Source organism: Flavobacterium sp. (assembly GCF_040402955.1).
In the GTDB taxonomy this organism is placed as follows: domain Bacteria; phylum Bacteroidota; class Bacteroidia; order Flavobacteriales; family Flavobacteriaceae; genus Flavobacterium.
This window is the reverse complement of record NZ_JBBALQ010000004.1, coordinates 57,672-115,342: the sequence shown is the minus strand read 5'-3', so window position 1 is coordinate 115,342 and position 57,671 is coordinate 57,672. Positions and strand designations below refer to the sequence as shown.

Annotated in this window: 57 protein-coding genes (2 of these 57 cut by a window edge); 24 read left to right on the top strand and 33 right to left on the bottom strand. The window is 31.5% G+C overall.

Annotated elements, in window-relative coordinates; genetic code table 11:
• From ftsH to ABWP78_RS03780, 6 genes are all read left to right on the top strand, one after another.
• On the top strand, positions 1 to 879 hold the end of the coding sequence (ftsH, locus tag ABWP78_RS03805; protein ID WP_353169241.1) for an ATP-dependent zinc metalloprotease FtsH. It extends 1,101 nt beyond the left edge of the window; only the last 879 of its 1,980 coding nucleotides appear in the window; its start codon lies beyond the left edge, outside the window; the stop codon is at positions 877 to 879.
• A 97-nt stretch (positions 880 to 976) separates the two neighbouring features.
• A complete protein-coding gene (locus ABWP78_RS03800) occupies positions 977 to 1,579 on the top strand; it encodes an LUD domain-containing protein (RefSeq protein WP_353169238.1) in 603 nt (200 codons plus the stop codon).
• Position 1,580: 1 nt separating this feature from the next.
• Entirely contained in the window at positions 1,581 to 2,384 is an 804-nt protein-coding gene (locus ABWP78_RS03795) for a phosphatidate cytidylyltransferase (protein WP_353169237.1), read from the top strand.
• Positions 2,377 to 3,039 carry a phosphatidylserine decarboxylase family protein gene (locus tag ABWP78_RS03790; protein WP_353169235.1) on the top strand — a complete coding sequence of 221 codons (663 nt, stop codon included), beginning with the start codon at positions 2,377 to 2,379 and terminating at the stop codon, positions 3,037 to 3,039. Before ABWP78_RS03795 ends, ABWP78_RS03790 begins: the two co-directional genes overlap by 8 nt.
• Entirely contained in the window at positions 3,040 to 3,324 is a 285-nt protein-coding gene (locus ABWP78_RS03785; RefSeq protein ID WP_353169233.1) for an acyl-CoA-binding protein, read from the top strand.
• Between the two features lie 45 nt (positions 3,325 to 3,369).
• Complete coding sequence (locus ABWP78_RS03780) at positions 3,370 to 4,143, top strand: superoxide dismutase (protein ID WP_353169230.1); 774 nt, start codon at positions 3,370 to 3,372, stop codon at positions 4,141 to 4,143.
• Positions 4,144 to 4,204: 61 nt separating this feature from the next.
• Here ABWP78_RS03780 and ABWP78_RS03775 read toward each other — a convergent pair whose 3' ends face one another.
• Entirely contained in the window at positions 4,205 to 5,101 is an 897-nt protein-coding gene (locus ABWP78_RS03775) for a DUF8428 domain-containing protein (protein WP_353169228.1), read from the bottom strand.
• 116 nt (positions 5,102 to 5,217) lie between these two features.
• On the opposite strand from ABWP78_RS03775, the gene ABWP78_RS03770 reads away from it, so the two are divergent.
• The 4 genes from ABWP78_RS03770 (at position 5,218) to rny (ending at position 8,721) form a co-directional block, all read left to right on the top strand.
• On the top strand, positions 5,218 to 6,258 hold the full coding sequence (locus tag ABWP78_RS03770) for a formimidoylglutamase (RefSeq protein ID WP_353169226.1): 1,041 nt from the start codon (positions 5,218 to 5,220) through the stop codon (positions 6,256 to 6,258).
• Positions 6,259 to 6,363: 105 nt separating this feature from the next.
• Positions 6,364 to 6,654 carry a hypothetical protein gene (locus ABWP78_RS03765; protein ID WP_353169225.1) on the top strand — a complete coding sequence of 97 codons (291 nt, stop codon included), beginning with the start codon at positions 6,364 to 6,366 and terminating at the stop codon, positions 6,652 to 6,654.
• A 2-nt stretch (positions 6,655 to 6,656) separates the two neighbouring features.
• Positions 6,657 to 6,950 (top strand): cell division protein ZapA, encoded by a 294-nt coding sequence (locus tag ABWP78_RS03760; RefSeq protein WP_353169223.1) that lies wholly within the window; start codon positions 6,657 to 6,659, stop codon positions 6,948 to 6,950.
• 211 nt (positions 6,951 to 7,161) lie between these two features.
• Positions 7,162 to 8,721 carry a ribonuclease Y gene (gene rny, locus ABWP78_RS03755; protein WP_353169221.1) on the top strand — a complete coding sequence of 520 codons (1,560 nt, stop codon included), beginning with the start codon at positions 7,162 to 7,164 and terminating at the stop codon, positions 8,719 to 8,721.
• A 119-nt stretch (positions 8,722 to 8,840) separates the two neighbouring features.
• Here the strand turns inward: rny and ABWP78_RS03750 are convergent, their stop codons facing one another.
• From ABWP78_RS03750 to ABWP78_RS03700, 11 genes are all read right to left on the bottom strand, one after another.
• Positions 8,841 to 9,056, bottom strand: coding sequence for a hypothetical protein (locus ABWP78_RS03750; protein WP_353169218.1), 216 nt, complete (start codon positions 9,054 to 9,056; stop codon positions 8,841 to 8,843).
• 11 nt (positions 9,057 to 9,067) lie between these two features.
• Complete coding sequence (ftsY, locus tag ABWP78_RS03745) at positions 9,068 to 10,048, bottom strand: signal recognition particle-docking protein FtsY (RefSeq protein ID WP_353169216.1); 981 nt, start codon at positions 10,046 to 10,048, stop codon at positions 9,068 to 9,070.
• A gap of 107 nt (positions 10,049 to 10,155) precedes the next feature.
• A complete protein-coding gene (locus ABWP78_RS03740) occupies positions 10,156 to 10,308 on the bottom strand; it encodes a DUF4295 domain-containing protein (protein ID WP_291241091.1) in 153 nt (50 codons plus the stop codon).
• A gap of 41 nt (positions 10,309 to 10,349) precedes the next feature.
• The gene (gene rpmG / locus ABWP78_RS03735; protein WP_091308983.1) at positions 10,350 to 10,532 is read right to left on the bottom strand and encodes a 50S ribosomal protein L33; all 183 of its coding nucleotides are present in this window, start codon (positions 10,530 to 10,532) and stop codon (positions 10,350 to 10,352) included.
• Between the two features lie 20 nt (positions 10,533 to 10,552).
• The gene (gene rpmB, locus ABWP78_RS03730; protein WP_166076029.1) at positions 10,553 to 10,795 is read right to left on the bottom strand and encodes a 50S ribosomal protein L28; all 243 of its coding nucleotides are present in this window, start codon (positions 10,793 to 10,795) and stop codon (positions 10,553 to 10,555) included.
• 79 nt (positions 10,796 to 10,874) lie between these two features.
• Positions 10,875 to 12,122 carry a CinA family nicotinamide mononucleotide deamidase-related protein gene (locus ABWP78_RS03725; protein ID WP_353169215.1) on the bottom strand — a complete coding sequence of 416 codons (1,248 nt, stop codon included), beginning with the start codon at positions 12,120 to 12,122 and terminating at the stop codon, positions 10,875 to 10,877.
• A gap of 125 nt (positions 12,123 to 12,247) precedes the next feature.
• Positions 12,248 to 12,592: a histidine kinase gene (locus tag ABWP78_RS03720; RefSeq protein ID WP_353169212.1), complete on the bottom strand. Its 345-nt coding sequence runs from the start codon at positions 12,590 to 12,592 to the stop codon at positions 12,248 to 12,250.
• On the bottom strand, positions 12,592 to 13,203 hold the full coding sequence (locus ABWP78_RS03715; RefSeq protein WP_353169211.1) for a fumarylacetoacetate hydrolase family protein: 612 nt from the start codon (positions 13,201 to 13,203) through the stop codon (positions 12,592 to 12,594). The genes ABWP78_RS03720 and ABWP78_RS03715 overlap by 1 nt, the downstream gene beginning before the upstream one ends.
• Before the next feature lie 99 nt (positions 13,204 to 13,302).
• Positions 13,303 to 14,073 (bottom strand): exonuclease domain-containing protein, encoded by a 771-nt coding sequence (locus tag ABWP78_RS03710; RefSeq protein WP_353169208.1) that lies wholly within the window; start codon positions 14,071 to 14,073, stop codon positions 13,303 to 13,305.
• Between the two features lie 80 nt (positions 14,074 to 14,153).
• A complete protein-coding gene (locus ABWP78_RS03705) occupies positions 14,154 to 15,452 on the bottom strand; it encodes a dihydrolipoamide acetyltransferase family protein (protein ID WP_353169206.1) in 1,299 nt (432 codons plus the stop codon).
• Positions 15,453 to 15,536: 84 nt separating this feature from the next.
• The gene (locus ABWP78_RS03700; RefSeq protein WP_353169204.1) at positions 15,537 to 16,652 is read right to left on the bottom strand and encodes a glycosyltransferase family 2 protein; all 1,116 of its coding nucleotides are present in this window, start codon (positions 16,650 to 16,652) and stop codon (positions 15,537 to 15,539) included.
• 172 nt (positions 16,653 to 16,824) lie between these two features.
• Between ABWP78_RS03700 and ABWP78_RS03695 the strand changes: the two genes are divergently transcribed.
• From ABWP78_RS03695 to ABWP78_RS03685, 3 genes are all read left to right on the top strand, one after another.
• Entirely contained in the window at positions 16,825 to 18,687 is a 1,863-nt protein-coding gene (locus ABWP78_RS03695; protein ID WP_353169202.1) for an ABC-F family ATP-binding cassette domain-containing protein, read from the top strand.
• Between the two features lie 91 nt (positions 18,688 to 18,778).
• Entirely contained in the window at positions 18,779 to 19,339 is a 561-nt protein-coding gene (locus tag ABWP78_RS03690; RefSeq protein ID WP_353169199.1) for a class I SAM-dependent methyltransferase, read from the top strand.
• Between the two features lie 232 nt (positions 19,340 to 19,571).
• Positions 19,572 to 20,276 carry an ABC transporter ATP-binding protein gene (locus ABWP78_RS03685; protein ID WP_353169196.1) on the top strand — a complete coding sequence of 235 codons (705 nt, stop codon included), beginning with the start codon at positions 19,572 to 19,574 and terminating at the stop codon, positions 20,274 to 20,276.
• 7 nt (positions 20,277 to 20,283) lie between these two features.
• Here the strand turns inward: ABWP78_RS03685 and dapF are convergent, their stop codons facing one another.
• Positions 20,284 to 21,063 carry a diaminopimelate epimerase gene (dapF, locus tag ABWP78_RS03680; protein WP_353169194.1) on the bottom strand — a complete coding sequence of 260 codons (780 nt, stop codon included), beginning with the start codon at positions 21,061 to 21,063 and terminating at the stop codon, positions 20,284 to 20,286.
• 221 nt (positions 21,064 to 21,284) lie between these two features.
• Between dapF and ABWP78_RS03675 the strand changes: the two genes are divergently transcribed.
• From ABWP78_RS03675 to ABWP78_RS03665, 3 genes are all read left to right on the top strand, one after another.
• Complete coding sequence (locus ABWP78_RS03675) at positions 21,285 to 22,670, top strand: trypsin-like peptidase domain-containing protein (protein WP_353169191.1); 1,386 nt, start codon at positions 21,285 to 21,287, stop codon at positions 22,668 to 22,670.
• A 159-nt stretch (positions 22,671 to 22,829) separates the two neighbouring features.
• Positions 22,830 to 24,278: a glyceraldehyde-3-phosphate dehydrogenase gene (locus ABWP78_RS03670; RefSeq protein WP_353169188.1), complete on the top strand. Its 1,449-nt coding sequence runs from the start codon at positions 22,830 to 22,832 to the stop codon at positions 24,276 to 24,278.
• Positions 24,279 to 24,512: 234 nt separating this feature from the next.
• Positions 24,513 to 24,917: a hypothetical protein gene (locus ABWP78_RS03665; protein ID WP_353169185.1), complete on the top strand. Its 405-nt coding sequence runs from the start codon at positions 24,513 to 24,515 to the stop codon at positions 24,915 to 24,917.
• A 49-nt stretch (positions 24,918 to 24,966) separates the two neighbouring features.
• Here the strand turns inward: ABWP78_RS03665 and ABWP78_RS03660 are convergent, their stop codons facing one another.
• From ABWP78_RS03660 to ABWP78_RS03640, 5 genes are all read right to left on the bottom strand, one after another.
• Entirely contained in the window at positions 24,967 to 26,406 is a 1,440-nt protein-coding gene (locus tag ABWP78_RS03660) for an APC family permease (RefSeq protein WP_353169182.1), read from the bottom strand.
• Positions 26,407 to 26,506: 100 nt separating this feature from the next.
• Positions 26,507 to 27,547, bottom strand: coding sequence for an endolytic transglycosylase MltG (gene mltG, locus ABWP78_RS03655; protein ID WP_353169180.1), 1,041 nt, complete (start codon positions 27,545 to 27,547; stop codon positions 26,507 to 26,509).
• A 7-nt stretch (positions 27,548 to 27,554) separates the two neighbouring features.
• A complete protein-coding gene (locus ABWP78_RS03650; protein WP_353169177.1) occupies positions 27,555 to 28,079 on the bottom strand; it encodes a GNAT family N-acetyltransferase in 525 nt (174 codons plus the stop codon).
• A gap of 162 nt (positions 28,080 to 28,241) precedes the next feature.
• Positions 28,242 to 29,804, bottom strand: coding sequence for an NAD(P)/FAD-dependent oxidoreductase (locus ABWP78_RS03645; protein WP_353169175.1), 1,563 nt, complete (start codon positions 29,802 to 29,804; stop codon positions 28,242 to 28,244).
• Positions 29,805 to 29,890: 86 nt separating this feature from the next.
• Positions 29,891 to 31,549, bottom strand: a complete 1,659-nt coding sequence (locus ABWP78_RS03640) for a GLPGLI family protein (RefSeq protein ID WP_353169173.1) — start codon at positions 31,547 to 31,549, stop codon at positions 29,891 to 29,893.
• A 71-nt stretch (positions 31,550 to 31,620) separates the two neighbouring features.
• On the opposite strand from ABWP78_RS03640, the gene ABWP78_RS03635 reads away from it, so the two are divergent.
• Positions 31,621 to 31,860, top strand: coding sequence for a hypothetical protein (locus ABWP78_RS03635; RefSeq protein ID WP_353169170.1), 240 nt, complete (start codon positions 31,621 to 31,623; stop codon positions 31,858 to 31,860).
• Between the two features lie 101 nt (positions 31,861 to 31,961).
• Here the strand turns inward: ABWP78_RS03635 and ABWP78_RS03630 are convergent, their stop codons facing one another.
• From ABWP78_RS03630 to recQ, 7 genes are all read right to left on the bottom strand, one after another.
• On the bottom strand, positions 31,962 to 33,398 hold the full coding sequence (locus ABWP78_RS03630) for a hypothetical protein (protein WP_353169169.1): 1,437 nt from the start codon (positions 33,396 to 33,398) through the stop codon (positions 31,962 to 31,964).
• Between the two features lie 61 nt (positions 33,399 to 33,459).
• Positions 33,460 to 34,437 carry a hypothetical protein gene (locus ABWP78_RS03625; protein ID WP_353169166.1) on the bottom strand — a complete coding sequence of 326 codons (978 nt, stop codon included), beginning with the start codon at positions 34,435 to 34,437 and terminating at the stop codon, positions 33,460 to 33,462.
• Positions 34,438 to 34,539: 102 nt separating this feature from the next.
• Positions 34,540 to 35,472 (bottom strand): DUF8740 domain-containing protein, encoded by a 933-nt coding sequence (locus ABWP78_RS03620; RefSeq protein WP_353169163.1) that lies wholly within the window; start codon positions 35,470 to 35,472, stop codon positions 34,540 to 34,542.
• Positions 35,473 to 35,477: 5 nt separating this feature from the next.
• Complete coding sequence (locus ABWP78_RS03615; RefSeq protein WP_353169161.1) at positions 35,478 to 35,957, bottom strand: T9SS type A sorting domain-containing protein; 480 nt, start codon at positions 35,955 to 35,957, stop codon at positions 35,478 to 35,480.
• A gap of 321 nt (positions 35,958 to 36,278) precedes the next feature.
• A complete protein-coding gene (locus ABWP78_RS03610; protein ID WP_353169159.1) occupies positions 36,279 to 36,902 on the bottom strand; it encodes a response regulator in 624 nt (207 codons plus the stop codon).
• Positions 36,903 to 36,944: 42 nt separating this feature from the next.
• Positions 36,945 to 38,285 carry a sensor histidine kinase gene (locus ABWP78_RS03605; RefSeq protein WP_353169157.1) on the bottom strand — a complete coding sequence of 447 codons (1,341 nt, stop codon included), beginning with the start codon at positions 38,283 to 38,285 and terminating at the stop codon, positions 36,945 to 36,947.
• 76 nt (positions 38,286 to 38,361) lie between these two features.
• Positions 38,362 to 40,557 carry a DNA helicase RecQ gene (gene recQ / locus ABWP78_RS03600; RefSeq protein ID WP_353169155.1) on the bottom strand — a complete coding sequence of 732 codons (2,196 nt, stop codon included), beginning with the start codon at positions 40,555 to 40,557 and terminating at the stop codon, positions 38,362 to 38,364.
• 121 nt (positions 40,558 to 40,678) lie between these two features.
• Here recQ and ABWP78_RS03595 point away from each other — a divergent pair, with 121 nt between their 5' ends.
• The 5 genes from ABWP78_RS03595 (at position 40,679) to ABWP78_RS03575 (ending at position 44,230) form a co-directional block, all read left to right on the top strand.
• Positions 40,679 to 41,644, top strand: coding sequence for a KpsF/GutQ family sugar-phosphate isomerase (locus ABWP78_RS03595; protein ID WP_353169153.1), 966 nt, complete (start codon positions 40,679 to 40,681; stop codon positions 41,642 to 41,644).
• The gene (gene tatC, locus ABWP78_RS03590) at positions 41,644 to 42,474 is read left to right on the top strand and encodes a twin-arginine translocase subunit TatC (RefSeq protein ID WP_353169151.1); all 831 of its coding nucleotides are present in this window, start codon (positions 41,644 to 41,646) and stop codon (positions 42,472 to 42,474) included. Before ABWP78_RS03595 ends, tatC begins: the two co-directional genes overlap by 1 nt.
• The gene (locus tag ABWP78_RS03585) at positions 42,474 to 42,824 is read left to right on the top strand and encodes a carboxymuconolactone decarboxylase family protein (protein ID WP_353169148.1); all 351 of its coding nucleotides are present in this window, start codon (positions 42,474 to 42,476) and stop codon (positions 42,822 to 42,824) included. Before tatC ends, ABWP78_RS03585 begins: the two co-directional genes overlap by 1 nt.
• A 198-nt stretch (positions 42,825 to 43,022) precedes the next feature.
• On the top strand, positions 43,023 to 43,793 hold the full coding sequence (gene lptB, locus ABWP78_RS03580; RefSeq protein ID WP_353169146.1) for an LPS export ABC transporter ATP-binding protein: 771 nt from the start codon (positions 43,023 to 43,025) through the stop codon (positions 43,791 to 43,793).
• A gap of 203 nt (positions 43,794 to 43,996) precedes the next feature.
• On the top strand, positions 43,997 to 44,230 hold the full coding sequence (locus ABWP78_RS03575; RefSeq protein ID WP_353169144.1) for a DUF5808 domain-containing protein: 234 nt from the start codon (positions 43,997 to 43,999) through the stop codon (positions 44,228 to 44,230).
• On the opposite strand, the gene ABWP78_RS03570 is transcribed toward ABWP78_RS03575, so the two are convergent.
• Both ABWP78_RS03570 and ABWP78_RS03565 read right to left on the bottom strand, forming a co-directional pair.
• Positions 44,223 to 45,065, bottom strand: a complete 843-nt coding sequence (locus ABWP78_RS03570; protein ID WP_353169142.1) for a GH25 family lysozyme — start codon at positions 45,063 to 45,065, stop codon at positions 44,223 to 44,225. The two genes, ABWP78_RS03575 and ABWP78_RS03570, sit on opposite strands and share 8 nt — an antisense overlap.
• 5 nt (positions 45,066 to 45,070) lie before the next feature.
• Complete coding sequence (locus ABWP78_RS03565; protein WP_353169280.1) at positions 45,071 to 45,799, bottom strand: CDP-alcohol phosphatidyltransferase family protein; 729 nt, start codon at positions 45,797 to 45,799, stop codon at positions 45,071 to 45,073.
• A 120-nt stretch (positions 45,800 to 45,919) separates the two neighbouring features.
• Between ABWP78_RS03565 and ABWP78_RS03560 the strand changes: the two genes are divergently transcribed.
• Together ABWP78_RS03560 and ABWP78_RS03555 are read left to right on the top strand one after the other, a co-directional pair.
• A complete protein-coding gene (locus ABWP78_RS03560; protein ID WP_502905453.1) occupies positions 45,920 to 46,993 on the top strand; it encodes a putative type IX sorting system protein PorV2 in 1,074 nt (357 codons plus the stop codon).
• A gap of 77 nt (positions 46,994 to 47,070) precedes the next feature.
• Complete coding sequence (locus ABWP78_RS03555; protein WP_353169140.1) at positions 47,071 to 48,177, top strand: lipoprotein N-acyltransferase Lnb domain-containing protein; 1,107 nt, start codon at positions 47,071 to 47,073, stop codon at positions 48,175 to 48,177.
• 355 nt (positions 48,178 to 48,532) lie between these two features.
• Here the strand turns inward: ABWP78_RS03555 and ABWP78_RS03550 are convergent, their stop codons facing one another.
• The 6 genes from ABWP78_RS03550 to ffh form a co-directional block, all read right to left on the bottom strand.
• Positions 48,533 to 50,797 carry an aconitate hydratase gene (locus ABWP78_RS03550; protein ID WP_353169137.1) on the bottom strand — a complete coding sequence of 755 codons (2,265 nt, stop codon included), beginning with the start codon at positions 50,795 to 50,797 and terminating at the stop codon, positions 48,533 to 48,535.
• Positions 50,798 to 51,053: 256 nt separating this feature from the next.
• Positions 51,054 to 52,007, bottom strand: coding sequence for an AAA family ATPase (locus ABWP78_RS03545; protein ID WP_353169134.1), 954 nt, complete (start codon positions 52,005 to 52,007; stop codon positions 51,054 to 51,056).
• 44 nt (positions 52,008 to 52,051) lie between these two features.
• Entirely contained in the window at positions 52,052 to 53,434 is a 1,383-nt protein-coding gene (locus ABWP78_RS03540) for a peptidylprolyl isomerase (RefSeq protein ID WP_353169133.1), read from the bottom strand.
• 18 nt (positions 53,435 to 53,452) lie between these two features.
• Positions 53,453 to 55,423, bottom strand: a complete 1,971-nt coding sequence (locus ABWP78_RS03535) for a peptidylprolyl isomerase (RefSeq protein WP_353169131.1) — start codon at positions 55,421 to 55,423, stop codon at positions 53,453 to 53,455.
• Positions 55,424 to 55,538: 115 nt separating this feature from the next.
• A complete protein-coding gene (locus tag ABWP78_RS03530) occupies positions 55,539 to 56,414 on the bottom strand; it encodes a bifunctional 5,10-methylenetetrahydrofolate dehydrogenase/5,10-methenyltetrahydrofolate cyclohydrolase (protein ID WP_353169129.1) in 876 nt (291 codons plus the stop codon).
• A 61-nt stretch (positions 56,415 to 56,475) separates the two neighbouring features.
• Positions 56,476 to 57,671, bottom strand: the 3' portion of a protein-coding gene (gene ffh, locus ABWP78_RS03525; RefSeq protein ID WP_353169126.1) for a signal recognition particle protein. The gene runs 160 nt beyond the window's last position; 1,196 of the gene's 1,356 nt are visible here — the last part of the coding sequence; its start codon lies beyond the right edge, outside the window; the stop codon is at positions 56,476 to 56,478.

The window sequence follows — 57,671 nt, the reverse complement described above, 5'->3', positions numbered from 1 at the left end:
ATTAGAGAACGTAAGGAAATATTTGAGGTGCATTTAAAACCAATTACAAAAGCAGAAACTTTAGATACTGAATTTTTAGCGAAACAAACTCCTGGATTTTCTGGTGCTGATATTGCTAATGTTTGTAATGAAGCCGCTTTAGTTGCAGCAAGAAAAAACAAAAAAGCAGTTGACAAACAAGACTTTTTAGACGCAGTTGACAGAATTGTAGGCGGTTTAGAAAAGAAAAATAAAATTATTACCAAAGAAGAAAAACACGCAATTGCCATTCATGAAGCGGGTCATGCTACCGTAAGTTGGATGTTACAACACGCGGCGCCTTTAGTAAAAGTAACTATCGTACCTCGTGGGCAAAGTTTGGGTGCCGCATGGTATTTACCCGAAGAAAGACAAATCGTTAGAACAGAACAAATGTTAGACGAAATGTGTGCTACAATGGGTGGAAGAGCTGCTGAGAAAGTTGTTTTCGATAAAATTTCAACCGGTGCACTTTCAGATTTAGAAAAAGTAACAAAACAAGCTCGTGCTATGGTTACCATTTATGGTCTGAATGATAAAATTGGAAATATTACGTATTACGATTCATCAGGACAATCAGATTATAATTTTTCGAAACCTTATTCAGATGATACAGCAAAAGTAATTGATGCTGAGATTTCAGGTTTAATAGAAGAACAATATCAAAGAGCCATTTCTATTTTAACTGAAAACAGAATAAAACTTGAGGCTTTGGCAGCTGTTTTAATTGACAAAGAAGTTATTTTTAAAGACGATTTAGAAACTATTTTTGGCAAGAGACCTTATGATATTGAAGAAGAAAAACCTGAAACAATGTCAGAAATAATTGCAGAAACAGATTCAGAAATTGCAACTGAATAAGTTATTAACAAAATATTGTAAAAAAATCTTAATTTGAAAGTGATTTTAAGTTAAGATTTTTTTATATTTGACGTTTAAGGATTGTTACAGATACAAAATGAATATTTTCAAAAAGATATTTGGCAAACAAGACGAAGCTGTTAATCAGGAAAAAAACTTCGAAACTAGCCAATATGCACCGGACATAAATACGCCTGTTGATGAATTGTTCACCATTAATTTTAAAAATAATGGCGGAAAATTTATTTACTGTTCGAATATGGAAGAAGCCCATGAAAACTTTGAAAATATTTTAGAAGAAAATGATTGGTTTGAAAATGAGGTACAATGTTTTGATTCGAGACTTTATAATTTTCTTGATGAAAACCGACTTGAGTATAAAAATGCTGCAAATCCGTCTTTCTTTTTTACTGCTTGCGAAAACTTAATTGCTGATGAAGGGTCTATTTTATTTTCATCCAAACAATTAAAACAATTTAAAATAGACGAATTACCTACCAATATTATCGTATATGCTTCAACCAGCCAACTGCTAATGACAAAAGGCGATGGATTAAGAAATATCAAAACAAAATACGACAAAGAATACCCTACAAATATTACTGCTATTAAGTATTTTGAAAAAACAAAAGAAGAAGATTTTCTTCATTATGGAAGTTGCCATAAAAACTTATACTTAATTCTACTAGAAGATTTATAAAATGACTGAAAATGTAACAAGAGCTATTAGTGGTGCTATTTATATTGCATTACTTGTTTTCTGTACGTTATTTTCTCCAATAACATTTCATATATTATTCACAGTTTTTATGTGTTTAAGCATTTATGAATTTTCAAAAATGACCAATTATAAATATTATTTTTTATTTGCCATTGGTGGTATTTTAATTTCTATACTTTTCTCATTAAGTCAGTTACCACCATTAAATTTATTTTATATTTCAATTGGTTGTGTAGGATTTAATATTTTATTATTGATAAATTTATTTAAAAATATATCATTTCATAAATACCACAAAACTTATAGTCATTTTTTCCTATACATTACATTGCCTTTTATTCTGTTACTTTCCTTGCCAAATTTTATAAATCCTGCAAAATATGAAATTGTTTTAGCTATGTTTATTATGATTTGGTGTAATGACACTTTTGCTTATTTAGTAGGAAAATCAATTGGAAAACATAAATTACTTGAACGAGTTTCTCCAAAAAAAACAATTGAAGGTTTTATTGGCGGAGTTGTTTTTACTATATTAGCTTCTATACTAATTAGTCAATTTTATACTTTTTTTAGTGTAGCTTTGTGGATTATCACCGCATTAATTATTTCAATATTTGGCACACTTGGCGATTTAGTTGAATCTAAATTTAAAAGAGAAGCAGGTGTAAAAGATAGTGGTAATATTATGCCTGGTCATGGAGGTATTTTAGACCGATTAGATAGTGCTATTTTTGTTATTCCTTTTTTATATATTTTATATTTAATTCATTTTTATTATGCTTAAGTTTCATCCAGAAGGCGCCAAGATTATATTAATTTCAACTTTAATTACCGCTTTAGGTATTTTTGGTATAGACCATTTATTTCACGAAAATAACATTATAATTTGCAAAATTTTACAAGTAGTCCTTTTGGGATTTTTAGTACTAATTCTTCAGTTTTTTAGGAACCCAACTCGAATTGCTGCTATTAGTGATAATCATGTATTGGCACCCGTTGATGGAAAAGTTGTAGTAATTGAAGAAGTATACGAATCTGAATATTTTAAAGACAAAAGATTAATGGTTTCTATTTTCATGTCACCAATTAATGTACATGTAACTCGATATGCTTTAAATGGGATTGTAAAATACAGCAAATACCATCCAGGAAAATTTTTAGTAGCATGGCATCCAAAAGCTAGCGAAGAAAACGAACGTACCACAATTGTTATTGAAAATAATGTATATGGCGATATTATGTACCGTCAAATTGCAGGTGCATTAGCGAAAAGAATTGTAAATTATGCCGAAGTTGGTATGACCGTAATTCAAGGTGAAGATGCTGGTTTTATTAAATTCGGATCTAGAGTAGATTTATATTTTCCGATTGGAACGCCTATCAATGTTAAATTAGGTGACAAAGCTATTGGAAACAAAACTATAATTTCGAAAAAATAAATGAGTGAATTATCTTTAGATGAAAGATTCAAGGAAGCAATTCAAAACGCCAATGAAAAAATTCCTAAAACTTCTGTACCTCAAGACGTGCAATTAGTGCTTTATGCCTATTACAAACAAGCGCTTTCCGAGAACATAAGCTATAGTCATCACGGCTATGAATCGGACGAAGTTATTACCGCTTTTAAACAAAACGCCTGGATGCAAGTGAGGCATTTAACTGCCAACGAAGCCAAAGAAAAATATATTGAAATAATAAATCAAATGCTAAAAGATAGACAGTAATGTGTATCTTTTTTTTATTTTTGTAAAACCTAAAAATCCTTAAAAATGAAAAATAAAATCCTTGTATTATTACTAATTTCCATTTTAAGTACTAGTTGTAAAAAAGAAAAAGAACTTATAGAAGTTACCATTCCTGAACCAGAAAAAGTTGAAAAAACCACTTTAGGAAATCCAAATGATGTGCAAGCTGAAGATGAAGAAGGTGCTTTTCAAATGAATGGCCTACCCTATTCGTATAATAGTTTAGAACCCTTTATTGATGCTGCTACAATGGAGTTACATTATTCGAAACATCATTTGGCATATTGTAACAAACTGAATGCCGCTATAAAAGAAACTGATTTGTCATCTAAATCTATAGAAGAAATTCTAAAAAAATTAGATACAAGTAAATCAGACGTTAGAAATAATGCAGGAGGCTATTACAATCACAATTTATTTTTTGAAATATTAAGTATTAACAATGGCGATGCAACTGACGAAGTTTTAGAAGCCATAAACAAAGATTTTGGATCCTTTGAATCGTTTAAAAATGAATTTTCAGAAAGTGCCACAAAATTATTTGGCTCGGGATGGGTTTGGCTTATAAAAGATAATTCAGGGAAATTAGTCATCACAACAACAGCTAATCAAGACAATCCTTTAATGCCAAATGCAGAAAAAAAAGGCACACCTGTTTTAGCTCTTGATGTATGGGAACACGCCTATTATATTAAATATCAAAACAAAAGAAAAGACTATGTTAATGCGTTCTTTAATGTTATTAACTGGAAAAAAGTAAATGAAAAATTCAAAGAATCCGCAAGTATAACAGAATAAAAAAAGAGAAACGTTTCAATAATTGAGGCGTTTCTCTTTTAAAAAATAGAAGTTAAATTAATTATCTCAGTTGAAAACTACTTTTTGAAACCAATTCTCCTTTTTTATCAAATACATTAACAAAATAAGTACCTGATGTAATATTTTTTACTGATAAATCTTCTTGAACTTGTACAGTTTTGTTTTCATATTTAATAGTTTTCTGAAAACTATATGGTAAATAAGTAGCACCAAAAGTTTCGGTTTTCTTTTCGCCTAAAACATTGTTTTTACTATCTATAACTTGAATGTAATACGTTCTATCACCTGTTTTTGCTACCTGATTTTCGGCAATCGTGAAACCGATTTTTATAACATCAGCTCTACTAGCCTTATCCGTATTAATCTGTTTTCCAGAACCTTTTTGCTTTACTGCTAAAGTAGTTAAATTTAAAACCGATAATCGTTGTGCTTTTTCAACTGTTTTTGATAAATTTTCGTTTTTAGTAACTAATGTATCATTTGCCGATTTTGCATTTGTTAAAACTACATTTGTACTATCTAAGTTTTTAGTTAATTTAGAATTATTTTCTTTCAATACATTGTTTTCGGCAATTAAATTATCCATTTCGCGTTTTAGTTTTACGTATTGCGTTTTATATTTAGACAATTCAGCTACACTTCCGTCAGATTTTTTAATTTTCTCTAACAATTCCATGATCTTAGCTTGTTCTTCTTCCAATTCTCCTTTCAAAGCAGTATTATCAGCAATTGCTATATCATACTCCGCTATTTTTGATTCCAATTCTGCTTGAAATTTTTCTTTCTCCGTTAGCGTTTTAGATAAACTTGAATCTACCGCATCTTTATCTTGTTGTAACTTATATACATAAGCCAAAATTCCCATTAACAATAAGACTAAGATTAATACAACAACTTTTAACCCTGAATTTCTAGAATTTGATTGATTTAACTCCATTTTTAATTTGATTTTATTTAAATTTCACACAAAAATAAAATTTTATTTATTTATATTACTATATAACGTAATGTATCTTTAAAATATTATATTTGAAAACACTTTTAAAACAAAAAATGGATAAATTAAACGTATTCAGTTCTAGAGATATAGCTAAAATCACACAACATCGAAGTGGCGAAATTAAGTTTGGCGAAAAAATTCTTACGGTTCCGATTGAAGAAAATTGGATTGAATTTATAACGCTTTCCGAAGCAAAATTTGTTTTGATCGGACTACCCGAAGACATTGGAATTAAAGCTAATTTGGGCAGAACGGGTGCTGCTTCTGCTTTTGATAGCACCCTAAAAAGCTTAGTAAATTTTCAACACAATAAATTTTGTAAAGGCAGTGAATTAATTGTGTTAGGTGAAATAAATTTTTCCGAAGAAATGAAGATTTCTAAAACTTTGGATACTCAAAACAAAGTAGACCGAAAAAAATTATTTCAATTGGTAGAAAATATAGATAAAGATGTTTCATTTGTAATAAGCACCATAATAAAAGCTAATAAAATACCAATAATTATAGGAGGCGGTCATAACAATGCCTATGGGAATATAAAAGGTTTAGCATTAGCAAAAGGAATGCCGGTAAATGCTGTAAATTATGATGCTCACACCGATTTTAGAATTATGGAAGGTAGACATAGCGGAAATGGTTTTACGTATGCGTTCGAGGAAGGATTCTTAAAAAAATATTTTATATTCGGTTTACACGAAAATTTCGTATCAAAAAGTGTATTCGACACCTTAAAAACCATTGAAGAACGTGTAAAATATGTAACATATGAAGAAATAGCGGTGCGAAAAACAAAAAGTTTTACTACAGAAATCACCCAAGCGATAAAATTCATTTGTAATACGCCATTCGGAATTGAACTTGATTTAGACGCGCTTCCCAACATTCATAGCAGTGCCATGACGCTTAGCGGTTTTAGCGTTGAAAAAGCAAGACATTTTATTCATTTAGCTGGAAAAGAAGAACATGCCAGTTATTTACACATTTGTGAAGGGGCGCCTGACTTAGATTTATCGAACAATAATCATTTAACAGGAAAATTAATTGCAACATTAATTTTAGATTTTATAAAAAGTAAAAAAACAGAGGAAAACTAAAAAAAGTTTACAAAATAAAAAAACTTTATTTTTTTTTGAAAAAAAGTATTGGATTTCGAGATTGAAGTTTTAAATTTGTGAAATCATGAAAAGAATTATGTTATAATGAGTGAATTGTCTAAAATTATTGATTCCTTAGAAGTAAAATTCTTTAAATTATCTAAAAAAATAGAAAATTTAGAGCATTTAAACGAAAGTTTATCTAATGAATTGAAAAATTTAAAACAAACCACTCAACAAGAAAATGAGCATATCACTTCGTTAAATAACGAATTGGAAAGCTTAAAAATAACAAATTCTCTTCTGGGCAGTGAAGAATACAAGAAAGAAACAAAACTGAAAATAAATTCGTTGATTAGAGAAATCGACTATTGTATAGCACAACTTTCTGAATAATTATGACAGAAAAGTTAAAAATAAAAATTTCAATTGCAGACCGAGTATACCCATTAACAGTGGAAACTACTCAGGAGGAAGGTCTACGAACCGCATCAAAAAAAATTGATGCCACAATTAAAAAATTTGAAGCTAACTATGCAGTAAGAGATAAACAAGATGTGTTGGCCATGTGTGCCTTACAATTTGCTTCTCAAATAGAACAAACCCAAATAGATACTTCCACAGACACTGTTGAAGCATTTGAGAGACTTAAAAAACTCGACGAAAAAATAGAAAGTTTACTTTCAAAATAAGAAAAAACGTTCATACAATAACACTAAAGTACTGCCCACATTAGTAAATATTTGATAAACTCTAGACTAACTATTAAATGAGTGAATTTGCGATACTAAAGCACGTTCCGATTCATCGGAAATCCTTGAACATCGTTTTAGCTCAAATCCTGTCTGAATCGAGTTTATTCAAACACCTAATGTGGGCTTTTTTATTAAACAAAACCTAATTATGGAATTATCAAGTGTACTAATTGGAATCGTCGGATTGGCTGTAGGATTTGCAATTGCTAAATTTTTTGAAAAAAGCAATGTCTCAAATCTTATTAAAAACGCTCAAAAAGAAGCCGGTTCAATTTTAAGAGATGCGAAAGCAGAAGCCGAAACTGAAAAAAGAAATAAGCTACTGCAAGCGAAAGAAAGATTTTTAGAATTAAAAACGGAACACGAAAACGAAATTTTGTCAAAAGACAAAAAAATGGCAGAAGCCGAAAAAAGAACCAGAGATAAAGAATCGCAAGTTTCTAGTGAATTAGCAAAAGCTAAGAAAATCAATGACGACGCTGAAGCTAAAATTACAGAATACACCAACAAAATTGAAAACTTAGAGAAAAAATCACTAGAAGTTGACAAATTACACAAGAGTCAGATTGAACAATTAGAAGTTATTTCTGGTTTATCTGCAGATGATGCAAGGAATCAATTGGTTGAAAGTTTAAAAGCAGAAGCCAAAACCAATGCCATGGCACACATTCAAGAAACCATTGAAGAAGCCAAAATGCAAGCACAACAAGAAGCTAAGAAAATCATTATCAGCACCATTCAGCGTGTAGGTACAGAAGAAGCTGTTGAAAATTGTGTGTCTGTTTTCAATATTGAATCGGATGATGTAAAAGGTAGAATTATTGGTAGAGAAGGAAGAAATATTAGAGCCATTGAAGCTGCAACAGGCGTTGAAATCATTGTTGATGACACACCAGAAGCTATTATTTTATCTTGTTTTGACCCTGTAAGAAGAGAAATTGCTCGTTTGGCACTTCATAAATTAGTAACTGATGGCCGAATTCACCCGGCTCGTATTGAAGAAGTAGTTGAAAAAACGAAAAAACAAATTGAAGAAGAAATTATTGAAGTCGGAAAACGTACCGTTATCGATTTAGGAATTCACGGATTACACCCAGAATTGATAAAAATTGTAGGTAGAATGAAATACCGTTCTTCATACGGACAAAACTTATTGCAACACTCCAGAGAAGTTTCTAAATTATGTGGTTTAATGGCTGCAGAATTAGGACTAAACGTAAAATTAGCCAAAAGAGCTGGTTTGTTACACGATATTGGGAAAGTTCCAGACACAGAAACCGAATTGCCACACGCCATCTTAGGAATGCAATGGGCAGAGAAATATGGTGAAAAAGAAGAAGTATGTAACGCAATTGGCGCCCACCACGATGAAATTGAAATGAAATATTTAATTTCTCCAATTATTCAAGTGTGTGATGCGATTTCTGGAGCCAGACCAGGCGCACGTCGTCAAGTATTGGATTCTTATATTCAGCGTTTAAAAGACCTTGAAGAAGTAGCTTACAGTTTCCCTGGTGTTAAAAATGCTTATGCTATTCAGGCAGGTAGAGAATTACGTGTTTTAGTTGAAAGTGAGAAAGTTTCTGACGATTTAGCTGCTACATTATCATTTGAAATTTCACATAAAATTCAAACAGAAATGACATATCCAGGTCAAGTTAAAGTAACTGTAATTAGAGAAACTAGAGCCGTAAATATTGCGAAGTAATTTCTAAATTAGTATAAATTTAAAAGCCCAATTTCATATAGAAATTGGGCTTTTTATTTATAGATATTTTTATATAATAATTATTAAATAAAGTATCAAAATGTTATCCAATTTAAAACTTATTTCTTTCCAGCTGGTTTTTTCGACTTCCCATTAATTACTTTAATAGCAACATACATAAACAAAATAAAAGAAAGCAATCGTAACGACATAAAAACACTTTCACTTTGCATAAATCCTAAAAATTTTAAATCAAAAGGAAACGCTAAAACAGCAGAAATTAAAGCAATAAATAACAACTTTGAATTGGTCATATTTTTAAAAAAATTCATCATAATGTAAAAAATTAATTAAAGAAAGAATCCACAAACTCTGTTTTATTAAACACTTGTAAATCTTCAATTCCTTCACCTACTCCAATATATTTAACTGGAATTTGAAATTGATCTGAAATACCTATTACTACGCCACCTTTTGCAGTACCGTCTAATTTGGTTACCGCTAAACAAGACACTTCAGTGGCAGCTGTAAATTGTTTGGCTTGTTCAAAAGCGTTTTGTCCAGTGGAACCATCAAGTACCAACATAACATCATTTGGTGTATTTGGAACTACTTTTTGCATTACATTTTTTACTTTGGTCAATTCGTTCATTAAACCTACTTTATTATGTAAACGTCCAGCAGTATCAATAATAACCACATCAGCGTTTTGTGCTACTGCAGATTGTAACGTATCAAAAGCAACAGAAGCTGGATCAGAACCCATTTGCTGTCTTACCATTGGCACATCGACTCTATCTGCCCAAATTTGCAATTGATCGATAGCAGCCGCTCTAAATGTGTCGGCAGCTCCTAAAACAACTTTAAATCCTGCTTTTTTAAATTGGTATGCTAATTTTCCTATGGTAGTTGTTTTTCCAACACCATTTACACCAACAACCATAATTACATAAGGTTTAACATCTTTTGGAATGGTGAATTCGGATTCGTTTCCAGAATTGGTTTCAGATAATAACGAACCAATTTCTTCTCTCAATATAATATTTAATTCCTCTGTGCCTAAATATTTATCTTGTGAGACTCTTTTTTCAATGCGTTGTATAATTTTTAAAGTAGTATTTACTCCCACGTCCGAGGAAATAAGTACTTCTTCTAAATTGTCTAAAACCTCATCATCTACTTTAGATTTTCCGGCAACGGCTTTTGTTAATTTAGAAAAGAAAGTAGTTTTTGTTTTCTCTAATCCTTTGTCTAATTGATGCTTTTCCTGTTCCGTAATTACAGGCTCGCTTTTGTTAGATGAAAATATTTTTTTAAAAAAACTCATTGAATTTGGGATATAATGATATGATTTTCATTATTGTTGGAACAAAAATAAAATAAAAAAAGCTACTTTCAAATGAAAATAGCTTTTTTAATATCTAAAATTTTAGATTATTTCTTTTTTAAGAACTCATCTACTTCTTCAGGAGTCATTACTGATTCTACAAAAGTATAAGCACCAGTTTTAGGAGACTTCACCATTTTAATGGCTTTAGTCAATCTTTTAGAAGATGTTTGTAAAGTTGCTACGGTTTTCTTTGCCATGACTTAGTATGTTTTATTTGAAACTTAAATTAAGCTTCTAATTATTTAATTTCTTTGTGAACAGTTACTCTTTTCAAGATAGGATTGAATTTTTTGATTTCCATTCTATCTGGTGTGTTTTTTTTGTTTTTAGTAGTGATGTAACGAGAAGTTCCTGGTTGACCAGATTCTTTATGTTCAGTGCACTCTAAAATTACTTGGATTCTATTACCTTTCTTTGCCATTTTGATATATTTTTAAATGATTAAACAGATTTTACAAATCCATCAGCTTTAGCTTTTTTCAAAACTGCGGCAATACCATTTTTGTTAATTGTTTTTAATGCTGCTGTAGATATTTTTAGGCTTACCCATCTATCTTCTTCTGCAATGTAAAAACGTTTTTTTACTAAGTTAACTGAGAATTTTCTCTTAGTTTTATTCATCGCGTGAGAAACGTTGTTTCCAACCATTGCTCTTTTTCCTGTTAGTTCACAAACTCTTGACATTATTCTAAACTTTTATATCGTTATTCTAAATAAGGGTGCAAAGAAAAGAATTTTTACTTTACTATGCAACTATTTTTAATTAGTTTTTTGAAATTTCTTTGTATAGCCATTCTAATGCTTTGTAAACTGCCCTATCTGTAACCTTTTCGCGCGGTTGTCCAAAATTAAATTCTTCTACAAAAACTTCATTTGGCGTAGCTATTGCTATACAAACAATACCAATTTCGGCTTCGCTATTTCCTTTTGTAGGGCCTGCATTTCCAGTTGTAGCAATGGCGTAATCTGTATTAAAAATTGTTTGACAATTAATGGCCATTTCTTTTGCCACTTCTTTACTTACAACAGAAAATTGACTAATGGTGTCAGAATTTACTTTTAACACATCTATTTTAATTTGATTAGAATAGGCCACTATACCGCCTTTAAAACAAGCGGAAGCGCCAGGGACAGATGAAATTAGTTGTGCGATTTTTCCTCCTGTGCAACTTTCGGCAGTTGCCAAAGTAAGGTGTTTTTCGGATAAGGCTCTTGTTAAAACCACTTCTATGGTTTCCTCCTCATCGTAGCCAACAATAATATCACCAATTAAAGGTTTTAATTTTTCGATTTCATTTAAAACAGAATCTTTTAATATTGCTTCGTCTATACCCCGAGCCGTTAATCGTAATCTAACTTTTCCTGGACTTGGTAAATACGCTAATTTGATAAAACTTGGCAAATTAGTTTCCCAATCTTCAATTTGTTCTGCAATTAAACTCTCTCCTCGACCATAAGTCATAAGTGTTTTATGAACAATATAAGGACGCTCAAATTTTTCTACCAAATACGGAATCACTTCATTATCAATTAAATACTTCATTTCATAGGGAACGCCAGGCAAAGAAATAAACACAGTGTTTTGATGTTCCATAAGCATTCCTGGAGCAGTTCCCATTTTATTAAAAAGTACTTTTGATTTAGAAGGAACAAATGCTTGGTCTATATTTAATTGGGTAATGGGTTTTTTATGAATGCCTTCAATAATGCTTTTCACTTGGTCAAAAACAGCATCGTTTTTTACTAAAACATCATCAAAATACTCACAAAATGTTTTTTTAGTAATATCATCTTTTGTTGGACCTAAACCGCCTGTAATCAGAACAACATCAAAATTATTTTGAACTTCTCGTAACGTTTTTACTATATGGTTTTTATCATCAGAAATTGAAAGCATTTCATAAGTTACAATTCCGATTTTATCTAATGCTTTTGCAATGTAAGACGAATTTGTATCTATAATTTGACCTATCAATATTTCATCTCCTATTGTAATAATTGCTGCTTTCATATATTTTGTTGTTTTATTTCGGGTTGTATATTATGAAGATTTTGCTTCAATAAATTAATTAGATTTAGCTGTAAAAATAGAAAACCACACTAGAAGTATGGTTAAACATGTATTAAAAATATCTTTTATAACTTAAAATCATTTTTTATTTCATCGGCAGCAGCAACTATTCTTGCTTTAAGCGTTCTAAACACTTCTTTAATTTCTTTTCGCTTGCCTTTTTCTTGAGTCCAATCCATAATGAACACCACATCTTCGTATGCCATATCCATTCCTAATAAATCTAATGTTGGTTTGATTTTGTGTGCCGATGCATAGGTTTTCTCATAATCTTTTAGTTCAATTGCATTTTTCATTTCCTGAATTTCGAAAGGCACTTCTTCTAAAAACAAAGAAGCAATTTGAAGCGCAAATTCGTTATCATTTTCAGAAATTTCATATACTTTAGATAAATTATACTGTAAAGCCATTATTTTACTTGTATTTTAAACATTTGCTTGCCTTCTAAAAAACCTTCTAACACATCATTTTCTTTCACAGCTGCTACTCCTTTTGGAGTTCCTGTAAAAATGATGTCTCCTTTTTTTAATGTAAAAAACTGCGAAACATAAGAAACAATCTCATCAATATTCCACAACATCATTGAAGTAGTTCCTTGCTGAACGATTTCATTATTTTTTCTTAATTCAAAGTTAATATTTTTTAGAGAAGGAAAATGTATTTTCGGTAAAAAGTCACCAATAATCGCTGAATGGTCAAATGCCTTCGCTTTTTCCCAAGGTAACCCTTTTTCTTTTAGTGTAATTTGCACATCTCGAGCTGTAAAATCAATTCCTAAACCAATTTCATCGTAATATTTATGAGCAAATTTTGGACTAATATATTTCCCTACTTTACAAATTTTCACCAAAACTTCCACTTCGTGATGCACATCATTACTAAATTCTGGTATTACGAATGGTGTTTTTTTAGGCAAAATAGCCGTATCTGGCTTCATAAAGATAACCGGCTCAGATGGGCGTTCGTTTTGTAATTCTGAAATATGATCAGCATAATTTCTTCCGATGCAAATGATTTTCATATGTATAATTTATCTCTGTTTTTAGTTTGCTTCGAGAGCCTCAGCTAACCCTTAACTTAGAAAACTTGAGCTAAATGGTGACTGAGGTTCTCGAAGTCACTATTTTGTATTTAATCTTCTTAATTTCAAACCTGTTAACACTTTTTTTGTATATAGCGGAAAATCGGCGTTTTGAATCCAACCGAAATAACCTGGATCTTTATCAAATACTTCGTCTACTAAAACATTTTTATATTTTCCAAAGCTAAACATTTCTTGTCCTTTATCATTCATCACAATCATACCTGCAAAATCTACAGATTTTTTACGCGTGGTAAATTCAGATAATGCTTTCATATCATTTTGTAAATCAGGATATCTTTCCAATTGTCCCAATAAAATTTCATAAGTAGCCATAGTATCTGCTTCGGCTGTATGTGCGTTTTCTAATGTTTTCCCACAATAGAATTTTAAGGCTGCAGATAATGTGCGTTCTTCTTTTTTATGAAAAATAGTTTGAACATCTACTGAAACGCGATTTTTCATATCAAAATCAACTCCTGCACGAAGCATTTCCTCCGCCAATAAAGGAATATCAAATCTATCAGAATTATATCCTGCCAAATCTGAATCTTTTATCATAGTATAAATTTGGGAAGACAATTCTGAAAAAGTAGGTTCATTTGCTACTTTCTCGTTTGTAATACCATGTACTGCTGTAGTTTGCGGCGGAATTGGAATTGTTGGATTAACCAACCAAGTTTTACTTTCTTTATTTCCGTTTGGAAACGCCTTGAATATTGATATTTCAACGATTCTATCTTTTCCAACGTCTACTCCTGTGGTTTCTAAATCAAAGAAACAGATTGGTCTTGTAAGTTTAAGTTCCATTTTTATATTTTAAAGTACAAAGTTAAAAAAACCCAATAGTAAATGAACTATTGGGTGAATTATTATTTATTTATTTTTTCTTAAAAATCTCTATTTATATCAAATGCTTCAAGATACTCAGCCACGCGTTTTACGAAACTTCCACCCAAAGCACCATCTACAACTCTATGGTCATAAGAATGTGATAAAAACATTTTCTGACGTATTCCGATGAAGTCGCCTTCAGGAGTTTCAATAACTGCTGGTACTTTTCTAATGGCACCTAAAGCTAAAATACCAACTTGTGGTTGATTAATAATTGGTGTTCCAAAAACAGAACCAAATGTTCCTACATTAGTTACTGTATAAGTTCCACCTTGTGTGTCGTCTGGTTTTAATTTTCCTGCTTTCGCACGACCTCCTAAATCGTTTACTGCTTTTGCCATACCAACTAAATTTAATTGGTCTGCATTTTTAATTACAGGTACAATTAAGTTTCCATTTGGTAAAGCCGCTGCCATTCCTAAATTGATGTTTTTACGTTTAATAATAAAATCGCCATCAACAGAAATATTCATTCCTGGAAAATCTTTTAAGGCTTTTGCTACCGCTTCCATCATGATTGGTGTAAACGTAAGTTTTTCTCCTTCGCGTTTTTCAAAAGCTGTTTTTACTTTATCTCTCCATTTTACAATATTAGTAACATCCACTTCAATAAACGACTGCACGTGTGCTGAAGTTTGAATCGAAGCTACCATATAACCCGAAATTAACTTACGCATTCTGTCCATTTCCACAATTTCGTCTCCACCATTTACTGAAACAGGTGCAGAGTTTTGGGTTTTAGGTTGTTGGGTTGAAGTTGCAGGCGCAACAACATTTGAACTCGTGACTTGCGACTTGCGAGTTTCTATATATTTTAAAATATCTTCTTTATTTACACGACCATCTTTACCTGAACCAGTAATAGATTCCAATTCAGTTAACGAAATGCCTTCTGTTTTTGCCATATTTTTTACTAATGGCGAAAAGAATTTATCTGAACCTGAAAAATCTGCAGGAAAACTTGCTTCAATAGCTGCTTCAACTGTTTTGGCAACTTCTACTGCTGCAACTGGAGCTTCCAATTTCACTTCAGGAGTTGCAGCAATAGCTCCACCTTCTGTTTCAATAATAGCTATGGTTTGCCCTACTTGAACAACATCATCAACTTGAAACAAAATTTCAACTAAAGTACCAGAAACTTCAGAAGGCACTTCACTATCTACTTTGTCTGTAGCAATTTCTAAAACTGCTTCATCCATATCGATAGTTTCACCCACTTTTTTTAACCAATTTGTAATGGTTGCTTCTGCTACACTCTCTCCCATTTTTGGGAGTTTCAATTCAAATCTTGCCATATTATTATTGTAATGTTGAGTTCTTTAATTATTACTGCAAAATTAATAAATATTTTGATGTTTTATCACGAAAAAATCAAAAAATCAAAAAATCAGCACTTCACCTCTATCGGTTGAATTATTACTACCGATTAAGTAATTTGATTGCGAAATATAGTTCTTAAAAGTAATATTTTTCGATTTATGCTTTTCCATAAAATAAATTATTTCAGCAAAAGAAAACGAATTGGTGTCAAATATCAACTCGAAGTTTACATTTTTAGTGTTTTTAAATTGTTCAAAATCAGTTAAATATTCAATTGGTTTATTTAAATTCAATTGAATATTTTCTTTAGAAAATACAATGTATTTATCAATTTCTCTTACCCATTTTTTTGGCTTTTTTTGTTTGAAAACCGCAAATAAAAAGCTCCCAATTTGTATAAAATTATCAAAGAAAAAGGACTTTTTAAAATGCTTTTTATAAAAAAACTGCATCGCTTCACGGAAACGTTCTAAATATTTTTCGTCTCTAACTGTACTTTCTCCTTTATAATGTATTACTGATGTTTCGTGAAAATAAAAATTATCTTTTCCTAACTTCTGAATCATGTAGCTCAAATCGATATCATCTGAATACATAAAGCAATTTTCATCAAATCCACCTACTTTTATGTACAAATCGCGTTTCATCATCATAAAAGCACCGACTAAAACATCCACTTTTCCTGATTGATTTTCAGACAAATGCTGTGCATAATACTTTCCAAAAAAATTAGAGATTTTATATAAACCAAAAATTTTAGTAATTGCCACATAAGGTGTTGGAAGACCGCGCTTACTTTCTGGAAGAAAATTTCCGGTGCCGTCTATCAACTTACATCCAATAATTCCAGCTGACAGCTGACAGCTTTTAGCTAACAGCTTTTTAAACGTATCATCAGCAACAACCGTATCTGGATTTAAAATACAAATATATTCGCCTTTTGCTTGATCAACAGCTATATTATTCCCTTTTGGGAAGCCTAAATTTTCTTTATTTTCAATAAGCGTAATTTGTGGAAACTGTTGTTTCATCATCAAACAACTGTCATCCGATGAATTATTATCTACCACAATAATTTCAGCATCAATGTTTTCCAGTGCTTTTTGAACACTACGCACACATTGCTCTAAAAAATAGCGCACATTATAATTAAGGATGATTACGGATAGTTGCATTTTGTTTTAATGTGTCAATTTTCAATTAGTCAATGTGCCAATTGGTTGATAGGTCAAAGTTGCAATTTTTATTTATGAAATGCAAAAATCTAAATTTTAAATCTCAAATAATAAGTCTACTTTTGCAAAACAATTGGCGTTTTGCCACATTGTCTAATTGACAAATTAAAAAATGAATTACCTTTCAGTAGAAAATATATCAAAATCATACGGCGAACGGGTCCTTTTTAAAGACATTTCTTTCGGAATTAATAAAGACCAAAAAATTGCTTTTATCGCCAAAAACGGTTCGGGTAAAACCACTATTATGAACATTATTAATGGTTTTGATGAACCTGACACGGGTCAAGTAGTGATAAGAAAAGGAATAAAAATGGCTTTTTTGAGTCAGAATTTTAATTTGCAAGATGAATTAACTATTGAAGAAAGCATTTTCGCATCGGATAATGAGGTTTTACAGGTAATTAGAAACTACGAAAGCGCCTTAGAAAATCCGGAAGACGAAGAAAAATACCAGAAAGCATTTGACGATATGGATCGATTTAATGCTTGGGATTTTGAAACACAATACAAACAAATTTTGTCAAAATTAAAACTTGACGATTTAAAATTAAAAGTAAAAAAACTATCGGGTGGTCAAAAAAAGCGTTTGTCGTTAGCGATAATCTTAATTAATCGACCTGATTTATTAATTTTAGACGAGCCAACCAATCATTTGGATTTAGAGATGATTGAATGGTTAGAAGATTATTTTGCCAAAGAAAATATTACTTTATTTATGGTGACGCACGACCGTTTCTTTTTAGAACGAGTTTGTAACGAAATTATTGAATTAGATAACGGAAAACTGTATCAATACAAAGGAAATTACTCTTATTATTTAGAGAAAAAAGAAGAACGTCAAATTTCTGAAAACTCGAGTATTGATAAAGCACAAAACCTTTTTATTAAGGAATTGGCTTGGATGCGTCGTCAACCAAAAGCAAGAACTACCAAATCGAAATCGCGTCAAGATGATTTTTATGTAATTAAAGAAAAAGCAGAAAGTCGTCGTAAAGAAAATGTGGTAGAGCTTGAAATTAATATGGAGCGAATGGGAAGCAAAATTATCGAAATGGTAAAATTGAATAAAAATTTCCCTGACAGAACCATTTTAAAAGATTTTACCTACGCGTTTCAACGTGGTGAACGTATTGGAATTATTGGTAAAAACGGAACAGGAAAATCGACTTTCTTAAACATTTTAACCAAAACTATGGAACCCGATTCTGGGAAAGTAATTATTGGTGATACAATTAAAATTGGGTATTACACACAAAGTGGCATCAACCCAAAACCTGGACAAAAAGTTATCGATATTATTAAAGAATACGGAGAATACATTCCGCTTACGAAAGGGAAAATCATTTCCGCTTCGCAATTATTAGAGCGTTTCTTATTTGATGCGAAAAAGCAATATGATTTCGTAGAAAAATTGAGTGGTGGCGAACTAAAACGTTTGTATTTATGTACCGTTTTAATTCAGAATCCGAATTTTTTAATTTTAGATGAACCAACGAATGATTTAGATATTGTTACCCTAAATGTATTAGAAAGTTTCTTGCTAGATTTTCCTGGCTGTTTGTTAGTGGTAAGTCACGACAGGTATTTTATGGATAAAATTGTGGATCATTTGTTTGTATTTAGAGGTCAAGGTGAAATTGAAGATTTTCCTGGAAATTACTCTGATTTTAGAAGTTATGAAGATTCCGTAGAGCCAAAAGTTTTAAATAGCGTAAGCACTGACAAAGGAAGTTGGAAACAAAATCAACCAGCCAAAGCAGGATTAAACTTCAACGAGCAAAAGGAATTTAATAAAATTGAAAAAGACATTAAAGATTTAGAATATCAAAAAAAGCAAATTGAGCAAGAATTTTCGGACGGAAAAGTAGCTGATGACAAAATTGAAGCTAAAGCGAATGAATTACAAAAAATAATTCAAACTTTAGAAGAAAAAGAAGCACGTTGGTTTGAATTAAGTTCTAAAATAGAATAATAATTATTACACAGAGATTCGCAAAGAAATTACAAAGTTTCGCAAAGCTTTATTTTCTTTGTGAAACTTTGTGAAAACTCTGTGAAACTCTGTGTTACAAAAAATAAAATCATACATAAAATTCCTTTGGAACTCCAAAAACGAACACGGCGTGCATTCGCCTTTTGTGTTTGATTTGGTTACGAAATGTTTTTATGATAAATCGAAAAATCCAGAATATTCGCTTTTAAAAAATAATTCAAAAAAGATTCGATTGCTTTTTAGAATTATTAGATATTTCAAACCCAAAACCATTTTAGAAATTGGAAATCCAACTGAATTAGATACTAATATGTTTTCTTCAGAAATAATCTCATTTGAAGATTTTAAAAAAAACAAACTTTCTAACAATGACAGTACTTTCGACTTAGTTTACTTCAACCAAAACGAATCTCAAAAAGCTACAATAGAATATTTCAATTTGTTATTACCAACTATAACTAATGATGCTGTTTGGATTATTAATGACATTCATACATCAACAGAAAATAAAAATACTTGGGAAATCATCAAAAAACATCCTAAAGTAAAAGTTACGATTGATACATTTCATTTCGGAATGGTGTTTTTTAGAGCTGAACAAGAAAAAGAACATTTTGTGATTCGTGTATAATGTTACACGAAGATTCACAAAGAATTCACAGAGTTTCACTATATAATGTTAAACTTTATTTTACTTTTTTGAATAACAGCTCGAAATACTTTTACAAAATCTTTGCGATACTTTGCGACAAGCTTTGCGATACTTTGCGGTAAAATATTATTAAAAACTGTAACAAAATCTTCTATTTAGCTACTTATAATTTGTAGTAATTATTGTAATCTAAAAACCGCACCTGAAAACTATGAAAACTCCAATAATAGACATTAAAGGCATTACACGTGATTTCCAATTAGGAAGCGAAACGGTAAACGTATTAAAAGGAATTGATTTACTAATTAACAAAGGTGAATATGTGGCTCTTATGGGGCCGTCTGGTTCTGGAAAATCAACTTTAATGAATATTTTAGGTTGTTTGGATACGCCAACTTCTGGAAGTTATATTTTAAATGGAAAGCAAGTAAGCGAAATGCACGATGATGAATTGGCTGAAATTAGAAATAAAGAAATTGGTTTCGTTTTTCAAACATTTAACTTAATGCCGCGTACAACTGCGTTGGATAATGTAGCCTTACCTATGGTGTATGCTGGTTTTTCAAAAGAGGAAAGAAACAAACGTGCTACTGAAGTTTTAACACAAGTAGGTTTAGCAGACCGAATGGATCATAAACCAAATCAATTATCAGGAGGTCAGCGTCAGCGTGTGGCAGTTGGTAGGGCTTTAGTTAACAAACCTTCAATCATTTTAGCCGATGAACCCACTGGAAATTTAGACAGTAAAACTTCCGTAGAAATTATGAAATTATTTGGTGAAATTCACGCCAATGGAAATACAGTAATTTTAGTAACGCACGAAGAAGATATTGCCGCTCACGCGCATAGAATTATTCGCTTACGTGACGGAATTATTGAAAATGACATTCAAAATAAAGAGATTATTTCTTATTAAAAGTAAGCTACACTTCTAAGCTACCAGCAAAAACTAATTCTGCTGGACCTGTTAAGAATACATTTTTATACTCATCATTTTCTAAAACAAAACTAATTATTAGCTTTCCGCCTAATACATTAATATGTATACGATTCGCATCTGTTTTATTAGTTGCGTGCATAGCAATTGCCACGCCAGTCGCACCCGTTCCGCAAGATAACGTTTCGTCTTCCACACCTCGTTCATAAGTACGAACTGAAAAAGTGTCAGTATTTTCTTGTTCAACAAAGTTGATATTACAACCCGAAGCATCATACAAATCAGAGTATCTTAACTTTTTACCTGTATTTTTTACATCAAAATTTGTTAAATCTGAGACTAATTGCACGTGATGAGGCGAACCCGTATACACAAAATCGTGTGTATTAAAATGTTTAACTTCTGTTATGTCTATCATTTGAAGTGCAATTAAATTGTCTTCAAATTTAGCATAATGATAGCCGTCCGATGCTTCAAAATGAGCTTCGTTTTCGATAATACCTAATTGTTTTGCAAATGCCACTAAACATCGCCCCCCATTTCCACACATAGTACTGGTGCTTCCATCGGAATTGTAATACAACATAGTAAAATCGTATTTATTATGATTTTCTAATAAAATTAAACCATCGCCACCTATGCCAAAACGTCGGTCGCATAAAAATTCAATTAATTTGGTATTATTTTTGGGGAATGTATTTGTACGATTATCAATCATAACAAAATCGTTTCCTGTTCCTTGGTATTTATAAAATTGTATTTGCATAGTACAAATATATTTATTTTTTTAGTGTTACATAATTATAAAAATAAAAAGGAACACAAATTTCACAGATTTTCACAAATTAATCTGTTGCAATCTGAATAAACTGTGTACCTATAAAGTACTAAAAAGTTGTTAAACATTGTTAATCGTTAGTTAAACGAATTTGTATTTTTAAAAAACGTATTTATATTTACAGAGTAAAAAAAATAAAAATGAACAAGATGAAAAATTTAGGAAGTCTATTTATTGTATCATTAATGAGTGGTGCCGTTACTTTGGGTGCCTATAAATTTATTGAAAACAGAAAAAATGAAAGTGATTCATTTATTACCACTTCGCCAAACTATAACAAAGCAGTAAGTTTTACTGGTGCAGAAAGTATTGATTTTACAACTGGTGCAGAAAAAGCGATTCATAGTGTGGTACACGTTAAAAATGTTTCTGTAAGGACTTACACCGATCCTTGGGCATCGTTTTTTTATGGCGGGGGTAAGCAACAACACGAACAAATAGGTACTGGATCTGGAGTAATTGTATCTGAAGATGGTTATATTGTAACCAATAATCACGTAATACAAGATGCTAACGAGCTTGAAGTAACTTTAAATAATAACAAAGCGTACAAAGCAAAATTAATTGGTACGGATAGCAAAATGGATATCGCATTACTAAAAATTGATGCCGATGAAAAGTTACCATTTATTGTTTTTGGAAATTCTGATTCCATTAAAGTGGGTGAATGGGTTTTAGCGGTAGGTAATCCGTATCAATTGAATTCTACTGTAACAGCAGGTATTATTTCGGCAAAAGCACGTAATTTAGATAAAGCAAGTATTCAATCGTTTATACAAACAGATGCGGCGGTAAACCCCGGAAACAGTGGTGGTGCTTTAGTAAACACAAATGGTGAATTGATTGGAATTAATACGATGATTTCTTCGCCAACAGGAAGTTATGCAGGATATTCATTTGCGGTTCCGTCTAATATTACAAAAAAGATTATTGAAGATTTAATGAAATTCGGTAATGTACAACGCGGTATTTTAGGTGTTGAAGGTGGCGAATTAAATGCAGAAGCTTCAAAAAAACTGGGTATCAATGAAACAGAAGGATTTTATATCAATAAAGTCAATAGAAATTCTGGTGCTGAAAAAGTAGGAATTGAAAAAGGCGATATTATTGTAAAAATTGATGATAAAAAAATTACATCATCTGCTGAAATGGCAAGTGTGATTAATACAAAAAGACCAAATGACATTGTTAAAGTTACCTTACTTAGAGATGGTAAAAATTTAGCTTTAAATGTACCGCTAACAAAAAAAGAACTAATTGCCTACGAATTTAATGGTATTGAATTTGAAGAGTTAGATGCAAACGATAAAAAACGATTTAACTTAAAAAGTGGTATAAAAATCAAACAGGTAACCAATATAGATTATAAGGAATACGCTGAAGATTTAAAAGGTTCTATAGTAACACAAGTGGATAATATGCGAGCAGTTGATATGGAAAGCGTTTCTGCGTATTTAGCAAAAAAGGAATCAACTGAAAAAACACGTTATCAAATCATAGCAAAAAACGGACAGATGTATCGCATCTTTTTATAATTATCTAGATGAATTTTAAGATTCGCAAAGTAGTATTTATTTTGCGAATTTTTTTGTTTTTTTTATAAAAAATAATAAGAAAAAAAATCATAAAAAACTTTACGAAAACGATTGAAATCTATACTTTTGCAAAAAATTAGTAACCCAATCTATATTTTCATGAACAACAACACTATTTACGAAAAAGAAATAGCTTTTCAAGCAGACAGAAGAAAAGCATGTGTAGAATTTATAAAAATTATAAGCGATTTATGGTTTGATAAATCTATTGAACTGGTCTTATTTAGAAATCAATTAATTGATCGAAACGTTTCAGATATTATAAACTTACACGAATATGCTGTTGCTTTTGTAGAAAAACCAATTAATATTTTTGATACTGTAGAAATTGCAAGAGCCATTGAAAATTTAGATTTACCTCCATCACGTATTGATATAGGAAAATTAACGTATGAATATCATTTAGAAGACGATAAATATAATGACGCTAAAGCATTTGTAATTGATAAATTAAAGTATGCCAAAGATACGTCTGAAATTGTACCCAAAGATGTTGTTTTATATGGTTTTGGTCGTATTGGACGTTTGTTAGCTCGTGAAATGATGAGCAAAATTGGAAAAGGGCAACAATTACGTTTACGTGCGATTGTAACTCGTGATAAAAATGATGCCGTTTTATTAGAAAAAAGAGCCTCTTTACTAAGATATGATTCAGTTCACGGAGATTTTGAAGGTTCGGTTTCGGCTGACCCAGAAAATAGTGCATTAATAATAAATGGAACAACCGTACATATTATAACAGCAAATTCGCCAGAAGAAATAGATTATACCGCTTACGGAATTAATGATGCTTTAGTAATTGACAATACTGGTGCTTTTACCACCGAAGAAGTTTTAGCAAGACACCTAACTTCTAAAGGAGCAGATAAAGTATTATTAACCGCACCAGGAAAAGGAGTTCCAAATATCGTATATGGTGTAAACCATGAAGATTATAACCCAGATGAAGTACATATTTTTTCTGCTGCTTCATGTACCACAAATGCTATAACACCAGTTTTGGCTGTAATAGAAGAAACGTTGGGTGTTGTAAAAGGACATTTAGAAACCATTCACGCGTATACAAACGACCAAAATTTGGTTGATAATATGCATAAAAAATACCGTCGTGGTAGAGCCGCGGGTTTAAATATGGTAATTACAGAAACCGGCGCAGGAAGTGCAGTTGCTAAAGCATTACCAAGTTTAGCTGGAAAACTAACATCGAATGCAATTCGTGTTCCGGTACCAAATGGTTCTTTGGTAGTTTTGAATTTAGAAGTTGGAAGAACTACCTCTATACAAGAATTAAACAATATTATGAAAACTTATGCTTTAGAAGGAAACTTAGTAGAGCAAATAAAATATTCGGTAAGTAACGAATTGGTTTCTTCAGATATTGTTGGAACGGCTCAACCTTCTATTTACGATAGTAATGCTACAATTGTTTCTGGAGATGGAAAAAATATTGTACTATATATATGGTACGATAACGAATATGGATATAGCCATCAAGTAATACGTTTGGCAAAATATATTGCAAAAGTGAGACGCTATATGTATTATTAATGCTTGATTATTTATAATTTAATGCCTTTTCTAAAAAGAAAAGGCATTTTTTTTGCAATAAAAAACATAAATTCACAACAAAAAACAATAAAATTTAACAATTTCAAAACCTTTTAGTTAAAATTAACATATTTACATTAAATTGTTGTGATTTTTTTAACGAAAATAAAATTAGTATTATTTTTTAGGCGTAATTTTATATTATAATAAAGTAACCACTAAATCTAATGTACTATGAAATGTTTTACAATTAGCATCTTATTACTTTGTCAAGTAATGTTTGCGCAAGGAAATTTAGTTGAAACATACCACTACGGTCAAAACAGTATTGAAGTAATTTCAACATCTAATGAAGGAACAATTATTGTAAGTACTTTTAATGCAAAAATGAATATTAGGAAAAAAATTGCTGAAAAAATTCTTAGTTTATTTATTGAAGATAAATTAAAAAGCAATTTCAACTACACTATTGAAGAAACCGACGCAAACGTTACTGGAAATTGTATAATTACCGTGAAAGACACTTTAACTTCAATTGATTTTTATTACGAAAAAGTAGAATGGAAAGCTGGAATTACTGAAATTTATATAGAACCAAGATTAAAATCACCTATTTCAAATGCATTGGCTAGAAATTAATTTTAATTTAAAAAGACCCAACATATTTTAATAAGTTGGGTCTTTTTAATTATTCTTGTTTCTTTTGTATGAGATAATAAATTGGTATCCCTAATAACACAATAAATAAACCTAGTCCTGTATTTTTAGTATCGTAAATTAATAATATAATACTAATAATTGAAATCAGTATTATATATAAAATTGGCACAAACGGATAACCAAAAGCTTTATAAGGTCTTGGCGTATCAGGTTCTTTTTTACGAAGTATGAAGATACCATAAATAGTTAAAACATAAAATAATAGGTTGGCAAAAGTAGCATACGTTAGTAAATCGCCATATTTTCCAGATAAACATAATATCGAGGCCCAAATACATTGCAACCAAAGTGCTTTTTCTGGCACTTGATTTTTATTTAATTCTCCAGCACTTTTAAAAAACAAGCCGTCTTTACTCATTGCATAAAACAAGCGTCCGCCAGCTAATATTAAACCCGAATTACAACCAAAAGTAGAAATCATAATTAAACCGGCCATTATAAAAACGCCAGCATTTCCGAATATAACAGAAGCAGCACTCGCGCCTAACCTATCTTCGTTAGCATATTTAATACCTTGCCCTAAAAAGTCATCAGCTAATGGATTTCCATTTAAAGGCAATAATGAAAAATAAGCTAAATTGGCTAATAAATAAATTATTGTAACTATTAATGTACCTAAAAATAAACTCTTGGGAATGTTTTTCTGTGGCTCTTTAATTTCTCCAGCGATAAAAGTAATATTATTCCAGGCATCAGATGAAAACAAAGAGTTTATCATCGTAAAACCCAACATTCCGATAATTGCAAAGCCAGTTAATACTTCTGTAGTGATTTCACCATCAACAACTGTTGTTTTACTTGCTGCCCACATATCTGTAAAATTATTTGCTAATGTATCAGATTGTAATCCAACATATAAACCAAAAACAATTAAGGCAAATAGAGCAAACAATTTAGCCGCAGTAAAAATAAATTGGAGATTTTTTCCTGTTTTTACACCTTGATTATTAATTATTGTTAGCACAACAATACTCAAAATGGCTAATAGTTGTTGATATTGAATTTTATATGTACCAATTTCAAGCAATGTATCACTTAGTACAGGGAAGAAAATAGCGGTATATTTAGCAAAAGCTACTGCTACAGCTGCAATTACTCCGGTTTGAACCACTGTAAAAACAGTCCAACCATATAAAAACGACATCATTTTGCCATACGCACGCTGAATATATACATATTGCCCTCCGGCTTTTGGCATCATACCTGCTAATTCGCCATAACTTAAAGCTGCAGCCAGCGTTAAAAATCCAGTTAAAATCCAAGCTAATAAAATCCAACCTGCACCACCAATATCTCTTGCCATTATTGAGGTTACAATAAATATTCCAGAACCTATCATTGAACCTGCCACTAAACTTGTTGCATTTAACAATCCCAATTCTTTTTTAAATTCAGCTTTATTTTCCATATAAATTATAGTTTTGATAAAGATAAAAAAAGAAAGTAAGGAAAATAAAAAAAGGTGTAAAATTGTACATTCTACACCTTTTTCTAATTTACACTAAAAATTATCTTTTATAATTCTGCTTTTTTACCCAGTCTGCATATTTTGCAGCCACTTTTAAATGCGCACTGTAATCTGTTGCAAATTCATGATATCCAAATTTTTGAACACTAGCACAGAAATATAAGTAATTGTGTTTTTCCGGATTTAAAACCGCATCAATTGCCGAAACATCTGGCATAAAAATAGGTCCTGGTGGCAAACCCGTGTTTTTATATGTATTGTAAGGAGAATTTACTATTAAATCGTTATGCATTACTCGTTTTACTACTAAATCCCAATTATTTGATTTTTGTTTTAAAGCAAAAATTACAGTTGGATCGGCTTGTAATGGCATATTTTTATAAAATCTGTTTAAATAGACACCTGCTACTTTTGGTCTCTCATCTGCTTTGGCAGTTTCTTTATGTACAATTGAAGCTAATGTATATACTTGTGCTGGAGTTAAATTTAAAGCTTTGGCTTTCGCTAATCTTCCATCATTCCAAAATCTTTTGTATTCTTTTGTAAGTTTTTCTGAAAATTCTTCAGGTGAAATATTCCAATAAAATTCGTAGCTATTTGGAATAAAAAACGACATTACATTGTCTTTATTCAAACCATTTTCTTGCAAAAAAGTATCATTTGTGAAAATTTCATTCAATTTTATAGTATCTGGTTCAATTTGCGAAGCAATTCTTACAAATAAATCTTGTACTTTTTCTTGATTATTGAAAGCTAATTTTACAGGAGTATTCAATCGCAAAGCACGAACAATACTAAAACTGCTCATTCCTTTTTTTAATAAAAACTTACCCGCTTTTACATTGGAATCATAGTCTCTTTTTGATGCTACCCAGTCAATTTTGGATTGATTTTCAATATAAGGTGCTAAAATTTTCTTTACATCTTCATATTTTGAATCTGTTGGTACATATACAAATACTTCCTCTTCTTCAAATTTTGTGTTTCCAGTAAACGCTTTATTAATTACGTATCCACCACTAATAATTAGTATTGCAGCTCCGACACTTATGATTCTTAAGAATAATTTTTTCGCTTCCAAAATTTTTTTATTTTACGTTTATGAATTGAAAAAGCGCTTCATCTACAAAAGCACCTTTTATATTGTTCCAGTCTTTTTTAATGCCTATTTTTTGAAACCCAAAATTACTAAAAAGCAACAAACTGGCTTCATTATTTACAGTAATATTTGCAAATAATTGATGTAAATTCAAATTAGTGAAAGCATAATTGGAAATCAATTGCAAGGTTTCTTTTCCAATGCCTTGATTTCTATAGTTTTCTGAAATAATAATTCCAATTCCAGCACGACTATTTTTGGCATCAAAATCAAATAAATCAATAAATCCAACTTTTTCATTGGTTTCTGAAAAAACAATTACCATTCGCAATTGTTTCGCTTCATAAATATCCAAATGTGCGTTTTCTAAATAATTTTTCAACACCCATTTACTATATGGTGTTTGCGTATTGCTCACTTCCCAAATCGATTCATTGTTTTCTATTTCGTACAGAAAATCTAAATCTTCGGGTTCGAGAGCTCGTAAATGGATATTTTGTCCTTTTAATGTCATAGCGTTTTTTTTAAAGCAAAGATTATTTTTTAAACCACATAGAAATCAATTTTGTTTTGTAAATAAAGGCGCTTCGCTTGAAATAATCCATAGACTATGTTTATTATTTTGAATGAAATGATTAAATTCTCAATTAAAATTATTTAAATCTATGTGGTTAATTTAATTACCTAATACTTCTTTAATTTTCAACGCACATTTTTCGCCATCAATAGCAGCAGAAATGATTCCGCCTGCATATCCTGCGCCTTCTCCGCAAGGATATAATCCTTTAATTTGAACGTGTTCTAATGTATAGTTATCTCTTGGGATTCGAACTGGTGAAGATGTTCTACTTTCTGGTGCGTGTAAAATGGCATCGTTTGTTAAATAACCGTGCATAGCTTTTCCAAATGCAGAAAAACCTTCGCGCAGTGTTTGTGTTAAAAACGTCGGAAAAACTTCTCCTAATTCTACAGATGTTGTTCCGGGAACATACGATGTTTTTGGGATGGCTGCAGAAACTTTCGTTTGTGTAAAATCGATCATCCTTTGAGCGGGAACTTTTTGAGTTTTTCCTGCCAATTGCCAAGCTTTTTGTTCAATTGCTTTTTGAAATTCCATTCCTGCTAAAGGGCCAAATTTTTCAAAAGGTTTAAAATCTTCCAAACGTAACTCGACTACAATTCCTGAATTGGCAGTGGCTTGATCTCGTTTACTTGGACTCCAACCATTTGTAACAACTTCGCCTTCGGCTGTTGCACAAGGCGCAATTACGCCGCCTGGGCACATACAAAATGAATACATACCTCGACCATTTACTTGTTTTACAATTGAATATGGCGATGGTGGTAAAAATTCGCCTCGGTAATCGCAAGAATATTGAATTTTATCAATCAACTCTTGCGGATGTTCCGCTCGAATACCTAATGCGAATGGCTTTGCTTCGATGAAAATATCTTTTTTATGAAGCATTTCAAAAATATCACGTGCCGAATGTCCTGTTGCTAAAATGATTTTTTTAGCATAAATCGTTTCTCCGTTTTGCGTTACAATTCCGTCTACTTCATTATTTTTAACTAAAATATCTGTAACTCGAGTTTCAAACAAAACTTGTCCGCCACATTCGATAATTTTCTCTCGAATATCTTGAATAATTTGAGGTAATTTATTGGTTCCGATGTGCGGATGTGCTTCTACTAAAATTTCTTCGGTTGCACCAAAAGCTACTAATAATTGTAAAATTCGATCTACATCGCCACGTTTTTTGGAACGTGTATATAATTTTCCGTCAGAATACGTTCCTGCTCCACCTTCTCCGAAACAATAATTGGAATCGGCATTTACAATTCCGTCAACATTTATCGCTTTTAAATCTCTACGACGACCACGAACATCTTTTCCTCTTTCTAAGACTATCGGTTTCAAACCTAATTCGATTAATTGTAAAGCGGCAAATAATCCGGCAGGACCAGCACCAATAACTATAACTTCTTGCTTATTGGTTACATTTGGATAATGAGGTAATTCAATTTTTGATTCGGTAAACACCTCATCTTTAAAATAAATATTTAGTTTTAAATTGAATTTTATGGCTTTTTGTCGGGCATCAATAGAGCGTTTTACCACTACAATTTTCTGTAAATCAGATACAGAAGTGTGTACTAATTTAGAAACGTGTTGGTATAACATTAGTTCGTTATTCGCCATTTCTGGAGAAACTTGAATGAGTAGTTCGCGTGGCATACAATAAAATTTATCCTGCAAAAATAGTCAAAATAGTTTGTTTAGTTTATAATCCAATTATTTTTCTAATTTGCAAAATAGTTTTTTTATTCACCAATTAAAATTCCAGAAACATTCCAAGCACTAAAACTTCCTCCTTCAGATTTTCCTTGTGGAATTTTCACTTGAATGGTGTATTCGCCAACTGGTAAATCTCCTAAATCAATATAAGTTGGTGTGGTTACCATTCCAGGACACCAATTCGCTCTACTATAATCTGAAGATGACAATCCGTTTGGAAAATTTCCTGAAGCTGGATTATATAATCGGTACGAACCACAATCTTGACGCCATGGCGTAAATTGAAAAACTTCTTTTCCATTAACTAAAATAGTATTCTTTTTCGGAACAAACTCATCACCATTTTCCCAACCGCCGTGACCTGTAGTTATATAACGGATTTTAGCATTTTTTAAAGATTCTTTTAAAGTGATTTTTGTTTCTAAACCTTTTTCTACATCAAACATAGTACCGTAATCTTGACCTGCCATTTCCATAACATTTGTGGTATTGAACAATGGAAATAATTTAGTTGATTTTGAAGGTAAATCTTCTGAATGTAAAGTAACATTCATAGTTATTTTATGGCCTCCTTTATCATAATTGCCTATAAAAGCACCAATCCAAACCTCTTGTCCAGCATATTGTTGCAATACATCTGTAATTTCTTGACGATAAGAAACTTGTTCTTCCCATGTTTTATCTTTCAATTGAATGTGATTGTATTGTTTTATTCCGAATGGTGTAAAAAAACGCATTAATTCGGTTAATGGCTCATACGTTGATGTGGCAATTACACCTTGATATTTTTTTCCATTACCATTTTGGTAAATTGGTAAAACTTCTTTTCCTTTTTCTAAACCACTCAGAAAAGTTTGTTTTGAGTTTGAAATAGGAATGATAAAAACCGAACCCGTTCTGTCATAAGCATCGCCATTAGATTGTTCTATTAAATCTAAAAATGCGAGATTTGATTTGGCTTGATTAGGGATTTTAATTTTCTTTAAAACAATAGTTCCATTTGCAAATCTTATAACAGAATCATTTGATTTTGCTTCAGACGAAAAGCTAATAATTTCATTTTCAAAAACTGGAATAGTTGTAAATCGGCTTTTCCACAACAAATCTTTATATGTTAATACATCAACTGTGTTTTCAATTTTAGCATTTGAAGTGTTTTTCGACTTTTTCTTTTGAATTTTAATGGCTTGAGTAGTACTATTTCCATTTCTAGTAATTTCTAAAACCAAACCCAAATTTACTCCTAAAACTGTTGGACTCGCTTTAATATTTAATTCATTAGTGTACCAAATTTCAATCGTATTCGAATTTATTATCGTTTTCGCTTTTTTACATGGATAACCCAGTATTTTTTTGGTTTCTTGTAAGAGTTCTAATTTTTGATTTTTGATGGCTTCATTATCTTTATAGCTAATTACTTTGTTGGTTGACAAAGTAGCAACTTGATAAAAACTTAAATCTTTAGTGTCTATAAAAGTTTTTTCGAAAGGTAATGCAGCTTGATTGGCTTCAATTTTTTCAGTAGAAAGAGTAACATGATTATTGGTTGCAAAAACTTTTAACACATCTTGTTTTTCGATAATTTTTCCATTGGAACTTCGTTGATAAGTAATTTCAAAAGAAGTTTCTTGTGAGAATGAAACTAAGGAAAAAAACACGAAAAATTTTAGTAGGTAATACTTCATTTTAATACTATTTTTGCAACGTTACAACATATTTTTTGATTGGAGTCAAATTTATTAAATCAATTTAGGAAATGTCTAAAAAAATAAAACTAATATGGGATTTCCGTGGTCTTGCTTCAGGAAAAACTGCGGAACATCATGAAATTCATCTGAAAGAATATTTAGATAAAGGAAATTACATATTAAAAATTACTGGCTTCGAAATTTTAAACGATATGTACGCAATAGCTTATTTAGTTGTAGAAGAAGCCGATATGATTGTTTTTAGAGATGCGCTAAGACCACATAGAGGGGAAGTTTTTGAAAAATAAAATCCCGAGTGTTAAACTCGGGATTTTTAGTAACTAACTTAACAAAAAATTATCTTAAAAGTGTTACATGGCCAACGTAATAATGTTTGTTGAGTTATTAGTTAATTTTTATTTCCTTTTATTGAACCATCCCAACCTTTTCGTATATTGACAAATACTTCGGTAATTGCTTTCACATCGGCTTCATGAGTTATACTTTCAGCATAGTTTCCTTTTATAGATCCATCCCAACCTTTTCGTATATTGACTAATGTTTCTGTAATTGCTTTTACATCAGCTTCATTAGCTACACTTTCACTTTTATTTCCTTTTATGGAACCATCCCAACCTTTTCGGGCTAAGTTGACCAATGTTTGAGCTGTAGATGTTAAGTTTAAATTAATGTCTTCACTTTTAGCTTCGTTCTTTTTAAGTCCATTTTCTGTAATTCCTTTTTTCTCTACAATGTTTCCTTTTATACTTCCATCCCAACCTTTACGCATTGTTACTAATGTTTCGGCAATGGCTTTTACATCCGCTTGATTTACAACATCTTTTCCAGCATCTGCAAGTACTAAATCTTTTGGATCAAGTACGTTTGCCGAAGTAGCCTTATCACATCCGTTTGGACATATACCTCGACCGTGAGTCTCGTGACAACAATCGCAAGGTCTTTGCTTTTGATTATCAGTGTTTTTTCCTCCCCAACCAATCACCACACCAAAATTAAATCCCATAGCACTATAAGCAGTTGATTTTGTTTCGCCTTTCACCATAGTTCCTGTTTGTAATTGCTGAAGGTTATAACTTTGAAGATCTACTAAAGGATTTCCATTTGGAATTAATTTTGAAACCGTTGTTTCCATTTTTGGTCCCGTTGTATAACTTGCATCGGCAAAAAGACCAAAATGCTTGCTTATCATATATTGCAAACGCAATTTTGGCGTTACAGCAAAACCGCTTGTTTTGGTTTCGGGTAAAGTTGCCAAATTAAAATCATAGCTCAGACCGTTGTATTGGGTGGTTTGCACTATGCTCATTTCCTTTTGTGTCATCGAGAAATATTCTCCTAAAACCATGGGTGAAACAATAAACTTACCAAAATAAAAATTAGCTTGTGGACCACCTCCCATTCTGAAACCAGGAGATCTTGGGTCAACAGTTTTATCTGAAACCATACTTGAAGTTTGTCCAGTTATTGCAAATGGATTTGGAGTGGTTCCAAAACCGCCGCTTCCTCCAAAGTTGTAGGCACCACCAAAGTTCAAACCTGCACTAAATCTATTAAGTCCTCCTTCCTGTATACCTTTTCCATTTTCATTTATACCTTTACTAATCAAAGGCAAAAACACATCGGCATTAATTGCTGTGGTGTTGCTTAAAAAAGCTTTATCTTTGGCTTCAATGCTTGGGGAAGATAATCCTCCACCGAAAGAGAGCAGTATTCTGGGTGGTAGTGGTGGTGGTAAATATCCAACACGATGCCCTTGTGTGTTTCCATTTGTTAAACAGCACAATGCAATACATACTGATAAAATTGTTGTTTTTAGATTTTTCATTTTGTTTACATTTTAATGTTAGAATTGATATATTAATTGGGTTTTAAATTTTTTATTCTAATTAATCTTTCAACTGCAAGCCAAATAAGTATTTATTACTCGGTGTAGTCAATGGTACAGGAGTGTATGCGCCAGTTGGAGTAAGATCTATAATGGTTAACGTATTTTGATCGCTACTAAATCCATTTGAACTATCTAAATAATAAAACTCGGTGCTATAATCCAATGCCGATGAAATACGGCTAAAATCTGGCGTATAGGTTAAAGTATATTTAACGGTTCCAGCCCCTGTTATTGGGTCAATTTCTACAAATTTTGGAGAGGTTCCTTTTTTTACCGCATACAATTTATTTGGTAAAGCCGTTGTATTGATATACTCTAATCCGTCAAACTCACTGGTAGTACCTAAGGAAATAGAAGAAATTGATCCTGCTCCTGCAGTATTAATTTTATGCAACATACCATCATTAATCACATACAAATCAGTTCCATTATAACACAAATTTGAAGCGTAAGAGGCACCTGAAATAGGGATTGGTAATGAAACAGGTCCAAAAGTTGCGTCAAGCACAAAGGCACTATTGTATTTTTTTATTTGATAGTTTTTTAGGACATACAAATTGCCCGCTACAAATTCAATTGCCTGAATGTTAGCAATAGTTAAAATTGTAGGAGCAGGAACCGAAGCTGTGTTTGTAACATCGTAAATCACAAGTCTATCGCCTGTTGATACCGCATATTTTTTGTTAACCTTGTCATAAGCCGAGCATTGATAAGACATTAAGGTTTGATGTCCAAGTGTAGGAGTAGGTGTGTCAATTCTTAGATTTGTTGGAGAAGCAAAACCTGCTCCTGCGGTGGTTTCGTTTTTTAAATTCCAAATATTTGATGTTCCTGAAGCGGTTGCTGGACTTTTAATATACAAATATTCAAAAGTGGAAGGCACAACTGCTGCTGCAGTAGTTTCAGAAGAGTCGCAACTTACCAAGGTTAGAAATGTTGAAATTACTATTGCGCTTAGCGTGTTTGTTTTTTTCATAATTTTTTTATTAAAATTTTAATATTATTATTTTTATATCTATTGGGTTTTCAATTTGTTACCTCTATTTTGAAATTATTTATTGAGAAAACAGTAAATTCACTAAAAAGCCCTTACTCCACGCACGGTGGCTGTACTTGTCTTAGGAAAGAGGTTGGCGGAATCATAGTAGAAGTTGAAGATATACGCAATGGTTGCGCCATTCTCGGTACTGCTCCAATAGTTACCTGTATTTGAAATTAGCGTGTTGCCACCTGCTCGCAAGCCTTTTTGAGCACTATAACGGTTGTAATACAATAATCCTAATTCGTCAACACTTGGTAAATACCAACCTGCACCTAAACCTGCAATGTAAGTTGCAGCTGGGCTACCTGTCATTAATGCTGTATTGAATGCTCCATCTTCTGTTCGGTTTGCGTTTACTAATGTACTTGATGTTTGCCATTGGGCTGTGCTTTCGGTAAGTGCTACAATAAGCCCGTGTTCTAAACCATCGCTGCCTTTGTATAGATAGTAAATAATACCGCCTAAATAGGCTTCGCCAAGGTAGTGGGTAAAGCTTGGAACGCATCCACCACCTGAGCAAACAAAACCTGAAGGGCAATCTACATTTGTTAAACAAGTTAAAGGTGCGGTTTTTGCTGCATACAAAGCGTAAGGCACACTCATTAATTTGTTTGTGCCAACTATTGTATAAGCCGTTCCGCCTGTTGGGTCGGTTTCTGTTTTAATAAAATAAAGTCCAGTTGCCCAATTAATACCTGAAAAAGTACCTGTTACTGGTGTGCCACTTCCAATTTCTAAACTAACTAAACCATTAGCGTTGGTGGTTGGTGTTTGGGTTTCTACATATACAGCTGTACCAGTTGACGTACCTTGCAATATGCTAATTTTCATACCAACTGATGTTGATGTTACTAAAGCACTACTGCTGTTGCGTATTACAGCTTGGTAACTCATTTTTTGTGGGGCTTGTGCGAAAACGCTTGCCGTTAATAAAAGCCCTGCTATTACTGAGAAAATTTTTGTTTTCATAGTTTTTATTTTTTAATGATTTTAAATGTTTTGATTACTTTGTTACTATCTGATATTTTCAAAAAATAAATCGCAATTGGTAAGTTTTCCATACGGATAGTTTCGGTTGTGCTGGTTATTTTTTTACTTTCAATTAATTTTCCACTAATGTCGTAAAGCTCAAAGTTGAAAGTTGAAAGTTCAGCTTTGCCTACATTAAGTGTTAAAAAATTGGTAGTTGGGTTGGGGTAAGCTTGTATATTAAGGCTTATTTGGTGCTCTTCTACCCCCAATACTACAGAAATTTCGAAGGGTTGCTGCACGCCTTGTGCCACTGATCCTGTGGTTCCTGTGTTAGTAGTATAAACTACCTGCCCAACAGAATAATTTACAGTTCCTCCACTTCCACTTGCTACTCCTCCAGAAGCATCAACGGTTTGTTGAGCTTGAATTGTGGATAATGCAACCAAAAAAAAGAGTGTAAATAGTAATTTGCTTTTTTTCATATTTTTTTTTAATTTTAATTTTTGTCTACTCTTTACAGTTTTCGACGTCACTTTTTTTTATATCAATTTGATTTTCAATGTGTTACTTGTGTTTTGAAATTATGTACAAAGGTTGTTTATTTACCTCAAAGTATTCTCCATTAAACAACGGAATTTGTATCCGTTGTTTAATGGAGAATACTTTTTATTACTAATTTCATCACAAATATTAACATTTGTTTATTACAAAAAATCCCTTAATCGTGGGACAAGGGATTTTAATTTAAAACTAACGGTATATGAGATTCTTCCTTCTTCAGGATGACAAAAAGTACGAAAAATTTATTGTTTTAAATTTTTGTAATAATATGCAATGGCTTCGCCTAATGAAGATATATGTAGTTTTTCGTAAATGCGTTTGCCATGTGTATTTACGGTGGAATAGCTGACTCCTAATTTATCGGCAACCATTTTATAGGAAAGGCCTTCGGCTAAAAGAGCTAAAACTTGAGTTTCTTTGGGCGATAAGGGATTATTAATTTCTTTGGGTTTAAAATAATCCAATACTTTTTGTGCAATTCCAGGATTCATTGCTGCTCCGCCTTGATACACTTCTTCAATTGCCTGAAGAATTCGTTGCGGTTTGTCTTTTTTTAAAATATAACCATTTGCCCCATTTAAAATACTAGTAAATATTTTATCAGAATCGTCAAATGCGGTTTGCATCAATACTTTTACTTCTGGATGATTGGTTTTTATAATTCGTAAACCTTCAATCCCATTGACTTCGGGCATATTAATATCCATCAAAACTACATCTGGATAGAAGTTATCTATATCTTCATTTACGGTAGCACAATTCATAGCTTCGCCCACAAACTTGAGTTGGTCATTCAGCATTAATAACGCCTTCAAACTATCTCTTCGTTCGTTACTGTCATCATATATAAAAACTCTAATTACCACGGTATAAAGATACTTATATTCTCATCTGAATTTGTCCCTAAATTAGGGTATAATCGGCATTGTTGCTTTTACTTTTGTACCCAAATTTAGTTCAGATGTTATGCTAAATTGACCTTTTAACTCTTCAATTCTATTTTGCATATTTCCTAAACCATTTCCATTTGTACTAGAAGTATCAAACCCAACTCCATCATCAGAGACTTCAATACTAATTTGATTTTCTATAACTTGTATTAAAATGGTTAATTGTTTTGCTTTACTATATTTTACTGCATTATTAATAGCTTCTTTTACAAACAATACAATGTTTTTTCTTGTAGAAATATCGGTAATTTTTTTATCAATATTTTTATCAATATCGATTTTATAATTAATATTAGTAGAACCCACAATTTCATTTGCAAAATTTTTAATTCTTGAGGTTAAGGTTAAAAATTCTTCTTTTCCAGGTTTCATACTCCAAATAATATCTCCAATTTTATCTGATAAATGTTCGGATTGTGATTCTATTTTTTGAAGGATTTTTTGAGCTTCTGTTGGGTTTTTTTCGATTAAAAAACTTGCCACGGCGCTATTGATTTGTAAACTTGATAAAGAGGAACCAATTTCATCATGTAAATCAGCCGTTATTTTTGAACGTTGTTTTTCAAGGGCTAACTCTTGTTGAAATTGTTGTTTTTGTTTACTAAACTTAAACTTAAAAAAATAAAAAACAAAAGGAGAAATAACAATTATTGATATTAATAACCAAAACAAAACCCCTTTTGGATAAGGAACTCTTGAAAAGGTTATAATCTTTGTATATTTTGTAACAACATTATTTTTAAAATCTACTGCTCTTATATATAAATTATATTCCCCAATAGGCACGTGAATATTCAAAGTGTTTTCATGACAAAAATCTTCATAATTTCCAAATTCATTAAATGCAAATTGATAATGCATTTTTTTTTCTTTAAATTCAATTTCATTAAATTTGAGGGTCAATAATCTTGCGTCTCTTTGCATTGTATATTTGTTTTGCAACGATACTTTAACTCTATTAATTCTAGCCTCAACTAATTTTGGTTTTAATTCAAGTTCTTCAAGTTGGAAAGTATACGTTTTTCCATTTCTATTTAACTCATCATCAATTGTTTGATTAATAGATTTAATGGGTTGGTATATATACGTTATGCTGTTTTTTGAAAAACTATTTTTTTTATTGGCAAAAATGGTATCCGTTTGTAATGAAAGTTCGTCTTTCTGAGGAATTTCAATAAAATTGGTACTATTATTATCTTTTTTATTAAAATATATAAAAAGTAAAATTGTGCTAAAAAAAAATAAATATAAAAGTTTATAGATAATATCTCGCTTTGTAAATAATTGTATTCTTTTCATTTTTAATAAAAAATAAAAAAACCAAATTATAACTTTAAAAAATTTTAATTTGGTTTTTGTTTATAAAAGCTTTCCTTTAATTCGCTACTTCGCTAATAAATTTAATTCGCATTAATCGAAGTTCTTCAGTATCGTAATCGCCATCAAATTCTTTTAAGGCTTTTTCAATACTGTCTGATTCGGATTCCATAAAATAGTCGTGAATTTCTTCTTGTTGCTCTTCGTCTAAAATTTCGTCAATCCAGTACTTAATATTTAATTTGGTTCCTGAAAATACAATTTGTTCCATTTCTTTCAATAAATCATCAAATTTTATTCCTTTAGCAGAAGCAATATCGTCTAAAGCTAATTTTCTATCAATATTTTGAATGATATATAATTTATTTATAGAATTTGCTCCTGTAGATTTCACCACTAAATCATCTGGACGAATAATATCGTTTTCATCCACATATCTTGAAATTAATTCAATAAACGGTTTTCCGAATTTCTTTGCCTTGCCTTCTCCTACACCATGAACATTACTTAATTCGTCAATAGTAATTGGATATTTAAGTGCCATATCTTCCAAAGAAGGATCTTGAAACACTACAAACGGTGGCACATTATGTTTTTTGGCTTCTTTTTTGCGTAAATCTTTAAGCATTGACATTAATACTGCATCGGCAGTTCCTGTTGCTTTTGCTGCTGCTATGATATTTTCATCCTCTTCTTCGCTGAATTCATGATCTTCTGCCACCATAAATGAATAAGGTTTGGCAATAAAATCATTTCCAGCTGGAGTTACTTTTAAAACACCGTAACTTTCTATATCTTTAGAAATTAATCCCGCCACTAAAACCTGCCGAATTAATGCCATCCAGTATTTTTCATCATGCTTAGCACCACTACCAAATGTTTTTAATGTATCTATTTTTTGTGCCTTAATAATGGCATTAATTTTACCTACTAAAGCCATTATAACTTCTTTAGATTTAAATAACTGTTTTGTATCGTTAATTACTTTTAACAAGGTAACTATTTGATTTTGAGCTTCTGTTTTAACTTTAGGATTTCTAACGTTATCATCCATATCGGCTCCTTCACCATTAACTTCGTCAAATTCTTCTCCGAAATAGTGAAGTAAATATTTTCTTCTAGAAATGGAGGTTTCAGCATATGCGACTACTTCTTGTAGTAATGCGTAACCGATTTCTTGTTCAGCAATTGGTTTTCCAGACATGAATTTTTCTAACTTTTCAATATCTTTGTAAGAATAATAAGCCATACAAATTCCTTCGCCATCATCTCTACCAGCTCTTCCTGTTTCTTGATAATAACTTTCTAATGATTTGGGAATGTCGTGATGAATTACAAATCGTACATCTGGTTTGTCAATTCCCATACCAAAAGCAATAGTAGCCACTACAACATCAACATCTTCCATAAGAAACATGTCTTGATGCTTGGCACGTGTTTTTGCATCTAAACCTGCATGATAAGGCACTGCAGAAATTCCATTTACTTGTAAAACCTGTGCGATTTCTTCCACTTTTTTTCTACTTAAGCAATAGATAACACCTGATTTTCCTTTGTATTGTTTAATAAATCGTATAATATCACCTTGAACATTTTTTGTTTTAGGGCGTATTTCGTAGTATAAATTTGGTCGGTTAAAAGAAGCTTTAAACGTATTGGCATTTGGCATATCTAAATTTTTCAAGATATCTTCTTGCACTTTAGGAGTAGCCGTTGCGGTAAGTCCAATAATTGGTACATCTCCTAATTGCTTAATAATACTTCTTAAATTTCTGTATTCTGGTCTAAAATCATGTCCCCATTCAGAAATACAATGTGCTTCATCAATCGCTACAAATGATATTTTAACTGTTTTTAAAAACTTAATATAATCCTCTTTTGTTAATGATTCTGGTGCTACATATAGCATTTTAGTTTTTCCAGATAAAATATCTGCTTTTACCTGATTGACTTCTGTTTTATTTAAAGAAGAATTTAAAACATGAGCTACACCAACATCTGACCCCATACTTCTAATGGCATCTACCTGATTTTTCATTAAAGCAATAAGCGGAGAAACTACAATGGCTGTTCCTTCTAAAACCAATGCGGGTAATTGATAACATAATGATTTTCCACCACCAGTTGGCATAATAACAAAGGTGTTATTACCAGAAATAATACTTGTAACTACTTTTTCTTGTAATCCTTTAAATTGAGAAAATCCAAAGTATTTTTTTAACTCTTTGTATAAATCTATATTCTGTTCTTTCATGAAATAATGGGTTCAACTTATAAACACATAATTTTAGACAATTATTATTTGAATTTTGTCTAAATTTGCAATCATAAAGATACAACTATTCTTTAAAAACAAAAATATAATTCATTTAATTTTGAATACAACACAAACTATACTAGAAAACGCAAAGCAAACTATCCTGTCACAAAGCGAAAGTATTGCAAAACTTACGCAATATCTTACTGAAGATTTTGCCAAAACTGTACAATTAATTTTCGATTCCAAAGGAAGATTAGTCGTTACTGGTATTGGAAAAAGTGCGATTATTGCTCAGAAAATTGTAGCGACATTAAATTCTACAGGCACACCATCTATATTTTTACACGCTGCTGAAGCCATTCATGGCGATTTAGGAATGATACAAAAAGGCGACGTTGTTTTATGCATTTCAAAAAGTGGAAATAGTCCTGAAATTAAAGTTTTGGCGCCAATTATTAAAAATTTTGGTACTACTTTAATTGGAATGACCGCTAATCCAAGCTCATTTTTAGCTACATCTTCCGATTTAGTTATACTTGCACACGTAGATGACGAAAGTTGTCCGCTTGGTTTAGCCCCTACAAATAGCACAACTGCTCAATTAGTTTTAGGCGATGCTATTGCCGTTTGTTTGATGAAATTAAGAAATTTTCAGGCAGAAGATTTTGCCAAATATCATCCTGGTGGTGCCTTGGGAAAAAAACTATTATTACGCGTTAAAGATATGTTAGACGCTACACACGCACCGCAAGTAGCTCCAAATGCTTCCATTAAAAAAGTAATTATGGAAATTTCTGAAAAACGTTTAGGTGTTACCGCTGTTGTTGAAAATGATAAAGTAATTGGAATTATTACTGATGGCGATATCAGAAGAATGTTAACAGATAGAGACACTTTTTCTGAATTAACTGCACAAGATATTATGACTAAAAATCCAAAATCAATAGCTTTAACCGTTTTAGTTTCAGAAGCTTTAGATGTGTTAGAAGATAATAAAATTACACAATTGATGGTGATTGATAATGGAACATACAAAGGCGTGTTGCATTTACACGATATTTTAAAAGAAGGAATTGTATAATGGCAAAAAAAAACAAAAAAAACATTAACGAAATGACTTTTTTAGACCATCTTGAGGAATTAAGATGGTTGCTAGTGAGAAGTTCAGCCGCTATATTAACAGGTGGTGCAGTTGCTTGGTTTTTTAACGATTTTATTTTTAAAACTATTATTTTTGGACCCATGAAAGGTGATTTTGTTACCTATCAGTTTTTTTGTGATTTGGCAAATAAATACGATTTAGACAAAAGTTTTTGCGACACTACATTAAATTTCAGCATTCAAAATACCGAAATTGAAGGACAAATTTCTTTATTAGTTTGGACGTGTATTACAGCAGGATTTATCATAAGTTTTCCTTATATTTTATTACAATTTTGGAATTTCATTAGTCCGGCATTATATAAAAAAGAAAAAAGAAATGCAGTGAAATTTATAGTTATTTCTTCTTTATTATTCTTTTTAGGTGTGTTATTTGGTTATTTTGTACTAACACCCTTATCATTAAATTTTTTATCAACATTTACCGTATCTGATGTTATTAAAAACGATATTAATGTAAATTCTTATATCGGAACCGTTAAAACCACAACTTTAGCGACTGGTTTAATTTTCGAATTACCAATTATAATTTATTTCTTATCCACTTTAGGATTGGTAACTCCTTCTTTTTTAAGAGAATACAGAAAATGGGCATATGTAATTATCTTAATTATTGCAGCAATAGTAACACCACCAGATGTAATTAGCCAAGTTATAATAACTATCCCATTAATTATACTTTACGAAATAAGTATTTTTATTAGTGCTTTTATCTTTAAGAAGAACAACAAATCAATAACCACAATATAATGAGTGATTTAATTTCCGAGTTTAACAACTATCGTGCTAAAATGAATGAAAAATTAGTAGCCGATGACAATAAAGTAATCAAAAGAATTTTCAACTTAGACACAAACGCCTATAGCGAAGGCGCACTTGATGTGAAAACTAAAGAATTATTAGGATTAGTAGCTTCAGCTGTTCTGCGTTGTGACGATTGTATAAAATATCATTTAGAAACAGCATACAAAAACGGAGTAAATCGCACAGAAATGATGGAAGCTATGAGTATTGCCACTTTGGTTGGTGGTACTATTGTGATTCCACATTTGCGTAGAGCTTATGAGTTTTGGGAAGCGTTAGAGAATGAGTCAATTTAATAATGTGCCATGTGCCAATTAGTTAATGCGACAATTCAAAAAATTTAACTAAACATTAGAAAATTGAATTATAATTAATGGTTATTTTTTTGATATTTTTACAAACGAATAAAATTATAGTATTGCCATTAATAAAAATTGAAGCAATATAAAAAAATTGGCACATTGCCATATTGATTAATTGACAAATTAAAACAAATGAAATTAAGAGCCGAAAATTTAGTTAAAACATATAAGAAAAGAAGTGTTGTAAAAGGCATTTCTGTTGAAGTAAACCAAGGCGAAATTGTGGGTTTATTAGGCCCAAATGGTGCTGGAAAAACGACTTCATTTTATATGATTGTAGGTTTAGTAAAACCAAATTCTGGAAATATTTATTTAGATGATATGAATATTACCGATTTTCCTATGTCCAAAAGGGCTCAAAACGGAATTGGGTATTTGGCGCAAGAAGCATCGGTTTTTAGAAAATTGAGCATAGAAGACAATATTTTATCGGTTTTACAATTAACAAATTTAACCAAAGCCGAACAAGAAGCCAAAATGGAAAGCTTAATTGAAGAGTTTTCATTAGGTCATATTCGTACAAATCGTGGTGATTTATTATCGGGTGGAGAACGAAGAAGAACAGAAATTGCTCGTTGTTTGGCAACAGATCCAAAGTTTATTTTATTAGATGAACCGTTTGCTGGAGTTGATCCAGTTGCGGTGGAAGATATTCAAAGAATTGTAGCACAATTAAAAAATAAAAACATCGGAATATTAATAACCGACCATAATGTACAAGAAACGTTAGCCATCACAGACAAAACCTATTTAATGTTCGAAGGTGGTATCTTGAAAGCAGGAAAACCAGAAGAATTAGTAGAAGATGAAATGGTTAGACGTGTATATTTAGGTCAGAATTTCGAATTAAGAAAAACAAAAATAGACTTTAATGCTTCAAAAGAAGTTGAGTTAGATAAGTAACTAAACAGATAGACTCATAGGATTTATTTTTCACACCACGTTTGTCACGCTGAAAGCGTCTCAACTATAATTGAATTGACAAGATTGTGTTTAATTCGTTATTAAGACGTAGGGAAATATCTTCCTTATACAAATTTAAGCAAAAGCAAAGTTTAAAATCTTTATAAATCGATTAAAATCCGCGTCATACGCGTACCTATCATATGAAAAATCCTTCAAAAGAACAATCAGAAGCTTGGCGCAAAGACCAAAAAAATTGGAAATGTGGTGTGTTTTATTATAATCCTGAAGACGAAAGATTATTACCGCCAAAAAGAGAAGCTTGGATGGGTTGGACCACTAACTTTGCCAATTCAAAATCTGTAGCATTGTTGATTGCCATTGTCCTTTTAATTCTATTTCTAACGGCATTTTTCCCCAAAAAATGGATTATTTAATACAGACTTTCTTCAAATCAGCTACGTTTCCGTTGAAAACGTTCACATCTACAAGTTCGTTGATGCCGTGAAGTTGGGCTTTTTCCGTAAATTGCCACATCAAATAATCATCTTCAATTTTTTCTTTCCAAGGATTGTAATTGGCTATCCAAAATTTATAATTTGGAAAATCGTCTCGCAAAAAATCTTCGTAATATTTTTCACCCGTATAAATAATAGGTTTCACTCCGTACTGTTTTTCTACTATTGTTAACCAATTTTGTAATCCTTCTTTTAATTTGTTCATCGATTGTCCTTTAGGCATTTTTTCGATATCTAAAATTGGTGGTAAATGTCCTTTTCGTAATTTGACATTCTTAATAAAATTAGTAGCTTGATCGGTTGAATTTTCATCTGGACGATAATAATGATAAGCACCCTGAATATAAACAGTTGACGATAAATTTTTCCAGTTTGTTTTGAATTTACGATCTACTTTTTTACTTCCGGCTGTTGCCCGAACCACTACAAACTTAATTTCAAATTGCTCTTCAATAGCTTCAAGATTTTCCCAATCAATAGTACCTTGATACTGAGAAACATCAATACCTAAAATTTTACCTTCGTGATTGGCTACGATATCATTTATTCGAGCATCTTCAAGTTTTCTTTGATTTGCAGTTAAAGTGGTGTGTTTGGATTTAAATCCTAAGTAATATAGAACTACATCTTTTTTCTGATATACGAAAACAATCGTAATCAATAACAAAAAAAGTCCTAGAATCCATTTGAAAGATTTCGGACTAATTGAAGTTTGTTTTTTTCTATTAGAAGTATATTTTCTTCTGGCAGCCATTACACTTACTTAAAAATCGTATTATTCACCACAGATAAAATCACATAAAGCAAAATGATAATTGGAATGGCGATAAATTCTAACAAGATTATTAAAATCAGAGAAAGAATCAAAAACACGACTTGCATTTTATATTTTTCCCAGCTGAAACTTTTTACTTTTAAAGAAAATAAAGGAATTTCTGCATTTAATAAATACGAACTTAAAACCGTAACTCCGACTAAAACATAAGGATTACTTAAAAAATCAACTAACCATTCAAATTCTGAATGAAACTGAATCATTGGAATACTCATAATTAACAAAGCATTTGCTGGTGTTGGTAAACCAATAAACGAATCGGTTTGACGCGTGTCTACATTAAATTTAGCCAATCTGTAACAAGATGCTAAAGTGATTAAAAAACCTAAATACGGTACAACACCCATATAATACGTGTCTTCTGTTAAATTATATTGCGATTGGTTTTCCTGAATATCTGCTAACATTTTATACATTACCAATCCTGGCACCACGCCACTTGTAACCATATCTGCTAAAGAGTCCAATTGTAAACCAATTGGGCTTTGTACTTTCCAAATTCTGGCGAAAAAACCATCCCAATAATCAAAGAAAATTCCCAAACAAACCAATGAAAAAGCTTCATTATAATTTCCGTTAAACGCGTGAATTAAAGCCAGTAAGCCTGCTAATAAATTCAACAAAGTGATGGTATTTGGAATGTGTTTTTTGATACTCATGAAGTGATGTTTTTTTTTAATATGAATTTTCTATAGCAAATGTAAACAATAAAATGAAAGAATTTGAGTTTATTAAAGAAGAAATTATGATATTTGTTGTTAGAATTAAATGATTTGAAAAAAATAATAGTATTCATCGGGTTGCTGACTTCCACGTCATTTTTCGGACAAACTATTCGTAAATATTCCAACGAATTTTTAAACATTGGAGTGGATGCGGCAGCGTTAGGAATGAGTAATGCGGTAACTGGACAAACCTCGGATGTAAATTCAGGATATTGGAATCCTGCAGGGATTTTACAATTAGAAGACAAACAAATTGCTTTAATGCACGCGAATTATTTTGCCAATATTGCTCAATATGATTACGCTGGTTTTGCTATGCCAATTGACGACCGAAGCGCTTGGGGAATTTCCTTAATTCGCTTTGGAGTGGATGACATTTTAAATACCACTCAATTAATTGACAGTCAAGGCAATATTGATTATAATCGCATTTCACTTTTTTCTACTGCCGATTATGGCGTGACATTTTCTTACGCACGAAAATTACCTATTGAAGGTTTTAATTATGGTGTGAATGCCAAAGTAATTCGAAGAATTATTGGCGATTTTGCCTCTTCTTGGGGTTTTGGATTTGATATAGGGTTGCAATTTCAAAACAAAAACGATTGGAAATTTGGTTTAATGTTACGAGACATCACTACAACATACAACACTTGGACCATTAACGAAGAAGAATATAAGAAAATAAAAAATGCTGTTCCAGGTGAAAACCAAGAATTGCCAGAAACAAGTGAAATTACGTTGCCAAAAGCACAGTTTGGATTGTCAAAAAAATTCGAATTTCATTACGATTACACTTTAACAACCGCAGCCAACTTGAATATGGAATTTGCACAAACAAATGATATTATTTCTACAAGTATGGTAAGTATTAGTCCTGCCATTGGTTTGGAATTCGGTTATATTGATTTGGCTTTTTTACGTGCTGGGGTTGGTAACTTTCAACAAATTACACAAATTGATAATACAAATAAAGTGAGTTTTCAACCAAATTTTGGTTTAGGGTTTAAATACAAAGGTATTCAAGTAGATTATGCTTTAACTGATTTAGGAAATCAAAGTGCGGCGCTATATTCTAATGTCTTTTCTGTAAAAGTGGATTTAGAAATTTTTAGAAGGTAAATTTTGAGAATTCATTGTTCAGTTTGAGTGTTCAGTAAAATAAAATCAGTATAAAACAGTTAAATCTGCGTACCAATATGCTAAAAAAAATACTTTTATTATTATTATTACCAATTGTTGGTTTCTCGCAAAACGTAATTTTATCAGACAATGCTAAAGTTAGCATTTTAACTTGCGGAACGGCACCCGTTTCTTACGCAATGTATGGACACACTGGTATACGAATTACAGATAATGTAAATCAAATTGACGTGGTATACAACTATGGTGCGTTCGATTTTTCGACTCCAAATTTTATGATGAAATTTGTAAAAGGTGATTTACAATATTTTGTAACAAGCGAAAATTACTACGATTTTGAATACAATTACAAATTAGACGGAAGAAGTATTGTAGCACAAGAATTAAATTTAATTACAGCACAAAAACAACAACTTTTTAACGAGCTCAACATTAGTTTAACTTCCGATGAACGATTTTATACCTATAAATTTATTGATAAAAATTGTACAACAATGATTGTAGACAAAATCAATAAAATATTAGGTTCCGAAGTGTTAAAACAACCAAAATCAAAACAAAGTTATAGAGAAATTTTGTATCCATATATGTCAGATTTCTATATGAAATTTGGGATTCAAATTATTTTTGGGACTAAAGTAGACCAACCTGCTACTCGCCTATTTTTACCTTTAGAATTTGAAAAAGTATTAGAAACTGCTACTTTAAACGGACAAAAAATTGCACAACCAAACATAGTTTTAAATAAAGAAACGATTACTGTTCCGTTTTCTTACATGAATTCTATTTATTCTTTATTGGCTGCGATTATAATTTTGATTTTAATAAACAAAAAAGGCATACAAATTACCTATTTCATTTTCGCAGGATTATTAGGGTTGTTTTTCAGTTTAGTAGGATTCTTTTCGCTACACGAAGAAATTCTATGGAATTATAACATCTTTTTATTTAACCCATTATTACTAGTTTTCGCATTTTACTATTGGAAAAAAAACACCTCGAAAATCATTTTATTAGGTCAAATTTCTATTGCTTTTATGCTGATTTATTTGGCTTATATTGTAAACAAAATTCAATTACTAATCGTAATACCAATTGTAGTGTTGCATTTGTTTTGGTTGGTTAGGATTGTGATGAAATATAAAAAGATAGTTTATAAGTAATTAAAAAACTTTGTAATATGCCTAATTATTTTGATTTTTCAAGATATGGATCTTATTGTGCAATTTTAATTAGTAGTGTATTTCTATTATTATTACTTATTTTAAATATCTACCCATCAATTATTTTTTCTAATATATTAGATGTATATGCGTATTTTTCATCTATAACAGGCACAGTAGGTTTTATATTTTCTATTATAGGAATAAGAGAAACCAACTCCTTAAAAAAATGGTTAGTATTTTTGGTCAACCTTTTTTTCGGAATATTTATGTTAATTTTCTTAATTTTAATCAATAATTAAATAAAAAAAAGCCAAGCTTTCACTTGACTTTTTAATTTATATTCAAAACCTAACTACGCTTTTCCAGCAGCAATTAAATTTAATGCCGAACCAGCTACAAACCAACCAATTTGGCTTGAGTTATAGGTATGATTGGCTAAAATAATATCTTTTGTTCCATCAGCGTGGACAAATTCTAACGTTAAAGGTTTGTCTGGAGCAAATTCAGTTAAATCTAAGAAATTGATGGTATCATCTTCTTGAATTTTATCGTAATCTGATTCATTAGCAAAGGTTAAACCTAACATGCCTTGCTTTTTTAAATTCGTTTCGTGAATACGAGCAAATGATTTAACTAAAACCGCTACAACACCTAAAAATCTTGGTTCCATTGCAGCGTGCTCACGTGAAGATCCTTCTCCGTAATTATGATCACCCACAACTATTGAAGGAATTCCAGCAGATTTGTACGCTCTAGCTACAGCTGGTACTTCAGCATAATCTCTAGTTAATTGATTTTTAACCGAATTGGCTTTACCATTGAAAGCATTTTCTGCACCAATTAACATATTATTTGAAATGTTATCTAAATGTCCGCGGAAACGTAACCATGGGCCAGCCATAGAAATATGATCTGTTGTACATTTTCCAAAGGCTTTAATTAACAACTTAGCTCCAGCAATATTTTTTCCCTCCCATGCAGCAAAAGGCGCTAATAATTGCAACCTATCAGAAGTTTCAGAAACCACAACTTCAACAGAAGAACCGTCTTCAGCTGGTGCTTGGAAACCGGCATCTTCTACAGCAAAACCTTTGGTTGGTAATTCATCTCCAACTGGAGGATTTAATTTTACAGCTTCGCCTTTATCATTTAGTAACGTGTCTGTTAATGGATTAAAATCCAAACGACCTGAGATGGCTAACGCAGCAACCATTTCTGGAGACGTTACAAAAGCGTGAGTATTCGGATTTCCGTCTGCTCTTTTAGAAAAGTTACGGTTGAATGAATGTACAATCGTGTTTTTCTCACCTTTATCTGCTCCTGCTCTATCCCACTGTCCAATACAAGGTCCGCAAGCATTTGTAAATACTTTAGTTCCCATTTTTTCGAAAGTAGCAATAATGCCGTCTCTTTCTATGGTATATCTAATTTGTTCAGAACCTGGGTTAATACCAAATTCTGCTTTTGGAGTAATTCCGTGAGCCACTGCTTGTTCTACAATAGAGGCTGCTCTTGACATATCTTCATAAGAAGAGTTTGTACACGAACCAATTAAACCCCATTCTACTTTTAATGGCCATTCATTTAGTGCGGCTACTTCTTTCATTTTAGAAACTGGCGTTCCTCTATCTGGTGTAAAAGGACCATTAATATGTGGCTCTAATTCAGATAAGTTAATTTCTATTAATTGATCAAAATACAGTTCTGGATTAGCATACACTTCTGCATCACCAGTTAAATAATCGGCAACTTTATCTGCAGCATCCACCACATCTTGGCGTCCTGTTGCAGCCAGATATCTTCTCATTGAATCATCGTATCCAAAAGTTGAAGTGGTTGCTCCAATTTCTGCACCCATATTACAAATTGTACCTTTACCTGTACACGACATTGAAGTGGCTCCTTCGCCAAAATATTCAACTACAGCTCCAGTTCCACCTTTTACAGTTAAAATATCTGCAACTTTAAGAATAACATCTTTAGCGGATAACCAACCGTTTAATTTACCAGTTAATTTTACTCCTATTAATTTTGGAAATTTTAATTCCCAAGACATGCCAGACATAACATCAACGGCATCAGCACCACCAACACCAATTGCTAACATACCTAAACCACCGGCGTTAACCGTATGCGAATCCGTACCAATCATCATTCCACCTGGAAATGCATAATTTTCTAAAACAATTTGATGAATAATTCCTGAACCTGGTTTCCAAAAACCAATACCATATTTATTTGAAACAGAAGAAAGAAAATCGAAAACCTCCTTTGATTGTGTATTTGCGAATGCTAAATCTGTAGCTGCTCCAATTTTGGCTTGGATTAAGTGGTCACAATGAACCGTTGTAGGAACTGCTACGGTTTTTTTACCTGCGTGCATAAATTGTAACAACGCCATTTGTGCAGTTGCATCTTGACAAGCTACTCTATCTGGGGCAAAATCTACATAATCTGTTCCTCTTTTAAAAGTTGTTGTTGGTTTTTCTTCCCACAAGTGAGAATATAAAATCTTTTCAGTTAAAGTAAGTGGACGACCAACTAACTCACGTGCTTTATCCACACGAACAGCCATGTTTTCGTATACCTTTTCAATCATTTTAATGTCGAATGCCATACTAAAATTATATTATTTTATTTACTATTGTTTTTTGTGATACAAATTTAACCAATTATTTTTAGATTAAAAAATTTATAATAAAAAACGATAATACCAAAATTATTAATTGTAATTATTCTGTTTTAATGAATTTAATTCAATAATAACACAAAAAAGAAGTGTTTGTTTAGGAATTCTTAATTTAAGCAAATTAAACTACGAAATTAGAAAAAAACAATAGTGTATTTTGTCAAATTAACAAAAAGGACCGGTGTTAAAATAGTTTTCTAATGATATATTCTTCCGAAATGCCTTCAGCATCTGCTTTGTAGTTTTTTACAATTCTATGACGTAAAATTCCGAAAGCAACCGCTTGTACATCCTCTATATCTGGGGAGAATTTTCCGTTAATAACTGCATTTGTTTTTGCAGCTAAAATTAAATTTTGAGATGCACGTGGCCCCGCACCCCAATCTAAATAATTTTTAACAAAATCTGGTGCTAATGGGTTATTTGGTCGGGTTTTTGAAACCAATGTTACAGCATATTCAATTACGTTATCTGTAACTGGAATTTTACGAATAAGGTTTTGATAGGTGATGATTTCTTCTGCAGTAAACAGAGGATTTATAGTTGTATTAATGTCTGAAGTTGTAGCTTTTACTACTTGAACTTCTTCTTCAAATGTAGGATAATCTAAGTTTATAGAAAACATAAAACGATCTAATTGTGCTTCAGGCAACGGATATGTACCTTCTTGCTCAATAGGATTTTGAGTAGCTAATACAAAAAATGGTAAATCTAATTTAAAACTTTGCCCTGCAACGGTAACCGATTTTTCTTGCATTGCTTCCAATAATGCAGCTTGTGTTTTTGGTGGCGTTCTGTTAATTTCATCCGCCAAAATAATATTAGAAAAAATAGGTCCTTTTATAAATTTAAAATTACGCGTTTCATCTAATATTTCACTTCCTAAAATATCGGAAGGCATTAAATCTGGCGTAAACTGAATGCGCTTAAAATTTAACCCTAAAGCTTCTGAAATAGTATTTACCATTAAGGTTTTCGCCAATCCTGGAACACCAACTAACAAAGCGTGCCCACCAGAAAAAATACTCAATACAATCTGATTGACTACATCGTCTTGACCTATAATAACTTTAGCAATCTCTTGTTTTAATTGCTTTTGTTTACTTACTAATTTTTCAATTGCTGCTACGTCTGACATCTTTTTGGGTAAAGGGTTTAGGGTAAAAGGTATTGGGTAAAGTATTATTTTTTTAACCAATTATTTTCAAAAGTACACTCTTTGTAATCGTTACTTATTTTAATATAATTTTTTTCGATTTTTTCGGCCATCCATTTTCCAATTTCTTGATATTGTTTATCAGAAAGTGCTAATTCTTTAATTTTGATATAATCTGTACCGAAATCAGCTTTATGTTCCTCCGTTCTTTTATTTACTTTAAGAATTTTAAAGAATTTTGTTCCTTGTCTTTCTTGATCTAAAATCACTTTAGACATTTCACTTTGTGTCATTCCGTTTACTTGATTGTATAGCGCAGGATCTAATTTTGAAATTTCAAAACGAGGTTCTGAAGTACGTGGATTTAATAAAAGTCCACCATTATTTTTTGTGTCTTTATCATCTGAAGAAGCTTTGGCTGCATCTTCAAAAGTAATTTCTCCTTTTTCAATTTTAGCACGTATGCCATCAATTTTTTCTGATGCCTCTTTTATGGCTTTCGAGGTTACTTTTGGACTTACTAAAATATGTCGTAATTCGATATCTTGACCAATAATTTTTTCTACAAAAATAATATGAAAACCAAACTCCGTTTCAAAAGGTTCAGAAATCTCTCCTTCATTTAAACGAAAAGCTACATCTTTAAATTCTTTTACAAACTGTGTTTTTTTATTCATTTTATAATATCCACCGTTTGAACTAGAGCCTGGATCCTCTGAATAAATTACGGCTTTACTGTAAAAACTTCCTCCGTTATTAATAACGTCATTTCTAATTTCTTTTAATTTATCAATAGCTTTTTGTTTGTCTTCTTTAGAAATTACTGGTTTAATAATAATTTGAGATAATTCAATTTCTGCACCAATAGTTGGAATTTTATCAGCAGGAATTTTATTAAAAAATTGCTTTACTTCATCAGGTGTTGCTGTAATTTCATCAACAATTTTGCGTTGCATTTGCGACGTCAACTTGTTTAATTTGATTACTTCGAAAAAATAACTTCTAAAATCTTCTTCATTTTTTTTCTTATAATATTCAAATACTTTTTCTTTAGATCCAATTTGTTCTACCATAGTATTCATTTGGTTATCCATAAAAGTATTAACTTCTTCATCTGTAACCACAATACTATCCTGAACCGCTTGATGCGCATATAATTTATCTTCTAATTGCTTGCCTAATAATTCGCAACGTGTAATTTTTTCGGTATCAACCCCTTGCGTTTTTAACTCTAAAAGCATTAAATCTATATCAGAATCTAATACAATGTAATTTCCTACAACGGCTGCAACACCATCCACTTTTTGCTTCTTTTGCGCAAAAGTGATTGTTGAAAAAAGGAATAAAGCAAACGCTAAAAGATTGGTTTTATTTGTGAATTTCGAAATCATTGTTTGTATTGGCATCATTGGTTATTTCTGTTTTTATTATTTTAATTGCTGTTTTACACTTTCAAAGACAGCTGCATTGATATTTATTTTAAATTCTTTTTTCAATTCATCAACCCAAGTAGATTCTAAATATTGTTGGTAATCGTTAATAACTTTACTTTTACAATCTTCAAGTTCTTTTGTTTCTGCGGGTTTGGTATTTTTTAGATGAACTACAAAACTATAATTTGCGTCTTTATATGTGTTATTTGCACCTGTAGATAGATTTGAAATTTTATCCAAAATATCATAATTTTTCTCAAATAAACCAGATTTCACCATAATAGCTACTTTATCATTTTTATTTAATTTCGATTTGATATATTCAATACTTTTTCCTTTTTGAAGCATTTTTTGAGCCGATTCAATAACGGTTGCATCTGTTGACGACAAAATATCTACATCAAATCTTTCCTTCCAATTGTATTTAGATTTATTTAAATTATAGAAGTTTTGAAGCCCAATAGTATCTATTTTTGATTTATCCCAGATTTCTTTTTCCATTAAATCAAACAACAACAAACCATCTCTGTATTCGTCCATAACATTTTTGAAATCAATGAATTCGTTTTCTAAATTATCAGTATAATAGGCAATTAATTGCTCGCCTTTCCAAGATTCAAATAATTCAGAAACTAATTTCGTAACCGGTTTAGTCGAAAGCTTATTTTTTTGTTGCGAGTGAATATAGCTTGCAAATGACAAAGTAGGCACTTTTTTGTTTTTAGCAATAACAAGTAAATCTTCCTTAATTGAAATATCTTCTTTTGGAAGTTCCCAAGTTTGACTATAAATGGCATCAGTTACCGTTTTTTCAATATTCTTATATTGCGTTTTGTTTACTTCTTGAGTATATTTTACTTTTAATTTACTTGCCAAAGTATTCGTAATAATTATTGAACGCTCATCTCTTTTAATTTTATTTTCTAATTCAGATTTTGAATCAGCTAATGATTTTACGGGATGTTTTTCTATTAATTTTACAATATGCCATCCAAAACCTGATTCAAACGGTTGTGAAATATCACCTTTATTTTGTAATGAAAATGCGGTACTTTCAAATGCTTCTGAACTTAATTGTCCGGTACCAAAACGTTGTAAAGCACCACCTTTAACAGCCGTAGACTTGTCTTCAGAAAATTGGCTTGCTAACGCTTCAAAACTTTCGCCTTGTTGAATTTTTTTCGAAATATCTTCAATCGTTTGTTTGGCTTTTAACTTGGCTTCATCAGTTGCATCAGTTGGATTTAAAATCATAATATGCGCCACAGTAACTTCACCTTTATTGTCTCTTTTATCAGTAACCTTAATTAAATGATATCCAAAACGAGTTCTAATTGGATTAGAAATTTGCCCAACTTCAGTTTTATAAGCTGCAGATTCAAATGGATACACCATTCTAAAAGAAGAAAAATAACCTAAATTACCTTTGTTATCTTCCACCGATGGATCTTGAGAATTAGCTAATGCTACCGATTCAAAACTTTCACCTTTTTCAATTTGTTTTTTTAACGCAAGTGCTTTATTGTAAAACGCTAATGTATCTGCACCTTTAATACTTTCGTCAAATGAAAGCAAAATATGCGATGCTTTTACTTCTTTTGTACTTCTGTTATAGGCTTCTTCAATTAATTGATTAGTAACTTTTGAATCATTTAAATACGATTTAGAAAGTTGATTTCTGTAGGAACTTAATTCGCTTTGATACTTTGAATTGTTTTGCAAACCTAATTTATAAGCCTTATTTACTTTTAACTTATATCCAATAAATAACTCTAAATATTGATTCAAGTCTTTTTGCGAATCGTCTTTTACTAAATCTAAATTTTTAAGATAAATTCTTTTAAATTCGTCAATTTTGTATTCATTTGAATCAATCGTAAAAAGCACGTCTTTTGGTGTGTTTTGGGAAATTGAATTAGAGCAAATTGTTAAAAATAGTACTAAAAAAAAGTTTTGAATTTTCATTTTTTAAAATTGGTTTTGTTTGCAACAAGCAAAAATAGGAAATCATTACAATTAAACAACTAATTGAAGATATATTAACTAAATTTTTAGATTTTCAAACTGAATAAAGCCGGTTTTATTTTCTATTTCCCCTTGCGATTAATGTATTTTTTAACAACATTGCAATCGTCATAGGGCCAACTCCACCGGGAACTGGAGTAATAAATGAGGCTTTTTTGGAAACATTTTCAAAATCAACATCACCTACAATTCTATATCCTTTTTCGGTTGTTTCATCTATTACACGAGTAATTCCTACATCTATTACCACCACATCATCTTTTACCATTTCGGCTTTTAAATAATTTGGCACACCAAGCGCAGAAATAATAATATCTGCTTGTGATGTAATTTGTGTAATATTTTTAGTGTGAGTATGTGTAACCGTAACTGTTGAATTTCCGGGAAACCCTTTTCTTCCCATTAAAATACTCATAGGACGACCTACAATATGACTTCTTCCAATAACTACCGTATGTTTTCCTTGGGTTTGAACGTTGTATCTTTCCAATAATTCTAAAATTCCAAAAGGAGTAGCTGGAATAAAAGTACTCATATCCAATGCCATTTTTCCGAAATTTTCTGGATGAAAACCGTCTACATCTTTTGATGGATGAATGGCCATAATAACTTCTTGAGTATCAATTTGTGGTGGTAAAGGTAATTGTACAATAAATCCATCTATATTTGAATCTTCGTTTAATTCTGCAATTTTTTTAAGTAATTCAGTTTCCGAAGTCGTACTTGGCATTTTTATCAAAGTAGATTCAAAACCTACTCTTTCACACGCTTTAACTTTACTACCAACATACGTTAAACTTGCTCCATCATTTCCAACAATAATTGCAGCTAAATGAGGAACTTTTTCGCCATTTGCTTTCATTTTTGCTACTTCAGCAGCAATTTCCTCTTTAATTTCTTCTGAAACTTTTTTTCCGTCTAATAGTTGCATTGTAATTGTTTTAAAAGTTGAAAAATTGAAAGTCTTAAAGTTATAAAGACTTTCAACTTATTTATTTCATTCCAGGCATTGAAGGCATTCCTTTCATTCCGCCCATCATTTGCATCAGTTTTTTTCCGCCACCGCCTTGCATCATTTTCATCATTTTGCTCATTTGATCAAATTGTTTCATCAACTGATTGACATCTTCAATTTTTCTTCCGGCACCTTTTGCAATTCTTGTTTTTCTTTTTACATCTATAATCGCTGGTTTGCTTCTTTCTTTGGGTGTCATCGACTGAATAATCGCTTCCACGTGTTTAAAAGCGTCATCTTGAATTTCTACATCTTTTAATGCTTTTCCAGCTCCAGGAATCATTCCGACAAGGTCTTTCATGCTTCCCATTTTTTTGATTTGTTGTATTTGCGCTAAGAAATCATCGAAACCAAATTCGTTTTTCGCGATTTTCTTCTGAATTTTTCTAGCTTCTTCTTCATCATATTGTTCTTGGGCTCTTTCTACTAATGAAACTACATCGCCCATTCCTAAAATTCGTTCCGCCATACGAGAAGGATAGAACACATCAATGGCGTCCATCTTTTCTCCAGTACCGATGAATTTTATAGGTTTATTTACTACCGATTTTATTGAAATAGCCGCTCCACCACGAGTATCTCCATCTAACTTGGTTAGGATAACTCCATCAAAGTTTAATCTATCATTGAAGGCTTTTGCTGTATTTACAGCATCTTGACCTGTCATGGCATCTACAACAAACAAAGTTTCCTGTGGTTGAATGGCTTTGTGAACGTTTGCAATTTCGTTCATCATTTCTTCATCCACTGCTAAGCGACCTGCCGTGTCAATAATTACGACATTGAAACCGTTTGCTTTTGCGTGCTTAATGGCGTTTTCTGCAATAGAAACTGCGTTTTTATTTTCTGGTTCAGAATATACTTCCACACCAATTTGATCTCCAACAACGTGCAACTGATTAATCGCCGCTGGACGATAAATATCACAAGCTACTAAAAGCGGGTTTTTAGATTTTTTTGTTTTTAAAAAATTAGCTAATTTTCCTGAGAATGTAGTTTTACCAGAACCTTGCAAACCAGACATTAAAATAACGGTTGGATTTCCAGATAAGTTTACGCCTGCAACATCGCCACCCATTAATTCGGTCAATTCATCTTTTACTAATTTTACCAACAATTGACCTGGCTGCAATGTCGTTAAAACATTTTCCCCAATAGCTTTGTCTTTCACTC

What these genes read in the sequence shown, in the direction of transcription:
- ABWP78_RS03795 (WP_353169237.1), top strand. Translation starts at nt 1,581, where the DNA reads ATGACTGAAAATGTAACAAGAGCTATTAGTGGTGCTATTTATATTGCA.
- ABWP78_RS03715 (WP_353169211.1), bottom strand. Translation starts at nt 13,203, where the DNA reads ATGAAAATCATTTGCATCGGAAGAAATTATGCTGATCATATTTCAGAA.
- ABWP78_RS03645 (WP_353169175.1), bottom strand. Translation starts at nt 29,804, where the DNA reads ATGCCACGCGAACTACTCATTCAAGTTTCTCCAGAAATGGCGAATAAC.
- ABWP78_RS03705 (WP_353169206.1), bottom strand. Translation starts at nt 15,452, where the DNA reads ATGGCAAGATTTGAATTGAAACTCCCAAAAATGGGAGAGAGTGTAGCA.
- ABWP78_RS03620 (WP_353169163.1), bottom strand. Translation starts at nt 35,472, where the DNA reads ATGAAAACAAAAATTTTCTCAGTAATAGCAGGGCTTTTATTAACGGCA.
- ABWP78_RS03535 (WP_353169131.1), bottom strand. Translation starts at nt 55,423, where the DNA reads ATGAAAATTCAAAACTTTTTTTTAGTACTATTTTTAACAATTTGCTCT.
- dapF (WP_353169194.1), bottom strand. Translation starts at nt 21,063, where the DNA reads ATGCAAATACAATTTTATAAATACCAAGGAACAGGAAACGATTTTGTT.
- ABWP78_RS03640 (WP_353169173.1), bottom strand. Translation starts at nt 31,549, where the DNA reads ATGAAGTATTACCTACTAAAATTTTTCGTGTTTTTTTCCTTAGTTTCA.
- ABWP78_RS03550 (WP_353169137.1), bottom strand. Translation starts at nt 50,797, where the DNA reads ATGGCATTCGACATTAAAATGATTGAAAAGGTATACGAAAACATGGCT.
- ABWP78_RS03785 (WP_353169233.1), top strand. Translation starts at nt 3,040, where the DNA reads ATGAGTGAATTATCTTTAGATGAAAGATTCAAGGAAGCAATTCAAAAC.
- ABWP78_RS03750 (WP_353169218.1), bottom strand. Translation starts at nt 9,056, where the DNA reads ATGATGAATTTTTTTAAAAATATGACCAATTCAAAGTTGTTATTTATT.
- ABWP78_RS03725 (WP_353169215.1), bottom strand. Translation starts at nt 12,122, where the DNA reads ATGAAAGCAGCAATTATTACAATAGGAGATGAAATATTGATAGGTCAA.
- ABWP78_RS03760 (WP_353169223.1), top strand. Translation starts at nt 6,657, where the DNA reads ATGACAGAAAAGTTAAAAATAAAAATTTCAATTGCAGACCGAGTATAC.
- ABWP78_RS03780 (WP_353169230.1), top strand. Translation starts at nt 3,370, where the DNA reads ATGAAAAATAAAATCCTTGTATTATTACTAATTTCCATTTTAAGTACT.
- ABWP78_RS03660 (WP_353169182.1), bottom strand. Translation starts at nt 26,406, where the DNA reads ATGGAAAATAAAGCTGAATTTAAAAAAGAATTGGGATTGTTAAATGCA.
- rpmB (WP_166076029.1), bottom strand. Translation starts at nt 10,795, where the DNA reads ATGTCAAGAGTTTGTGAACTAACAGGAAAAAGAGCAATGGTTGGAAAC.
- ABWP78_RS03670 (WP_353169188.1), top strand. Translation starts at nt 22,830, where the DNA reads ATGAACAACAACACTATTTACGAAAAAGAAATAGCTTTTCAAGCAGAC.
- ABWP78_RS03555 (WP_353169140.1), top strand. Translation starts at nt 47,071, where the DNA reads ATGCTAAAAAAAATACTTTTATTATTATTATTACCAATTGTTGGTTTC.
- ABWP78_RS03770 (WP_353169226.1), top strand. Translation starts at nt 5,218, where the DNA reads ATGGATAAATTAAACGTATTCAGTTCTAGAGATATAGCTAAAATCACA.
- ABWP78_RS03615 (WP_353169161.1), bottom strand. Translation starts at nt 35,957, where the DNA reads ATGAAAAAAAGCAAATTACTATTTACACTCTTTTTTTTGGTTGCATTA.
- ABWP78_RS03790 (WP_353169235.1), top strand. Translation starts at nt 2,377, where the DNA reads ATGCTTAAGTTTCATCCAGAAGGCGCCAAGATTATATTAATTTCAACT.
- ABWP78_RS03545 (WP_353169134.1), bottom strand. Translation starts at nt 52,007, where the DNA reads ATGTCAGACGTAGCAGCAATTGAAAAATTAGTAAGTAAACAAAAGCAA.
- rny (WP_353169221.1), top strand. Translation starts at nt 7,162, where the DNA reads ATGGAATTATCAAGTGTACTAATTGGAATCGTCGGATTGGCTGTAGGA.
- ABWP78_RS03740 (WP_291241091.1), bottom strand. Translation starts at nt 10,308, where the DNA reads ATGGCAAAGAAAACCGTAGCAACTTTACAAACATCTTCTAAAAGATTG.
- lptB (WP_353169146.1), top strand. Translation starts at nt 43,023, where the DNA reads ATGAAATTAAGAGCCGAAAATTTAGTTAAAACATATAAGAAAAGAAGT.
- ABWP78_RS03675 (WP_353169191.1), top strand. Translation starts at nt 21,285, where the DNA reads ATGAAAAATTTAGGAAGTCTATTTATTGTATCATTAATGAGTGGTGCC.
- ABWP78_RS03775 (WP_353169228.1), bottom strand. Translation starts at nt 5,101, where the DNA reads ATGGAGTTAAATCAATCAAATTCTAGAAATTCAGGGTTAAAAGTTGTT.
- ABWP78_RS03650 (WP_353169177.1), bottom strand. Translation starts at nt 28,079, where the DNA reads ATGACATTAAAAGGACAAAATATCCATTTACGAGCTCTCGAACCCGAA.
- ABWP78_RS03540 (WP_353169133.1), bottom strand. Translation starts at nt 53,434, where the DNA reads ATGATGCCAATACAAACAATGATTTCGAAATTCACAAATAAAACCAAT.
- ABWP78_RS03530 (WP_353169129.1), bottom strand. Translation starts at nt 56,414, where the DNA reads ATGCAACTATTAGACGGAAAAAAAGTTTCAGAAGAAATTAAAGAGGAA.
- ABWP78_RS03575 (WP_353169144.1), top strand. Translation starts at nt 43,997, where the DNA reads ATGAAAAATCCTTCAAAAGAACAATCAGAAGCTTGGCGCAAAGACCAA.
- ABWP78_RS03700 (WP_353169204.1), bottom strand. Translation starts at nt 16,652, where the DNA reads ATGCAACTATCCGTAATCATCCTTAATTATAATGTGCGCTATTTTTTA.
- ftsY (WP_353169216.1), bottom strand. Translation starts at nt 10,048, where the DNA reads ATGAGTTTTTTTAAAAAAATATTTTCATCTAACAAAAGCGAGCCTGTA.
- ABWP78_RS03765 (WP_353169225.1), top strand. Translation starts at nt 6,364, where the DNA reads ATGAGTGAATTGTCTAAAATTATTGATTCCTTAGAAGTAAAATTCTTT.
- ABWP78_RS03585 (WP_353169148.1), top strand. Translation starts at nt 42,474, where the DNA reads ATGAGTGATTTAATTTCCGAGTTTAACAACTATCGTGCTAAAATGAAT.
- ABWP78_RS03635 (WP_353169170.1), top strand. Translation starts at nt 31,621, where the DNA reads ATGTCTAAAAAAATAAAACTAATATGGGATTTCCGTGGTCTTGCTTCA.
- ABWP78_RS03710 (WP_353169208.1), bottom strand. Translation starts at nt 14,073, where the DNA reads ATGGAACTTAAACTTACAAGACCAATCTGTTTCTTTGATTTAGAAACC.
- ABWP78_RS03625 (WP_353169166.1), bottom strand. Translation starts at nt 34,437, where the DNA reads ATGAAAAAAACAAACACGCTAAGCGCAATAGTAATTTCAACATTTCTA.
- ABWP78_RS03605 (WP_353169157.1), bottom strand. Translation starts at nt 38,285, where the DNA reads ATGAAAAGAATACAATTATTTACAAAGCGAGATATTATCTATAAACTT.
- tatC (WP_353169151.1), top strand. Translation starts at nt 41,644, where the DNA reads ATGGCAAAAAAAAACAAAAAAAACATTAACGAAATGACTTTTTTAGAC.
- ABWP78_RS03695 (WP_353169202.1), top strand. Translation starts at nt 16,825, where the DNA reads ATGAATTACCTTTCAGTAGAAAATATATCAAAATCATACGGCGAACGG.
- rpmG (WP_091308983.1), bottom strand. Translation starts at nt 10,532, where the DNA reads ATGGCAAAGAAAGGTAATAGAATCCAAGTAATTTTAGAGTGCACTGAA.
- recQ (WP_353169155.1), bottom strand. Translation starts at nt 40,557, where the DNA reads ATGAAAGAACAGAATATAGATTTATACAAAGAGTTAAAAAAATACTTT.
- ABWP78_RS03570 (WP_353169142.1), bottom strand. Translation starts at nt 45,065, where the DNA reads ATGGCTGCCAGAAGAAAATATACTTCTAATAGAAAAAAACAAACTTCA.
- ABWP78_RS03800 (WP_353169238.1), top strand. Translation starts at nt 977, where the DNA reads ATGAATATTTTCAAAAAGATATTTGGCAAACAAGACGAAGCTGTTAAT.
- ABWP78_RS03665 (WP_353169185.1), top strand. Translation starts at nt 24,513, where the DNA reads ATGAAATGTTTTACAATTAGCATCTTATTACTTTGTCAAGTAATGTTT.
- ABWP78_RS03720 (WP_353169212.1), bottom strand. Translation starts at nt 12,592, where the DNA reads ATGGCTTTACAGTATAATTTATCTAAAGTATATGAAATTTCTGAAAAT.
- ABWP78_RS03630 (WP_353169169.1), bottom strand. Translation starts at nt 33,398, where the DNA reads ATGAAAAATCTAAAAACAACAATTTTATCAGTATGTATTGCATTGTGC.
- ABWP78_RS03685 (WP_353169196.1), top strand. Translation starts at nt 19,572, where the DNA reads ATGAAAACTCCAATAATAGACATTAAAGGCATTACACGTGATTTCCAA.